A 56,913-nucleotide genomic window follows, 5' to 3' on the forward strand; every position below is an offset into this window, starting at 1 on the left:
GTGGCCCGCTCTTGGTGCGGCTCGTGATGGGACCCCACCGCCGAGGCGCCCAAACTACGAAACAGGCAGCCGCTCTAAGCAACAGGCGTGCCATCAACCCACCCACAGCGCTGGCCCCCTGATCAGATTGCCGGGGGTCTGGGGGCAGAGCCCCCAGGGGAAGCACGCAACAGCAACCCGCCGCACGCAAAGGTCGACAAGACGAAACCGACGCGCCAACGCAAGCTGACGCAGGCGTCCCCCCAAAACGAAGACCCCCTGAGCCCAAACGCTACTCAGGGGGTCCGACAAGATCAGCCAACCAACGTCAAAGGCCACGAAACCAGAGGACCAGGAACCAGGAACCAGAGGACAGGAACCTGAGGCCCAGGAAACCCAAAGGCCCAAAGAACCAGAGGCCTAGAGCCCCAAACCAGGCCCCCAGAGAACCCTCAGTCCTCGTCCTCATCCTCACGAGGCGCCTTGTAGGGATCAGCATCCCCAGCAGGCTTGGCCCCCACCGCCAACCGAGCCACCTCGGCATCAGCAGCCTGAGCCCGAGCCAACAGCTCGTCCATCTTCCGAGCCTCATCCGGCACGGTGTCGGTCATGAACGTCAACGTGGGCGTGAACCGCACCCCGGTCTGCGCCCCGACCATCGACCGGAGCACACCCTTGGCCTTCTCCAACGCCGCAGCGGCCCCGGCGAAGTCGGGTTCGACGTCCAGCCGCTCACCGAGAACGGTGTAGTACACAGTCGCGTCGTGCAGGTCGCCGGTCACCTTGGTGTCGGTGATCGTGACCCGAGCCAGCCGCGGGTCCTTGACCTCGTGCTCCAGAGCCGAAGCGACGATCTGCGAGATCCGCTTGGCGAGCTTGCGGGCACGTGCCGTGTCGGCCACGAGCCTCCCCTTCCTAGTCGTCCTCCGGCCCGACGAGACGCGTCCGGGCGGAGAGCAGTTCCAGTTCGGGCCGTCCTGCCACCAGCCTCTCACAGCCGGCGAGAACGTCCCTGACATGCGAAGCGTCACCGGCAACCACGGCGACACCGATCAACGCTCGCCGGTGCAGGTCCTGGTGACCGGCCTCGGAAGCGGCAACTTCGAAGCGCTTGCGCAGCTCGGCCACCACGGGCCGGACCACCGAGCGCTTCTCCTTCAACGAGTGGACGTCGCCCAAGAGCACGTCCAGTTCCAGCGCACCCACGTACATGGGCAAGATCTTCCAGAAGAAAGGGGTGCGAAGCCACTCGTTAAAGCGGCTCCGCACCCCCTCATCCACCGACTAGGCGCGCGGCTTCTCGCGCATCTCGAAGGTCTCGATGATGTCTTCCAGCTTGAGGTCGCTGTAGTTGCCGAGCGTGAGACCACACTCGAAACCTTCGCGGACCTCGGTGGCGTCGTCCTTGAACCGCTTGAGCGAGCTGATCGGGAGGTTCTCCGCGATCACCTTGCCGTCACGGAGCAGGCGAGCCCTGGCGTTGCGGCGGATCTCGCCCGACAGGACCATGCAACCCGCGATCGTGCCGACCTTGGAGGACTTGAAGACGTCGCGGATCTCGGCGCGGCCGAGCTGGACCTCTTCGTACTCCGGCTTGAGGAGACCCTTGAGGGCCGCCTCGATCTCGTCGATCGCCTGGTAGATGACCGTGTAGTAGCGGACGTCCACGCCCTCGCGGTTCGCGAGCTCGGTCGCCTTGCCCTCGGCCCGGACGTTGAAGCCCAGGACGATGGCGGAACCGGCCACGGCGAGGTTGATGTCGCCTTCGGTGATGCCACCGACACCGCGGTGGATCACGCGCAGCTCGACGTCGTCGCCGACCTCGATCTTCATGAGCGCGTCCTCGAGGGCCTCGACGGTACCCGAGTTGTCACCCTTGATGATCAAGGTGAGCTGGCTGGTCTCCTTCAGCGCGGCGTCCAGGTCCTCGAGGCTGACGCGCTTGCGCTTGGCGGCGTTCAGCGCGTTGCGAGTGCGGGCCTGGCGACGCTCGGCGATCTGGCGAGCGACGCGGTCCTCCTCGACCACGAGGAACGTGTCACCGGCGCGCGGCACCGAGGTCAGACCGATGACCTGCACCGGACGCGACGGGGTCGCGACGGTGACGTCATCGCCGTGCTCGTCCACCATGCGGCGGACGCGACCGTACGCGTCACCCGCGACGATCGACGAGCCCACGCGGAGCGAACCGCGCTGCACGAGCACCGTGGCGACCGGACCGCGACCGCGGTCGAGGTGCGCCTCGATCGCGACACCCTGGGCCTCCATGTCCGGGTTGGCCCGGAGGTCCAGCGAAGCGTCGGCGGTCAACAGGATGGCCTCGAGGAGGCTGTCGATGTTGATGCCCTGCTTGGCCGAGATGTCGACGAACATCGTGTCGCCGCCGTACTCCTCGGCGACCAGCCCGTACTCGGTCAGCTGCTGACGGATCTTGGAGGGGTTCGCACCCTCCTTGTCGATCTTGTTGACCGCGACCACGATCGGCGCCTGAGCGGCCTGCGCGTGGTTGATGGCCTCCACGGTCTGCGGCATCACACCGTCGTCGGCTGCGACGACGATGACCGCGATGTCGGTCGCGTTCGCACCACGGGCACGCATGGCGGTGAACGCCTCGTGACCCGGGGTGTCGATGAAGGTGATGAGCCGCGGGTTGCCCTCGAGCTCGGTCTCCACCTGGTACGCGCCGATGTGCTGGGTGATGCCACCGGCCTCGCCCTCGTGCACCTTCGCCTTGCGGATGGTGTCGAGGAGTCGGGTCTTACCGTGGTCGACGTGACCCATGACGGTGACGACCGGCGGGCGGACCTGCAGGTCCTCCTCGTCGCCGGCGTCCTCGCCGTAGGTGATGTCGAACGTCTCGAGCAGCTCGCGGTCCTCCTCCTCGGGGGACACGACCTGCACGACGTAGTTCATCTCGGTGCCGAGGAGCTCGAGGATCTCGTCGGACACCGACTGGGTCGCCGTGACCATCTCGCCCAGGTGGAAGAGCACCTGCACGAGCGACGCCGGGTTGGCGTTGATCTTGTCGGCGAAGTCGGTCAGCGAGGCACCGCGCGGCAGGCGGATCGTCTCGCCACTGCCCTTGGGCAGGCGGACGCCACCGACCGAAGGCGCCTGCATGTTGTCCATGTACTCCTGGCGCTTCTGCCGCTTGGACTTGCGTCCACGGCGCGCCGGACCACCCGGACGACCGAAGGCACCAGCGGTACCGCCGCGACCAGCGCCGCCGCCACCGCCACCGGGGCGACCGCGGAAACCGCCGCCACCGGCGGGCGCGCCGCCGCCACCACCGGCACCGCCGGGACGGAAGCCACCGCCACCGCCACCGCCGCCACCGGGACGGAAGCCACCGCCGCCGCCACCGCCGCCACCGCCGCGGAAGCCACCGCCTCCGCCGCCGCCACCACCGCCACCGCGGAAGCCGCCACCGCCGCCGCCCCCACCGGGACGACCGCCGCCACCACCGGGACGGCCACCGCCGCCACCGCCGGGACCAGGACGGTTACCGGCCGGACGGCCGGGCATCATGCCGGGGTTCGGCCGCGGGGGCATGTTGCCCGGGTTGGGACGGGGACCGCCCTGACCCGGAGCCGGGCGAGGACCGCCCTGACCGGGACCGGGACGACCGCCACCCTGTGCGGCTGCCGGACGCGGACCACCCTGACCGGGCGCGCCACCGGGACGGGGGCTCGCCGGACGCGGGTCGCCGGGCTTGGGGCCACCGGCCGGGCGGTCGCCGCCCTGCTCGGGGCGCGGGCCGGGACGAGGTCCAGGACGCGGCGCGGGAGCGTTGCCGCCACCGACGCCGAAGGGGTTGTTGCCCGGACGCGGGGCACGCGGACCGGCAGGCTTGGGAGACTGCGGGCGCGGCGGGACCACGGACGGGGTCTGCCCACCGGCGGCCGCGGCCGGAGCCTGCGGCTGCTGCTGGGCGGGCTGCTGCTGCGGAGCCGGGCGCGGGCCCGGACGCGGACCGCCACCGGGCTTGACGCCGGGTACCGGGGCAGCCTTGGGAGCGGCCGGAGCCGACGCGGCGGGTGCCGCGGGGGCCGGGGCCTGGGGCTGTGCGGGTGCCGGTGCGGACGCCGCGGGAGCCGGGGCCTGCGCGGCAGGAGCTGCCGGTGCGGGCTTCGGGGCCGGCGGGCGCGGGGCGGCCGGACGGGGTCCGGGCATGCCCTTGGGCGCAGCGGGCTTGTCGGCCGCAGGCTTCGACTCCGCCGGTGCGGCGGGCGCTGCTGCGGCAGCGGGTGCGGGTGCCTTGGGCTTCGGAGCGGACGGCTTCGGGGCCGGCTTCGAAGACTTGGCCTCGTAGGCGTCGCGGAGCCGCCGGGCCACGGGGGCCTCGACGGTGGAGGACGCCGACTTCACGTACTCGCCCTGTTCGGCGAGCTTGTTGAGAACTTCCTTGCTCGTAACACCGAGCTCTTTCGCGAGCTCGTGCACGCGGGCCTTGCCTGCCACTGCTCTCCTAGGTCGTGAGGCCGGCGGGCAAGTCCCATCGACCTCGTCTTATCGTCGCGCGTTCATGTCTTCAGCTTCACGGCTGACTCATGACGGGTCGACCTGCTTCCTTGTTTCCTGCTGGCCGCGGGGCTGTCCCGAAGCCTTGTTCCCTTGCTGCTCGACGTGCTCGCGCAACGAAGCGACGTCGAGCGCTCCCTGGACCCGGAAGGCCCGCGAGAACGCCCGTCGCCGCTCGGCGTTGCGGAGACATTCGAGATCGAAATGCAACCAAGCACCCCGACCAGGAAGCCGCCGACGGACGTCCGGAACCACCGAACCGTCCACCGCGACCACACGCAGCAGCTCAGAGGGCAACGTCCGTGCGCGGCATCCGATACACGTGCGAACAGGGCCGATGTGCTGGGAAACCGCTCCCGACGTTGAACCGTTGATAATTCTATCCCCTGGAGCTCATTCAGCCGAACCGGATGTGACCGCACCGGCGGCCGGAGCCTCCGCATCGCTGCGGATGTCGATGCGCCAGCCCGTCAGACGGGCGGCCAGGCGGGCGTTCTGGCCCTCCTTGCCGATCGCCAGCGAGAGCTGGAAGTCCGGCACCACGACACGTGCCGTCTTGGCGCGCTCGTCGAGCACCCTCACCGACACAACCTTCGCTGGTGACAATGCATTCCCGACGAAAGTGGCGGGGTCGTCCGAGTGGTCGATGATGTCGATCTTCTCGCCGCCGAGCTCGTGCATGACGTTGCGCACACGGGCGCCCATGGGGCCGATGCAGGCGCCCTTGGCGTTCACTCCGGCAACCGTTGATTTCACGGCGATCTTCGAACGGTGACCTGCCTCACGTGCCACCGCGGGGATCTCCACGGTGCCGTCCGCGATCTCCGGGACCTCGAGCGCGAACAGCCGCCGCACGAGGTTCGGGTGCGTGCGCGAGAGGGCAATCTGCGGGCCGCGAGCCCCGCGGGAGACGCTCACGACGTAGCACTTGATGCGCTCGCCGTGGTTGTACTGCTCGCCCGGCACCTGCTCGGCCGGCGGCAGCACGCCCTCGGTGTCACCCACCTGGACGACGACCATGCCGCGGGCGTTCGCGCGGGCGTCGCGCTGCACGACGCCGGCGATGATCTCGCCCTCCTTGGCCGCGAACTCGCCGAACGTGCGCTCGTGCTCGGCGTCGCGCAGGCGCTGCAGGATGACCTGGCGCGCCGTGGTGGCCGCGATGCGGCCGAAGCCCTCGGGAGTGTCGTCCCACTCCTCCTGGACCGAGCCGTCAGGCCCCAGGTCCTGCGCGAGCACGCGCACGACGCCGGACTTGCGGTCGATCTCCACGCGCGAGTGCGTGGCGTGCCCTTCGGTGTGCTTGTAGGCGGTCAGCAGGGCTGACTCGATCGCCTCCAGGACCGTCTCGAAGGGGATGTCCTTTTCACGTTCGATCGCCCTCAGGGCGGCGATGTCGACGTTCACCTCGGCTCCTCCTTCGGTGCTTTCCGAGTGAGCCGAGCCAGTTCCTCGACCGGCGGCTGCTTGAACTCGATCTCCATGACCGCGCGTTCGATGTGGCGGTACTCCACGCGCCGCAGCTCGCCCTGGTGCAGCAGCTCGACCCCGGTCTCGTCGCACTCGCCGACCCGGCCGAACCACTCGGCCTTCTCCGGCTGCTTGACCTTCACGAGACGCAGGTGCGCGCGCTTCCAGTGGCGCGGACGGGTGAGCGGGCGGTCGACACCCGGCGAGGTGACCTCGAGGGTGTACGGCCCGTTGATGATGTGGTCGTGCTCGTCGAGCGCGGCGGAGACCACGCGGCTCGCCTCGGCGACCTCGTCGAGCCCGATGCCGTCTTCACCGTCCACGACGACCTTGACCAGACGGCGGCGCCCAGCCTGATTCACGTCGAGCGCGTCGAGGTCGAAGCCGGCGGCTTCGAGCGCTTCCCGCACAACGGGTGCTAGCTGCGCGGCAAGCTCTCCGCGCGGCGGGCTGGACACGTGGTGTCTCCTTCAGTTCGAACGCATGAAAACCCCGGCCGACGCTGTTTCCGGCGGCCGTGGACGACCAGACTATCTCGTTCGCCCGGCTCCCACCGACCCGCAGTGCTGCTGGCAATATGGGTTCGCGTGATCTCCGAATCGGTCAGCCGCCGCCGTGTGCTGCTCGCGGTGGCCGCCGCACCGCTCGCCGTTGCGTGCACCACAGAACCTCCCCCGCCACCGCCGCCGGACCCGCTGTCCGCGCTCGCGGCGCAGGCCCGCGCGGACGCCAAGCTGGCCCAGACGCTGACCGGCGTGCCGGCGGCTGCGGAGATCGTGAAGGCCCGGGAGACGCACGCCGCGCTGCTGCAGGCCGAAGTCGATCGCGAACGCCCACCGCTGTCCTCGACGGCGCCGCCCGCCCCCACCACCCCGCCCACGCCGCCGGACCCCCTGGCCGCCATGCGCACCGCGCTGGACGAGGCCGTCCGCGAGGCGTCCGCGCTCGTGGCCAAGGTGCCCTCGTACCGCGCGGGCCTGGTCGGCTCGGTCGCGGCGGGCTGCGCGTCCCTGCGGGAGGTGCTCGGATGAGCGTGGAATCAGTGCAGACGGCGCTCGGCACCGAGCACGCCGCGTTGTGGACCTACGGCCTGGTGTCGGCGTTCCTGGGCGACCAGGCCGCCGCCGTCGCGGAGGGGGCGAACCTGCACCGCGCCCGCCGGGACACGACGGAGCGCTGGCTGCGCGACCACGGCGCCACCCCGAACCCGCCCGCCGCGGCCTACCTGCCGCCCTCGCCGGTGTCGGACGGCCCGTCGGCGCTCGCCGCGCTGGTGGCGGTCGAGCAGGACACCTGTGCCGCGTGGCGCGGGGTGCTGGAGCGGACCGACGACGCGACGGTGCGCATCTCGGCGCTGGAGGCGCTGACGACGGCCGCGGTGCGGGCGACGCGGTGGCGCAAGGCGGCGGGGACGAGCCCGGCATCGATCACGATGCCGGGCGTCGCCTCGGGCTAGGCGGCGCCGGACGATTCCGTCGGGCGGTAGTGGCAGCCGAGGGATCCGCGGACGGCACCGCCGCAACGACCGAATACGCCCGGTATGAGGCCGTCGCGGCGGCACCGCCCGCGGATCGCTCGCCCGCGCCTCCCACCGGACGAAATCGTCCGGCACCGCCTAGTTCCCGAACGACGACGCGAGCCTGATCGCGTCGGTCGAGACCCGCTTCATGTCCTTGTTGTGCGTGAGCGCGTCCGGGTTCCTGGTCGGCGAGTCGGACTCGACGATCACGACGAGCTGGTCGCGCTGCTCGGAGGCGTACCCGCCGTTGGCCAGCGTGGTCAGCGGCGGCACGCTGATGGCCTTGTCCAGCACCAGGTCCTTGACGTTGCCGGTGCCGTCCTTCTGGGTCAGCTCGCGCAGTTGCCGCGCCTCGTCCGCCGTCTTCATCTTCACGACGGACACCGACGAGTACACGGTGCTGCCGTTGGGCAGTTTCGCCGTGTAGAACGCACGGGTCAGCTGGAGACACGGCGTGGTCTTGAAGAACGCCTGCGTCTGGCTCGTGGCGTGGGCGGCGCAGTCGCTGTCCTTCACCGGTTCCGGCAACTCCGGCACGGTGGTGAACTCGAACTCCCCCGCGGTCTTCTGCGGTTGCGCGACCGGTTTGTCGATCGGGTCCGAGGGCTGCAACACCCACCACACGAACCCGGACACCACCGCGACGCCGACGAGCGCCAGCGCCTTGCCCACCCAGGTCGACTTGCGCTGGGGCGGAGGCGGCGGCGGGGGCAGGTGCCCCTGGCGGTTGTCCATGATCGACTGCAGCTTCTGGAGCTCGTCGGCCGGGTACAACGGCGCGGTGTCGGTGGGCCTCGGTGGGAAGCGAGGCAGGTTCTGGGTCACCTCTTCAGGTGACTGGCGTGGTTCCGACACAAGGACCCACGGTAACGGACGGCAGTCAGTCGAGCGCTTCGAGCACCCGGTCCACGTCCTCGATCGTGTTGTAAAGGTGACACGCATACCGTGTGCGACCAGCGCGAACCGAGGAGACGACTCCCTGAACGGGTGATCCGCCGATCGAGACGATGGCCGAGCCGGTGGGCGGCAGCCCCAGTCCGGTCAGGAGGCGATCCGTCAGGCCGACGCAGTGGGCACGCACGGCTTCGAGGTCCAAAGAGGCCACCCACGGGAGCGAGACCGCCGCACCGACGTGCGAGACCCACGTGGGTGAGAGGTCGAACCGCCGTGCGTCCGAACGGAGCACGAGGTCGGTGCCGTAGTTCTCGCCGGTGCTGTACCAGTTGGCAGCCAACGGCTTGAGGAACTCCATCCGGTCCGGACGCACCGCCATCCACGCCGCACCGCGCGGTGCCATCAGCCACTTGTACGCCACGCCGACGACGAAATCGGCCCACGCCAACGACAACGGCATCCACCCGGCCGCCTGGGACACGTCGAGCAGCACCGGCTTGCCCGACGCCCGCAGCGCGTCGAGGTCGGCGATCCGGCCGTCCGCGGACTGGACGACGCTCACCGCGGCGAGGTCGCACTCGTCCACTGTGGACACGATCCGGTGCCCGGCCGCGACGAACGGCAGCGTGACGCTGGTGAAGTCGCCGGGATCGACGAAGACCTTCGACCCGGCCGGCAGCGCCTGCGCGACCAGCGACCCGAACTGCGACACCGTCGCACCGCAGGCGACCGACGTCGCGGGCACCCCGATCAACTGCCCGAACGCCGCGCGCGAGGTCTCCACGACCTCGTTGAACATGGACGACGTGTCCTGGCCACGGCGCCACCGTTCGTGCGATGCCATGACCGCGTCGGCGACGTGGCGCGGCGGCACCCCGATGGACGCCGTGTTCAGGTAACCGGGCTCGACGTCGAAAACCGCTCCGAAGGCCTCACGCATGCGCGAGTCGCTTGTCGCGCTTGCGGCGCGCGTAGACCTGCTTCTTCACCCGTGCGATCACGGCCCCATCCTGCCCGACGACGTCCGTGTCGAACCAGATCAACGCCTTGGCGCCGTCACTGGTCTGGTCGAGGACCTCGGCGACGTGCTCGTCGGTCAGCCGGAACTCGGCGCGGACCGTGCCGCGGCCCGGCGCGACGAACTCGATCTCACCGGCCTGGTCCCACACGACGTGCTCGCCCTTGAGCTGGTTGAACAGCAGCAACACCCAGAACGGGTCGGTCATCGCGAACAGCGAACCGCCGAAGTGGGTACCGAAGAAGTTGCGGTTCCACGGACGCAGGCGCATCCGCACGCGCGCATACCGGTAGTCCGGCGAGATCTCCTCGACCCGGATGCCGGCGAACAGGAACGGCGGCCACAGGTTCATCCCGAAGCGCAGGCGGCTTGCCTTCATAAAAAACAGTGTTACACAACGTCGGCCAGACTGTCCGCAACTTCCTCGGGCGAGGGCGTGTGACGTATCTCCCGAGCTATCTGACCAGCGGCTTCGCGGTAGGAGTGGTCGCTGAGCAGCGTCCGGACGGCCTCCACGATCAGTCCGGCGCTGAACGCGGCCGGCCGCAGCGCCGCGCCGGCCGCGACGAGCGCGTCCGCGTTGCCGGACTGGTCCGCGCCCTGCGGCAGCACGACCTGGGGCACGCCGGCGGCGAGCGCGCCCAGCACCGTGCCGCTGCCACCGTGGTGCACGGCGACGTCGGCGTACCGGAGCACCTCGGCCTGGGGCAGCCACGGGTACACGCTGACGTTGGCCGGCAGGCGGTCGAGCGAGACGTGCGGCGCGGCCACGACCACCTGCGCCTCGGTGACGCGGCCGAGGCCCACGACCGCCTCGGCGAGCAGTTCCCGCGTGCCGAACGCCGTGCCGAGCGTCAGGTAGACGAGCTTCCCGGCCGTGCGCACCGGCACGTCACCGGGCGGCGAGAACGGCACCGCGCGCAGCGGAATCCGGTCCTCCCGCAGGAAAGCGGGGTCCTGCAGGGACGGCGGGCAGATGTCGAGGTGCCGCCCGCCGGTGGGCCGCACGAGCCCGATACCGTCGGGGAACATCCGCCCGAACCCGTGCCACAGCGCGGGGAAGCCGCGGCGGCGGGCCTCGGAGAAGACCTCCGGCACGGCCCACTCGGCGATCACGAGGTCGGGCAGCAGCCGTTCCAGTTCCTGCGCGATGTCCTCGGCGTAGATCTCGCCGAACACCAGCCCCGGCCGGAACGGCCGCAGGCCGAGCTTCCCGAGCACCGGGTGCATGTCCTCGCCGACCGCGAAGTGCACCTCGTGTCCCGCCTTGTGCAGAGCCTGCGCCAACGGGATCAACGGGTACGTGTGGCCCACGGCGGCCATGCTGGCGAAGAGCACGCGCATGCCGTGACGATACTGAGTCCTCATGGGAACCAACCGCGAGAAGATGATCAACGGCGAGCCCTACCTCCCGGCGGACCCCGAACTGGACGCGGACCGGCGTCGCGGCTGGCGCGAGATGGCGCGGTTCAACGCGCACGACCCGGAGGACCTCGACGGGATGTACGAGATCCTCAAGGGGTTCGTCGCGGAGATCGGCGAGAACACGACGTTCATGCAGCGCCTGCAGATCGAGTACGGCTACAACACGCGCGTCGGCGCGAACAGCTTCATGAACTACGGCGGCGTCATCCTCGACTGCGGGCCGGTGACCATCGGCGACCACGTGATGATGGGCCCGAACGTGCAGCTGCTGACGGCGTTGCACCCGATCGAGGACCACGACGCGCGCATCGCGGGCTGGGAGACCACCGCGCCGATCGTCATCGGCGACAAGGTGTGGTTCGGCGGTGGTGTGATCGTGTGTCCCGGAGTGACCATCGGCAACAACACGGTCGTGGGCGCGGGCAGTGTCGTGACGCGTGATCTGCCTGCTCACGTGCTTGCGGTCGGCAACCCCGCACGGGTGGTTCGTAAGATCTGAGGTCATGCGCAGCGAGGAGATCCAGATCCGCACAGGTGCCGAAGAGGTCGTCCACGACCTCACGGGCGAGTGCCAGAGGTTCCTCGACAACGAGACCGGCGACGGCCTGCTGCACGTGTGGGTGCCCCACGCGACGGCGGGCGTCGCCATCATCGAGACGGGCGCGGGCAGCGACGACGACCTGCTGACCGCGTTGGAACGGATCCTGCCCCGCGACGTGAAGTGGCGGCACCGGCACGGCACCCCCGGTCACGGCCGTGACCACGTGATGCCCGCACTGGTGCCGCCTTACGCGACGATCCCTGTTCTAGGCGGTGTGCTGACTCTCGGCACGTGGCAGTCCATCTGTCTCGTGGACACCAACGTCGACAATCCCGTCCGCACGGTCCGTTTGAGCTTTCTTGCCGGCTAGCAGCAGCACCACGCCGAGGAGCGCGATCCCACCGAACACCCACCACTCGGTGGTGACGGCACCGTCGTACATGAGGCTGCGCAGGCCTTCCGTGGAAAACCGGAACGGCGTCCACGACCACAGGACCGCCCGGTACGCCGGGTTGAGCAGCTCCGGCACCTGGCCCGCGACCGCCGGTGCCATCAGGTAGAGGACGCCGAGGACCGCCATCGCGCGGATGCCGAGGTGCCGGAACAGCCCTGCCTGCAGCAGTGCGAACGAGGCGGCGACGGCGAGCACGAAGCCGAGCGCCGGTCCGTTCAGCGTGACGCCCCACCAGGCCAGCAGGCCGACGGTCGAGCCGCTGACGAGGACGGCGGCGGTCAGCGCCGACAACCACCGCAGGCGCCTGCCCTTCAGCACCACGAACAGCAGTCCGGCGACCATCCCGCCGACCCACAGCAACGCGCTCACGGCGAGCGGCGCGGTGCGTTCGGCGGCGCTCGCCGTGCTGGCCTCGACCTCGACCGGCAAGCCTGCCCCCTGCGCGACGCCGGTCAGCACCTGCTGGGCGATCTGCGTGCCGGACGGGTTGACCGCGGGGTTCAGCCGGATCGTCGCCTGGCCGGACGCGATCTCCAGGACCCCGTAGACCTCCTTGGCCTCCAGGAGGTTCCGGGCCTCGTCCGCCTGGACCACGCGGAGGTCGACCTCCGGTGTGCCGGCTCTCGCGACGCGGTCCGCGATCGGCGGAGGCGCCACCACGGCGAGCGGGACGTCGTGCGGGTGCACGGTCGCCTGCACGCCGAACGTCAGCAGTCCCAGGAGGAAGGCCACCACAGCACCTGCGACGGCGGTGACCAGCACGGTGCGCATCATCGACCCCTTAGTTCATCAAGCGTTGAATTTAGTGGGGACGGTACGCCCGACACGTTCTCGAAGTCAACGCTTGATGAATTAAGCCGCTGTCAGACCCACCAGGTACCGTTTGCCCGTGACTTACCCAGGTGGCGGCGGACAGGGCGGCTGGAACGACCAGCAGGGCTGGGGCCAGCAGCAACAGGGTGACTACCCCAGCGGCGGGTACCCGTCGGGCGGCTACCAGACCGGCGGCTACCCGCAGACCGGTGGTTTCCCGCAGCAGGGCGGCTTCCCGGACCAGAACCAGTTCCCGCAGCAGGGCTACGGCGGGTACGGCGGTCTCGGCGTGTACGGCGGCTTCGACAACGAGCCGCCGAAGAAGAGCGGCAAGACGTGGCTGGTGGTCGGCGTCGTCGTCCTGGTGCTGCTCGTGGGCGGCGGCCTCACCTGGTTCCTGTTGTCCCGCAAGGACGACAACAAGGTCGCGCAGCCCGACCCGTCCACCCCGACGAGCACCTCCGCGCAACCCACCGACGGCCCCTGCCCGAAGGCCGACGGCCAGCAGTGCGTCGAGACGGCGCTGGGCTACAACTACGTGGTCCCGAAGAACTGGGACGTCATCGCCGACGCCAAGATCCCGGTGGACTCGTTCCCGGGCATCGCGCTGTCCGGCGTTACCACGTACGGCGACTACACGTGCGAGGGCAAGTCGTTCACCAAGGGCACCAACGGCGGCACGCTGCTCCCGAAGAGCGACATCAACAAGACCTCGGTCGACTTCGCGAAGGGCCTCGCCACGCAGTACTACGCCTCGGGCGGTGACCCGAAGGTGACGACGACGGAGCCGAAGCCGGTCAAGATCCAGCACACGCAGAAGAACGGCGACAAGGTCACCATCGAGGGCGTGCAGGTCGACGCCACCGTGACGCAGACCGGCAACAAGTGCCTGGCGAGCAAGGGCATGCTCAAGGTCGTGGTCCTGAACGGCAGCAACAAGCTGCACGTGCTGGTCGTGAACGGCGACCTGGAGGGTGGTGGAGGCGGCGCCAACCCGCCGCTGCCCAAGGAGTCCGACCTGCAGAAGATGGCCGACTCGCTGGTGCCGACCTCGTAGGCCGCCTGCGCGGTCCCGGAGTCGCTCACGCACCCCGGAGACGCCAGACGCCGGGCAGCTCGTGCCGCCCGGCGTCCCAGACTCACGGTCGTCAGCCGGTGACGACCTGCACCAGGTGGTCGACGGCCTCGGCCACCGGCACCTCGACGCGCTCGCCGGAGCGGCGGTCCTTGACCTCGACCGTGCCGTCCTTCAGACCGCGGCCGATCACCAGGATCGTCGGGATGCCGACGAGCTCGGCGTCCGCGAACTTCACGCCGGGGCTCGCCTTGCGGTCGTCCAGCAGCACCTTGAGGCCCTTGGCGCTGAGCTGCTTCGCGAAGTCCTCGCCGGCGCCCATGAGCGTCTCGTCCTTGCCGGCGACAACGACGTGGACGTCGGCGGGCGCGACGTTGCGGGGCCAGATCAGGCCGCGCTCGTCGTGCGACTGCTCGGCGATGGCCGCGACCAGGCGCGAGACGCCGACGCCGTACGAGCCCATGGTGATCCGGACGGGCTTGGAGTCCGGGCCGAGGGCGTCGAGCGAGAACGCGTCCGCGTACTTGCGGCCGAGCTGGAAGATGTGGCCGATCTCGATGCCGCGCGCGGCGACGAGCACGCCCTGCCCGTCCGGGGAGGCGTCGCCCTCGCGGACCTCGGCGACGTCGATGACACCGTCGGGCGTGAAGTCGCGGCCCGCGACGAGGTCGACGACGTGGTGGTCGGCCTTGTCGGCACCGGTGACCCACGCGGTGCCGGTGACGACGCGGGGGTCGGCGAGGAAGCGGATGCCGTTGCCCTGGATCGCGCCCGGACCGATGTACCCCTTGACCAGGAACGAGTTCTTGGCGAAGTCGGCCTCGTCGACCATCGCGACCTCGGCGGGCTCCAGCGCCGCCTCGAGGCGCTTGAAGTCGACCTCGCGGTCACCGGGAACGGCGATCGCGAGCAGCGTCCAGTCCTTCTGACCGGGCTGCTGGGTCTTGACCAGGACGTTCTTCAACGTGTCGGCCGCGGTGAACTTGCGGTCCGTGTTGGCGTTGAGGAAGTCGACCAGCGTCTCGATGGTGGGCGTGTTCGGCGTGTGGTGCACCTGCGCCGCGGGCTTGTCGTCGATCGGCTGCGCGGCGGGCACGGGCGTCTTGACGGCCTCGACGTTCGCCGCGTAGCCCGACTCCGTGCTGCGCACGAAGGTGTCCTCACCCGTCTCGGCGACGGCGAGGAACTCCTCCGACGCCGAGCCGCCCATCGCACCGGACGTGGCGGAGACGATCACGTACTCCAGGCCGAGCCGGTCGAAGATGCGGATGTAGGCGTCGCGGTGGTTCTTGTACGACTCGCTGAGACCCTCGTCGGTGAGGTCGAACGAGTACGAGTCCTTCATCAGGAACTCGCGGCCGCGCAGGATGCCCGCACGGGGACGCGCCTCGTCGCGGTACTTGGTCTGGATCTGGTACAGCGTGACGGGGTAGTCCTTGTAGGAGGAGTACTCGCCCTTCACGGTGAGGGTGAACATCTCCTCGTGCGTGGGCCCGAGGAGGTAGTCGGCGCCCTTGCGGTCCTTGAGGCGGAACAGGTTGGGGCCGTACTCCTCCCACCGGTTCGTCGCCTCGTAGGGCTCCTTGGGCAGCAGCGCGGGGAACTGGATCTCCTGCGCGCCGAAGGCGTCCATCTCCTCGCGGACGACGGCCTCGATGTTGCGCAGGACCTTGAGCCCCAGCGGCAGCCAGGTGTACCCGCCCGGCGCGACGCGGCGGACGTAGCCGGCGCGCACCAGCAGCTTGTGGCTGGGCACTTCGGCGTCGGCCGGGTCCTCGCGAAGGGTGCGCAGGAACAGCGACGACATCCTGGTGATCACGGTGGGTACTCCTCGTTCACGGGCAGTTGAAACAGCGTACTGGTTGGACGTTCCCCGAAATCGCGCGCGGTGCTCCACCCGGGCCCTGACCTGCACTTCCCTCAATTGTCAGACCCCCTGAGTAGCGTCCCTCCCATGCCTCTGACGATCGACATGATCACCATCGACACGAGCGACGCGCGCAAGCTCGCGGACTTCTGGACCGCCGCCCTGGGCACCACGGTCCAGAACGACTGGGGCGAGTTCATCGTGCTGGCCCCGACCGGCTCCGGCCCCGCCCTGGGCCTCCAGCAGGTGCCGGACGCCACACCGGGCAAGAACAGACTCCACTTCGACTCGCACGTGCCGGACCGCCTGGCGGAGGTGGCCCGCCTGGTCGATCTCGGCGCCAGCGAGGTGGCGGTGCACAGCGTGCCCGGCCTGGTGTGGTCGGTGCTCGCGGACCCGGACGGGAACCAGTTCTGCGTCGGGCAGCCGGGCGAGAAGTTGTAGAGGGCGGGTGCCCTCGGGCTCGCACGCACCGGTCGCTCGGGCTGGGCTGGGCTGGGCTGGGCTGGGCTGGGCTGGGCTGGGCTGGGCTGGGCTGGGCTGGGCTGGGCTGGGCTGGGCTGGGCTGGGGACATGGTCGGCGATGCTGCGTCGGCCGCACGGCTCGGGGCAGGCTGGCGACGGCGCGGCGTCCGTGGGCTACGGGAACGCGGTCGCGGGCACCGCGCCACTCCTGGTCCGACAGGACGCAGACTCGTTGTCCGGCAACGAGTCCAGCCGCCCGACCGCACGCCGAGTCACCAGACCCGACGGCGGGCCGCAGTCCTGACTCACCAGACGCGATCGAGCCGCCCGACGCGCGAACCGTCACCTGCTCACGAGTTCGGGCGCCGGCCGCGGCCTCTCATCTGATCCCGGGCTCGGCCGCCGGGCCGCAGGCCCACCACCCGATCCCAGCTCAACCACCGGACCGCAAGCCACCACTTGATCGTGAGCTCAGACGTGAGCCGCGAACTCATCGCCCGGCCTCGAACTCAGTCATGGACAGCAAGCCCACCACCCCATCCCGAACTCAGCCGCCGGCCGCACGCCATCACCCAATCCCGAGTCCAGACGCCAGCCTCACGACCATCCCAATCCCGAACCAAGCCACCGACCACAGGCCTGTCGCCCGATCCCGAACTCAGCTCACCGGCCGCGAACCCAGCACCTGATCCCGCACTCGGCCGCCAGACCTCAAGCACCGACAGCAAGCCCGGCCCAGCCCAACCGCCAGCCGAAGACCCGACCAGCGACCACGCCCGACCACACCTCGCCAAGCTCTACAGCTCGACCGGCTTCCCGTAGTCCACCCAAGTCCGGACCACCCCGAACCCGGCACGTTCGTACAGCCCGAGCGCACCGGTCGAGTTGCCCGTGTCCACGGACAACCCGGCCCGGTGGTACCCGTCTGCCCTGCCCCGAGCCAGCGTCCGGCCCAGCAGGGCCGCGGCCACCCCGTGCCCGCGGTGTGCGGACAGCGTCCCCACGTCCCCGATCCACAGCTCGCGCACGCCGGTCAGCTCCTCGACGACCGGGTAGTGCCGCGCGAGCACGAAACCCACCACGGCGCCGTCGTGCAGCGCCAGGAAGGAGGAAGCAGGTGCGAAGCGCTTGTTGTCGGTGAACGACGCCGCCCACTCCTGCGGGCTGCGTTCGACCGAACCCCAGTGCTGGGCGAAGGCCTCGTTGCAGACCAGGCGGACCTCGTCGGAACGGGTCATGTCGAACGGCACGACCTCGTAGCCGGGCGGGATCGGGGCCTGGGCGAGTGACTCGCCCAGTGCCACCTCCAGTTCGTGGAAGTGGCGGTCGGCGGTGAAGCCGAGCTTCGTCACCAGCGCGGTGTGGCTCGTGCAGCGGCTCTCGACCATCGTGCAGACGGTGAGCGGCAGGTCCTGGTGCCGGGCGCGGTGGAGGTCGCGTGCCAGGTCCGTCAGGCGGGGCAGGAGCTGGCGGCCGATGCCCGTGCGGCGGAACTTCGGGTGGACCATGCCGTCGAGGCGGACTCGGTGGGTGCCGGCGGGGTTGTCGCGCAGGACCACCAGACCGTAGGCCGCGAGCCTGTCGTCCGCGAGCACGGCGAGGGAGCCTGCGGGCAAGTCGGTCTCGGCGAACGACTTGGCGAAGTCCTCTTCGGACTGCAGTTCGCCGGTGTCGTCGACCGCCTCGGCCGCGTTGTAGAGGGCGGCCACCTCGGGGATGTCCGCTGTCGTGAGCGGGCGCCACACGATTTCCACGAGAACTGAAGCTACGGAAGGGGGACAACGCCAACAACCGAATAATGCGTTGCCGCGGCACGGCAGCGACGCCATCCTGCGTGTGATGACATCGCCAGAGATCTCGCCGCTGTATGAAGACGTCACGTTCCACGGGCCGTTGTCCGAGGTGCGGGCGGCCCGGCTCATCCGGTCGTTGATGCCCTTGGACGGCGCCCACGTGATCGACCTCGGGTGTGGTTGGGCGGAGTTCCTCCTCCGGGTGTTGGAGGCGTCGCCCACGGCCACCGGTACCGGGGTGGACCGCAACGCGACGGACATCGCGCACGCCCAGGCCAACGCCGACGCCCGCGGGCTGGCCGACAGGCTCCGGCTCGTGGCGGGTGACGTCGCCGAGTGGCAGCCGGACGAGTTGGCCGACGTCGTGATCGTCAACGGTGCTTCGCAGGTGTGGGGCGGGGATCCGTTGCAGCACACGGAGAACGCGCTCACCGAGGCGCGGAAGCTGCTCAAGCCCGGCGGCAGGTTCTTGCTGGGCGAGGGTTTCTGGGAACGCGAGCCCACCGAGGCCCAGCTGGCCGTGCTGCCGCTGCCCCGTGACCAGTACAGGTCGCTGGCGGGTCTGGTCGACCTGGCGCACGAGCACGGTTTCCGGCTGCTCGCCGCGGAACAGGCGAGCCTCGACGAGTGGGACGTGTTCGAGAACGCGCACGGGCTCGCCTGGGAGCGCTGGCTGCGGGCCAACCCCGACTCCGAGCACGCCGCGGAGATCCGGGCCAAGGCCGACCGCCAGCGCCGGTGGCGGCTGCACGGGTGGCGCGCGACCATGGGTCTCGCCTACCTGACGCTGCAGGCGCCCTAGCAGACGAGACCCGGTCCGGGTGAACGCGGCCGGGCTCGAACCGGCGGCCACCCGGTCCCGAGCCGGGCGCTCTACCGCTGAGCTACCACCGAACGCGCTCCAGCCTGCTCAGTCGGCGAGCTCCTGTCCACCGAATACTTCGGTGCGCACGGGCTTGCCGCTGAACGCGTGTGCGCGCCGCAACACCATGGCCCACAACGGATCCGCCACGGCCACGCCGTGCACGAGCTCCGGGGTCGGCCGGAACCGCGCCACGGCACCGGGTGCGCGGGGCGCGGTCCAGCCGGCGCGGGCGGGGTCCACGCGGTGTTCGCGGCACGCCGCCTCCACGTCGGCCTGGGTGCACCGGGCGGTGCCGTCGAGCACCTCCCACGGCAGCGGCAGGCGCGACCACACCGCGGTGTCCGGGTGCAGGCCTCCGCCGGACTCGCGGTGCCAGGCGGCGAGGTCGGCGGCGACCAGGCGCATCACCTTGCCCGGCAGCGCGTCCTCCAGCAGCGAGCTCAGGCCCGCGGCGTGCAGGCAGGCGAGCCAGCCGTGGCGGGCGGCGTTGTAGGCGCCGGCCAGGGCGTTCCAGGTCGACGAGTCGGTGCCGCGGCGCACGACCATGGTCGCCTGGTCGATGTCGGACGAGCGCCAGAGGTCCGCCAGCATGCCCGCGACGGACCTGGTCGCGGCGGACCAGCGGCCGAGCAGCTCACCGAGCTGCTCGGGGCGCAGCCGGCCCACGACCTCCGGCGTCGGGCAGGCCAGCGCGATCATCGGCCAGTCCGTGCCGGGACGCCGTGCGCAGCGCTGGAACAGCAGGTCCGCGAGCTGGTCGAACGGGTTCTCGCGGCTCGCCAGCGTGAACTCGCGGCGCAGCTTGCGGCGGGCCGTGTAGTAGGCGACGAAGCACGCGGCGTCCGGGTCGGCGCGGAACCGGTCGCGGTCGATCGTGCCCGCGAACCCCGCCGCGGCGAACAGCACCAGGCCGCGCATCGTCCGCACGCGCTCGAGCCGCCCGGCCTTGGCGGACAGCCTGCGCAGCATGCGGAAGCGCTTGTTGTACCGGCGCTTCGACAGCTCGACGCCGGCCGCGGCGCGGGACTCGCGGTTCAGCCGGTCGGTGAGGAAGTCCGTGCGCGCCGGGTCCCAGCGGATCTCGGCACCGGCGAGCGCCGCGAACTCCAGCACGGAGATCGGGTCGTCGGTGTCCACGGCGCCACCGTCCACCTCGAACAACGACCGGGCGGCGGCGACCTGGCGCGCGGCGCCGACCGGGCGGGCGTAGTCGGCGCTCATGCCGGAGAAGCCCGACCAGCGCTTGCCGTGCGCCGCGATGTCGCGGAGCACGGCGCGTTCGGCGGGCCAGAGGTCGAGGAGCGACTCCTGGACGAGAACGGCCACGTCCTCGGGACGCAGCCGGGCGTCGAGGGAGCTGTGCAGGCGGTCCAGAGCGTCCACGTCCCCAGAACACCACGCAGGTCCAGCGGTTTTCGGCCGCTGCCCTACGCTTTGCCCCGTGCTGGTGCTGCTTCCCCCGTCGGAGACCAAGGCGATCGGCGGCGAGGGCGCGCCGCTCGACCTCGACGCGCTGTCGTTCCCCGAGCTCAACCCGGTGCGCGACAAGCTCGTCACCGCGCTGGCCGACCTCGCGAGGGACGTGCCGGCGAGCCTCAAGGCGCTCGACATCTCCGAACGGCAGGTCGACGAGGTGCACCGCAACGCGCAGCTGCGCACGTCGGAGACCACGCCCGCACTGCTGCGCTACACCGGCGTGCTCTACGACAACCTGGACTTCCCGTCGCTGAAGAAGGCCGAGAAACAACGCGCCTTCGCCCGGCTCGCGGTCGCGTCGGCGCTGTTCGGCGCGCTCAGGGGCGGCGACCCCGTGCCCGCGTACCGGTTGTCCGGCGGCAGCGTCCTCCCCTCCCACGGCAGCCTGCGCACGGTGTGGAAGCCCGCCCTGGAGCCGGTGTTCCAGAGCGCCGACGAGTTCGTCGTCGACCTGCGCTCGGGCGCGTACTCGAGCCTGGCGCGGATCCCGCACGCCGTCGTCGTCCGGGTGGTCACGAGCGAGGGCAAGGTCGTCAGCCACTTCAACAAGGCCCACAAGGGCCTGCTCGCCCGCGCCATCGCGCGGTCCTCTGCGGAGCCGTCTGACCTGAAAGGCCTGGTCAGGCTCGCGCAAAAGGCCGGGCTGAAGCTCGTTCCGACGGGCACCGGGACCGCGGACCTGATCACCGATTAATTCGGTTGCGGGCCGCTGGACCCGCACGGCAAGCTCTCCCCCGAAGCGTGACATCGGAGCTGGAACGAGGAGGTGCGTGATGTCAGAGCCTGTCTTTGGACGTGGCACCGCACTCGCGACCCGTCCAGCCGCCCTTCGCGCCTGATCAGCACCGTTTGATCGCAGAGCGCCAGTGGGGCGGTCTCACCCTTCATCTGCTGGGAGACCCCACCGTGCGCGAGCACGATCTTTTCGAACGTTACGAATCTGCTTTCGACGGCGCCGAAGACACCATGCGGCGCAAGGGAAAGCGCACCAACCGCAGGGCCGACGACGCGGAACCCACGCGTCGCGGCCGCATGACCGAAGAAGAGAAGCTGCGCGTCGCGCGGGTCCGCGAGGACCAGCTCAGCACGGCGGACACCCCAGAGGACGGCGACCGCTGGTCCACCTGGGGCGACGCCGAGCAGGGGCCGAAACCGCACCCGAGCTGGCTCATCACGGAACTGGCCGCGGTCGACCGCGAGCTCGGCATCGTGAAGACCGGCAAGGAGGCGGACGTCTTCCTGCTCGAACGCGCGATCGGCGACCGGGCGAGCCTGCTCGCCGCGAAGCGCTACCGCAGCAACGACCACCGGATGTTCCACCGCGACGCGGGGTACCTCGAGGGTCGTCGCATGAAGAAGTCCCGTGAGACGCGGGCGATCGCGAACCGCACCGCGTTCGGGCGCAACCTGATCGCGGAGCAGTGGGCGGTCGCGGAGTTCGCCGCGCTCTCCCGGCTGTGGCAGCTCGGCGCCCCGGTGCCGTACCCGGTGCAGCGCAGCGGCACGGAGCTGCTGCTGGAGTTCATCGGGGACGACGAGGGCAACGCGGCACCGCGGCTCGCGCAGACCCGTCCGGACGAGGACGAGCTGCTCGACCTGTGGCGCCAGCTGGTCGCGATGCTGATGACGCTCGCCGAGGCGGGCATGACGCACGGCGACCTCTCGGCGTACAACCTGATGGTGCACGACGGCAGGCTGGTCGTGATCGACCTGCCGCAGGTGGTCGACCTCGTCGCGAACCCGCGCGGGGTGGAGTTCCTCGACCGCGACGTCCGCAACATCTGCGGCTGGTTCGCCGCGCGCGGCCTGCCGCCGGAGATCGGCGACCCGTCCGCGCTGGTGGCAACGCTGCTGGACGTGGCGGGTATGGCCTGACCCACGTTGCGCGCCCGGCCGTGTCCAACGACACTGCCGGGCGCGCGAGCGGGTTCCTTTGATCAGCTAGACTGTCAGAGCACCGATGAAGGCTTGACCGCCGTTGACCGGTGCGTCCACCCACTCATTCAGGCGTGACCACCACGCCGGGCTCGTCCTTGTGAACTGGCACCGCGACTCGCGCGGGGCAGCCTTGAGACGTGCCATGTCTCGGAGGTTTGTTTTGCCATCCATGTCCGAAGGTCGTTCCGAGCGCGGACAGAGCCGCAGGTCACCGCGGCGCCGCTCGGGTCGCCAGGGCAACTCCTCGCGTCCGCAGGTGCGGGTCGAGGAACCGATCGTCGCCGAGCACATCGAGAGCACGCTGCCGGAAGGCCCGCTGCCCTCGTTCGCCGAACTCGGCCTCTCCGACGCGTTGATCCGTTCGCTCGCCGCCAACGAGATCACCGAGCCGTTCCCCATCCAGGCGGCCACCCTGCCCGACTCGATGTCGGGCAAGGACATCCTCGGCCGCGGCCAGACCGGCTCCGGCAAGACGCTGGCGTTCGGCCTCGCCATGCTGACCCGCCTCGCGGGCGGCCGCTCGCTGCCGCACAAGCCGCGCGGCCTCATCCTCGTCCCGACCCGCGAGCTCGCGATGCAGGTGGAGACGGCGCTCATGCCGCACGCCCGCGCGCTGGGCCTGTGGTGCCGGGTCGTCGTGGGCGGCACGTCGTTCCCGCGCCAGATCGACCACCTGCGCCGCGGCGTCGACCTGCTCATCGCCACGCCGGGCCGGCTGTCCGACCACGTCCGCCAGGAGACCTGCGACCTGTCCCAGGTCGAGATCACCGCGCTGGACGAGGCCGACCAGATGGCCGACATGGGCTTCATGCCCCAGGTCCGCGCGATCATGGACCTGACCCCGCAGGACGGGCAGCGCCTGCTGTTCTCCGCGACGCTCGACGGCGACGTGGACAAGCTGGTCCGCCAGTACCTGCACTCCCCGGTGACGCACTCGGTGGCCCCGCCCACCGCGAGCGTCACGACCATGGAGCACCACCTGCTGTTCGTGTCCGCGGAGGACAAGCAGAACGTGGTGACCGAGGTGGCCGCGCGCGAGGGCCGCACGATCATGTTCGTGCGCACCAAGCACCACGTCGACCGCCTGGCCAAGAAGCTCCGCTCGGTCGGCGTCCACGCCGGCGCCCTGCACGGCGGCAAGGCCCAGAGCGCGCGCACCCGCGTGCTCGGGGAGTTCCGCGAGGGCACCACGCCCGTCCTGATCGCGACGGACGTGGCCGCGCGCGGCATCCACGTCGACGACGTGTCGCTCGTCGTGCACGTCGACCCGCCGGCCGACCCGAAGGACTACCTGCACCGCGCCGGCCGCACGGCCCGCGCCGGTCAGTCCGGCACGGTCGTCACGCTGGTCACGCACGACCAGCGCCGCGCCGTCCAGGGCATGGCCGCGCGTGCGGGCATCCGTCCGGAGAGCACGAAGGTGCGCCCCGGCGACGACGACCTGGTCCGCATCACGGGTGCGCGCACGCCGTCGGGCGAGCCGATCATCGAGCGCGAGAAGCCGGCCCGTCGTGGCAGCGGCGGTCGTCGCTTCGGTGCTCCCGCCGCCGGTGGTGGCCGCGGCGAGTACCGCGGTGGCTCGGGTCGCCGGTCCGAGGGCGGCGAGTTCCGCGGTGGACCGCGCCGGTCGGAGCGGTCCGAGGGTGGCCGTTCGTTCGGTCGCAGCGAGCGGGGCAGCAGCGCGGGTCGTCCGCGCCGGGCGCCGCAGCACTGAGTTCTGAGCACGGCTGAGGCCGCTTCCCCGGTTCGGGGAGGCGGCCTTCGCCGTGTGTACGGTGCCCCATGGGGCGGAACTGGTACCTGCTGTGGGGCGGGAGCGCGATCTCGGCGCTCGGGGACGGCATCTTCCTGGCCGCGTTGCCGTTGCTCGCCGCCACCCTCACCCAGGACCCGAAGCTGATCGCCGGCGTCAGCTTCTTCGGCACGCTCCCCTGGCTGCTGGTGTCGCTGTCCGCTGGTGCCGCCGCGGACCGGTACGACGGCAGACGGTTGCTCCTCGCGGCGTTGTGGGTCCAATGCGCACTCATGGCCGTGGTCGCCACGTTCCACAGCGCGCACATCGCGTTCCTGTACGGCATGGCGTTCCTGATCGGGTGCGCCGAGACCGTGCCCAAGGCGGTCGGACAGCCGCTCATCAAGGCCACCGTGGACAACCATCTGCTGGAGCGCGCGAACGGCCGGTTGTTCGCCTCTCAGGCCGTGGCGCTGCAGTTCATCGGGCCTCCATTGGGTGGCTTGCTGTTCGCCATAGCGGTTCCGGCGCCGTTCTGGGTCAACGCGCTGACGTTCGCCATCGCCGCGTTGCTGGTCACCAAGATGAGTACCGCGCACAAGGAGCCGACGGTCAGGCCCAAGGCGCGCGAAGGCTTGCAGTGGCTGATGAAGCACACGGCGTTGAGGACCATCACGGTCGTGTCCGCGACGACGAACTTGTGCATTTCGATGACCATGGCGACGTTGGTGTTGTTCGCTCAACAAAGACTCGGACTGACCAACGCGGGGTTCGGGGCGTTTCTGGCCACGCTCGCCTGCGGTGGTGTGGCGGGCGGGCTGTTCGCGGAACGGCTGCTGGCCCGGTACCGCCACACCGTCGCCGCCACCGTGGTGCTGATCCCGTTGATGTGGCTCGGGATCGCGACCGTCGCGCACGGACTCGCCACGGTCGCCGCCTTCGCCGTGGTGAGCTCGTTCTGCACGGCGGTGTGGGGCGTGGCGACGTCGAGTTTCCGCCAGCGCGTGGTGCCCACCGAGTTGCTGGGGCGCGTCAGCAGCGCGCAGACCCTGGTCACCTGGGGTGTCCAGCCGGTCGGCGCGCTGCTGGGCGGTGTGGTCGCGGACTCCTTCGGGTTGCTGGCGCCCTGGTACGTGGCGGTCGCGCTCAGGACGGTGGTCGGGGTCGTCAGTCTCAGACCGCTGCGGCGAACTGAGCTGAGTACAGCCGGTGGTAGGCGCCTTCCCTAGCCAGCAGTTCTTCATGCGTGCCCTGCTCGACGATCTTCCCTGCCTCCATCACGAGGATCAGGTCGGCGTCGCGGATCGTGGACAGGCGGTGGGCGATGACGAACGACGTGCGCGACGACCGCAGGGCCGCCATCGCGTGCTGCACCAACGACTCCGTGCGCGTGTCGACCGAACTGGTGGCCTCATCGAGGATCAGCAGCGTCGGGTCCGAGAGGAACGCACGGGCGATGGTGAGCAACTGCTTCTCGCCCGCGGAGACGTTCGACCCCTCTTCGTCGATGACGGTGTCGTAGCCGTCGGGCAGGCATCGCACGAAACGGTCCACATAGGTCGCACGGGCCGCGGCGAGGATCTCCTCCTCTGTGGCGTCCGGTTTGCCGTACGCGATGTTCTCGCGGATCGTGCCGCCGAACAGCCACGTCTCCTGCAGCACCATGCTCGCCTGGGCGCGCAGGTCCTCGCGACGCAACGAGGTGATGTCCACGTCGTCCAACGTGATCCGGCCGCCGCTGAGCTCGTAGAACCGCATGATGAGGTTCACCAGCGTCGTCTTGCCCGCGCCGGTCGGGCCGACGATCGCGATCATCTGGCCGGGTTCGGCGACCAGCGAGAGGTTCTCGATCAGCGGCTGGTCCGGCTCGTAGGAGAACGACACGTTCTGGAACTCGACCTTGCCGCAGCGCCACGGCGGGGCGGCGGCACCGGCCGGGTCCGGCAGCTGTTCAGGGGCGTCGAGCAGCTCGAACACCCGCTCCGCCGACGCGACGCCGGACTGCAGCAGGTTCGACAACGACGCCGCCTGCGTGAGCGGCTGCGTGAACTGGCGCGAGTACTGGATGAACGCCGTCACCTCGCCCAGGGTCATGTTCCCGGACGTGATGCGCAGGCCGCCGATGACCGCGATGGCGACGTAGCTCAGGTTCGACAGGAACATCATCGACGGCATGATCAGGCCGGACACGAACTGTGCACCGGCGGCGGCCTCGTACAGCTCGTCGTTGCGACGGCGGAACTCCTCCTCCGACTCCTGCTGACGACCGAACGCGGTCACGAGCTGATGGCCGCTGAACGCCTCCTCGATGTGTGCGTTCAACGCGCCCGTGTGCTTCCACTGCGCCACGAACTGTTTCTGCGCGCGCTTGCCGATCGCACCGGTCAGCACCACCGAGATCGGGATGACCAGCATCATGATCGCCGCCAGCAGCGGTGAGATCACGAACATCATCACGGTCACGCCGATGAGGCTGAGCAACGCGGTGAGCAGCTGGCTCATCGTCTGCTGCATGGTCGTCGAGATGTTGTCGATGTCGTTGGTGACGCGCGAGAGCAGCTCGCCGCGCGGCTGGCCGTCGAAGTACTTGAGCGGCAACCGGTGCAGCTTGGCCTCGACGCTCTCGCGCAGGCGGTAGACGACGCGTTGCACCACGCCGTTCAGCAGCCGGCCCTGCAGCCAGCTGAACAGCGAGGCGAACACGTAGAGGCCGAGTGCGAAGGACAGCACGCCCGCGAGGGCGTCGAAGTCGATCCCGTCGCCGCGGATGCCGTTGAAGATGATGTCGGTGGCGTCGCCGAGGATCTTCGGGCCCACGACGGTGAACGCGATGCCGAGCACGCCGAACGCGACCACGACGACGAACGTGAGGCGTTCGGGCTTCATCAGGCCGACCAGGCGGCGGGCCGAGGCGCCGAAGTCCGAGGCCTTGCTGACCGGTGCCTGCATCGCGAAGCGCCCGGCGGGTCCGCCGACCGGCCGCTGCTGCTGCTCGCGGGTGGTCATCGGATCTCCTCCGGCGTGAGCTGGGACTGGACGATCTCGAGGTAGGTGGGGCAGCCGGCCATCAGCTCGGCGTGCGTGCCCCTGCCGACGACCTCGCCGTTCTCCAGCACGAGGATCTGGTCGGCGTCGGCCACGGTGGACACCCGCTGCGCCACGACGACGACGGCGGCGTCACGCGTGTAGGGCCGCAGGGCGCCGCGCAGTGCCGCGTCGGTGGCGAGGTCGAGCGCGGAGAACGAGTCGTCGAACAGGTACACGTCCGGCCGGCGCACCAGCGCCCGCGCGATGGACAGCCGCTGCCGCTGGCCGCCGGACAGGTTGGTGCCGCCCTGCGCGATCTTGGCGTCGAGGCCGCCCATCGCGGTGACGAAGTCCCTGGCCTGCGCGATGTCGAGCGCGGTCCACAGCTGGTCGTCGGTGGCGTCCTGGTCGCCGTGCAGCAGGTTCGACCGCACGGTGCCGGTGAAGAGGTAGGCCTGCTGCGGCACGAGCCCGATCCGCGACCGCAGCGCCTCCGGGTCCTGCTCCCGCACGTCGACACCGCCGACCCGCACCTGTCCCGCCGTCACGTCGATCAGCCGTGGCACGAGGCTGAGCAGCGTGGTCTTGCCGGACCCGGTGCTGCCGATGATCGCGGTCGTCTGCCCGGCACCGACCTCGAACGACACGCGCCGGACCACCGGGGCGTCGGCGCCGGGATAGCGGAACTCGGCCTCGCGGAACGAGATCCGACCGCTGCCGGACGGCGCGGCCACCGGCGAGGCGGGTGCGTGCACGGACGGCTCGGTCTCGATGACCTCCAGGATCCGCCCGGCGCTGACGGCGGCCCTCGGCACCATCGTGGAGATGAACGACGCCATCATCACCGACATCAGGATCTGCAGCAGGTAGGCGAGGAACGCGGTCAGCGCGCCGACCTGCATCTCCCCGTCCGCCACGCGGTGCGCCCCGAACCACAGCACCGCGACGCTGGAGACGTTGAAGATCAGCGTGACCGTCGGGAAGATCATCACCTGCAGCCGGCCCGCCCGCAGCGCGATGTCGGTGAGCTGGGCGTTGGCGTCGGCGAACCGCGCGGTCTCCGCCTTCTCCCGCACGAACGCGCGCACCACCCGCACGCCGGTGAGCTGTTCGCGCAGCACCCGGTTCACGTGGTCGACCCGCTCCTGCTGGCGCCGGAACAGCGGCACCATCCGCAGCGTGATCGTGGCGACCGCGACCGCCAGCACCGGTACGCAGACCAGCAGCAGCCACGAGAGCCCGACGTCCTCCCGCAACGCCATGACGACACCCGCCACCGACATGATCGGCGCCGCGACGAACATCGTCGTCAGCATCACCACGAGCACCTGCACCTGCTGCACGTCGTTGGTGGTGCGGGTGATGAGCGACGGCGCCCCGAACCGCGCGACCTCCTGCGCGGAGAACGAGCCGACCCGGTGGAACACCCCGGAGCGCACGTCCCGGCCGAACGCCATCGCGGTCCGCGTGCCGTACCGGACGGCCACGATCGAGCACGCGATCTGCACCAGCGAGACGGCGAGCATCCAGCCGCCGGTCCGCACGATGTACGAGGTGTCGCCGAGCGCGACGCCGTGGTCGATGATGTCGGCGTTGAGGCTCGGCAGGTACAGCGAGGCCACCGTGCCCACGAGCTGCAGCGCCACCACGATGGTCAGCTCGCGGCGGTACGGCCGCAGGTAGGTGGTCAGCAGGCGGGTGAGCACCCGGTCCTCACCCGGCCGTGCGCCTCCCGCGGCGGCGTCTGGGCGGCTCGGCGCCGCGACTGTCTGGGTGGACACGAGGTGCTCCTGTGGGTCGGGACGGTCGTGGATCACCAGCTTCGCCGGGCGGGCACCGGTTCGCCGACCCGATTGGTCCGGATCCACCCGCCGGGTGTTCGGCCGTACGCGAAAAGGCCGCCCCTCGGACGCGAGGAGCGGCCTTCAGCTCGTGCGGACTACTTCTCGGCGGCCGCCTTGAAGGTCCACTGGGCGGCGGAGCCGGAGCAGGACGCCGCGGTCACCTTCCCGGACGCGTCCCGGTAGCACTTGGTGTTGTACTGCATGTCCGAGATCGTCTTGTTCGGGTTGATCGACCACTGCTGGGCCGGTCCGCCGTCGCACTTCTTGAGCAGCACCTTGCCCGAGGACAGCGTGGTGCACAGCTGCGGCGAGCCCTGCTCCATGAACGCGCCGTGGAACTTGAACTGCTGCTTGGCCGAACCGTTGCAGGTGGCCGTGGTGAGCTGCGCGCCGGACGCGCCGCCCTGCAGGCACTTGCCGGTCGAGACGTTCTTGTACTCGCCGTTCGTGGTCTTGGGCTGCGCACCGCCGTAGCACTCGCCGGTCGAGGTGTCGAAGATCGGCGTCGGGTCCACGGCGAGGTTCGACGGCGGGTTGATGATCGTCTCCTCGAGGACCGGCTTGCCGTCGTCGTGGTACGTCGTCAGCGCGTCCTCGCAGTCGATGGCGTTCATGGCGTTGCCGCCCTTGCCGCCGATCCACGCGTCGAAGTGCCACAGCTTCGGGCCGCCGTTGGGGCCGTTGCCGCTCCAGTCCTGCTCGCAGGACGAGCAGGAGTCCTCCATGACGAAGTACTTCTTGACCCGCGGGAAATAGATCTTCGTGCCCGGTTTGGCCTCTTTGCTGGACGTCGCGAACGTGATCGGGTCGGACCACGTGCCCTTTCCGCCGGCCGTGTCGTGCAGCTGCGGATAGGCGATGTCACCGCCGGGCGGCGTGTTGTCCCACCAGCCGTAGAAGGTCCAGAAGACCTGCTGGGAGACCGGAGCCGCCTGCGCGGGCGAAGAAGCGAACAAACCGGACATCGCGAGCAAAATACCTGCCGCCAAAGACAGGGCGCGTTTCATGCGTGCCTCCGCACAAACCGGTGGACGTTGGCGGCGTGAATGCAGAGTCCACCGGCTGCGCGGCTTTTGTAAAGAAACTTATCTAACTATTTGCGGACGCAATGTCGGCGACCGGGCCCACCACGATGATCGCCGGCGGACGGATCTCGTGGGCCTTCACGTCGGCACCCAGCGAGTCCAAAGTGGACCTCAACACGCGTTGGGCGGCCGTGCTGCCCTCCTGGACGACGGCGACGGGCGTCGAGCCGGGACGGCCTTCCATCAACGCCGTGGCGAACGCACCGGCCCGTTCGACGGCCATCATCAGCACGACGGTGCCCTTGAGGCGTGCGATCGCAGGCCAGTCGACGAGAGAGCGCGGGTCGTCCGGTGCGACGTGACCGGAGACGACAACGACCTCGTGCGCCACCCCTCGGTGCGTGACCGGCACACCGGCCAATGCCGGCACACCGAACGCAGACGTCACGCCGGGCACCACCGTCACGGGGATTCCCGCCTCGGCGCACGCCAGCAGCTCCTCGAAGCCCCGCCCGAAGACGTACGGGTCGCCGCCCTTGAGCCGGACGACGAACTTCCCCTCCTTGGCGCGGTCGATCAGCGTCTGGTTGATGAACTCCTGCGACGCCGCACGGCCGTACGGGATCTTCGCCGCGTCCACGACCTCGACGTGCGCGGGCAGCTCCTCCAGCAGCTCGCGCGGGGCGAGCCGGTCCGCCACGACCACGTCCGCGTGCGCCAGCAAGCGCTTGCCCTTCACCGTGATCAGCTCGGCGTCGCCGGGGCCACCGCCCACCAGCGCGACGCCGACGGGCGGCGTGGCCTGGTCGGCGATGCGGCCGTCGCGCAACGCCGCCACGAGCCCGTCCCGCACGGCGGCGGACCGGCGGTGCTCCCCGCCCGCCAGCACACCGATCAGCATGCCGTCGTGCATCCCGCTGGCCGGAGTGACCGCCGTGCCCTCGACGGCGATGTCCGCGCGCACGCAGAACACACGCTGCGAGAGCGCCTCTTCGCTGATCTGCGCGTTCACCTCGACATCGGACGTGCACGCCAGCACGTACCAGGCGCCCTCGACGTCACCGGCCTCGAACAGCCTCTCGTGCCAGGTCAGCTCCCCCGCGTCGACCATGCCCTGGACGGAGGGGGTGACGGACGGCGACACGAGATCGACAACGGCGCCGGACGCGATCAGGCGAGGCAGACGGCGCTGCGCGACCGTGCCTCCGCCGACCACGAGGACGCGTCGGCCCCGGAGGTCGAGGCCGGCCAGGTAGTGCTGTTCAAAGGGCATGCGTAGAAGCATCCACACCGGACACGCCGTGTCCAGCCGAAGGGAACATGGTCACAGCGCCAACAGCTCGAAAGACGTGGCGAGCACCCCTCCGAAGCGCTGTCCGACGGCTTCTGCCATCGAACGGAGGAACGGCTCCGGGTCCGCCATGTCTCCGCTCAACGCCTCCAGATACGCCTTGTGTGCGCGTAGCGAGGCCACGGAGGCGTCGAACGAGTCGGTGATGTCCACGGCGTGCGTCGCCAACGGAGACGAGGCGGCCAGCACGTACTTGACGCCTTCCCACTTCTCCAGACCGAGGTCCGGGAAGATCCAGCGGTTGCCCGCGTCCCGCACCGCGTCGACCGTGGCGCGTCCGACGGCGATGTGGTCGGCCATGTTGAGCCCGCCGCCCGGCCAGGTCTCGCGGTAGTTGCCGGTGATCACGACCTCGGGCCGGTGCCGGCGGATGGCCGCCGCGATGTCGCGCCGCAACGGAACGCCGTACTCGATGGTGCCGTCCGGGTGGTCCAGGAACTCGACGTCGGTCACGCCGACGGCCGCGCAGGACGCGATCTGCTCCTCGACCCGCAACGGCGCGCAGACGGCCGGGTCCATCAAGTCGATGCCGTTCTCGCCACGGCACGCGAGCAGGTACGCGATGTTCTTGCCTTGGGCGGTCCACCGCGCGATGGCGCCCGCACCGCCGTACTCCATGTCATCGGGATGAGCGACGACGACCAGTGCGCTCGACCAGTCTTCCGGCACAGCTTCAAGATCTGACATGCGTGCAGGGTGCGCGCCAGAGCACGCACCCTGCAACAAAAGGTTCTACAGCTGAGCGGTGATCACCGAGTTGTACGACGCGATGCGCGCGTACACACCGGGGTAGCCCGCGCCCGCGCAGCCGCGGCCCCAGGACGTGGCACCGATGAGCTTGCCGCCGTAGACCAGCGGGCCGCCGGAGTCGCCCTGGCAGGTGTCCACGCCGCCCTGCGGGAAGCCCGCGCACACCATCGAGGTGTTGCTGTACTGCGAGTACGCGGTCTTGCAGGTCGAGTCGGACGTCAGCGGCACGTTCGCCTTGAGCAGGTAGCGCGAAGCGGAACCACCCGAGGAGGTGGTGCCCCAGCCGAGGATCAGCGCCGAGTTGCCGGCCGCGTAGAGCGCGGTGTCGGACGGCGTGGCGAGCGGCAGGGTCGCCGAGCTGATGTTGCGGTCCAGCGTCAGCACGGCCACGTCGTAGCCGGACGTCGCGGTGCGGTAGCTCGGGTGGACCCAGATGCGGGTGACACTCGCGACGGTGCCCGCGGTGCTCTGCTTGTCGTCACGCCCGTGCACCACGCGGGTGCTGGAGGCGGAACGGCCGGAGACGCAGTGCGCGGCGGTGACGACCTTGTTGGCCTTCACGAGCGTGCCGCCGCAGAACTGCGAACCGCTGGTCGACGCCAGGTAGACGACCCACGGGTAGGTCGAGGTGCTCGCCCGCGTGCCGCCGACGATCATCGGCGAGACGTCGTCCGCACTGGCCGGCGGCGCGACGAAGAAGATGCTCGCGAGAGCGGACACCAAGACGGACACGATCAGGCGATGCAGGGTTTTCGCCATGTTGCCAGTCCTTCCCTATGACGCTGTGTGTGCAGGGTGTGAAGCACGGCACACACAGCGTCAGGGGCGGAGATTCGGCGGCGTAACCGCCATTAGTCGGACATGTCCGACTTCACCGTTGACTCAGCCGATGCCGCGGGCCGTGAAGGCGGCCTGGACCGTGGCGGCGTCCGCGTCGCCGTAGAGCTTCTTGGCGGCGGCGACGGTCGCCGCGGCGGCCGCCTTGAAGTCGGTCGACGGCGAGTAGGAGAACTGCGCCTCGAGGACGATCTTCGCCGACTTGTCCCGGCCGAACGCCTTGTAGAGGTCGAACAGCGCACGCGACCAGATCTGGCCGTCGAAGTGGACCTCGCCCTTGCGGTCGGCGTACTTCAGGTCGGTGTCGGTGCGGCGCAGGCAGTGCGGCGTCTCGGTCGTGTACGCCGTGGCGTCCCAGTCCATGATGCACGCCAACGGGACCGTGGCCGTGTCCTGCGCGTCGCGGGAGGACATGATCAGCGCCCACCAGTCGCCGAAGCCCTCGCCGATCGACCCGCCCTCGACCGTGGACCCGAAGCCGGGCACCTGGGCGTCCTGGATCGCGTGGCCGAGCTCGTGCCACACCACCTCGACGTCCTCGGCGTCGTCCACGCCGCCCGTGCCGAACGTGATCTGGTCCTTGCGCGGGTCGTAGAACGAGTTGTCCTCGGTCAGACCGAGCGTGGTGATCTTCTGCGCCTCGTTGTTGACGTTCGTGAACCCGAGGCTCTGGATGTACTTCTGCGCCTCGGTCACGCCCCAGTAGGCGTTGACCTGCTCGAAGTAGTCGTTGCTGCGCGTGTACTCGAACTTGTTGCCCTTGTTGTACGCGAGCTTGCCCTTGGCACCGGTCAGCTGGGCGAAGCTGCCCTTGAGGTAGCCGGAACCGTCCAGGTTGGACAGTGCGACCGTCCGGTACGCGGCGGCGGGCACGGCCGAGTCGGCGTCGTCGGCGTCCTTCAGGTTCTGGTTCTGCTGCGAAGACACGGGGTTCGGGCTGAACACCTTGCCGGTGCCGTCCGCGTGCTTGACCAGGCTCTCGGTCTTCACGACGTCGCCGGTCTCCGCGTGCACCAGCGTGCGCTCGGACCCCTTGCCGTGGTCGGAGATCACCTCGTAGACGAGACCGGTGCCGGGCAGCACCTTGAGGTCCGCGCCCTCCGGGGCGGCGACCTTGGTCTTGGCGTCCGCAGCGGAGACCGCCGGGGTGACGTCGACCGTGCCCACGGACAACCTGCCGTCGTCGACGGTCTTCTCGCCGGTCGCCTTGTCGACGTGCTCGACGTAGTAGGCGCCCAGCACGGGTTTCCCGTCGAAAGTCTGCTCGTACCACGTGTGCGTGGCGGTCAGCGAGTCGCGCACGGCCAGCAACCGCAGGCCTTCCTTGGGCGCGGCCGCCTGGGCGGTGATCGTCAGCAGGGACAGTGCGACGCCGGCGGTGCAGGCGACAGCAACGAGACGACGGGCTCTCATGCCGGTCTCCAGTGCTTTCGGGCCCGTGCAGGGATTGGGCCGTGTGCGTGGCGACGCTAATCGGGAAAACTTCGGCGGAGACCCTACGAAAGAAGGAAAAAACTCAGCGGTCCCAGACTCCGGGAACAACAATCACGTCGGCTTCGACCGGATTGTCCAACGTTGGTCCGGTTCCGAAAGCGACGAACGCGACCGCCGCACCCCGAGCGGCCAAATCGCACGCGCCCTCGTGACGCACCTCGGTGCCCGCGCGCAGCAGCGGCCGCACGGCGTCGATCGCCTCCCGCGTCCCGACCACGAACGCGGCGCGCCGGATCTCCGCCTCCGCGCGCGGCGTGCGCTGTTCGGCCGGGCCCGGACCGAGCCCGACGAGCGCGAGCCTGCCCCGCGGCAGCACCCGAGCAGCGGCCACGGTCACGTTGTCCCGCTTGAACTTCTCGGCCGCGAGCTCGATCGGCCCGCCGTGCCCGATGCTCGCCGCGCCCCGCAGCGCGGCCGCCTCCGCCACGCTCGCGGTGCCCATCGAGTTGCGCACCACCGAGCTCGGGTTCGGCACCCCGACCTCGGCGAGCTCCTCGGTCGGGAACGTCAGCAGCTCCGCCGTGTCGCCGTGCCAGAAGCCCCAGTCCTCCACGGCGTCCACGATGCCGGGTTCGTCCGCCTTCGCGTCGGCGGTCGCGAACGCCTTGATGGCCCGCAGGTCCAGTCCGCCCTGTGCGTCCAACTCGGACAGTGCGGCGCCCACGCTCGTGGCCGACGCACCGCGCGTGGAGCCCACGCCGACGACGAGCGTGCGCGGCACGATCCGCAGCACGTTCTCCTTCGCCGCGCCGGCCCGGTCGTCGACGACGATCACCCACGTCGCGTCCTCACCGCCCGGTACGACGTTGGGCGGCAGGGCGGGCAGCGGGAAGTTCAGCGGGTTGCGCAGCATGACCTTCTCCCCCGCCTCGATGGCGGCGGTGCAGGCCGCGACGTCGCCGTCCGCGGTGGCGTCGAGCTGCTCGACCAGCTCGTCGAGCATCGAGTCGACCAGCGGGCCGGTCGTGACGACGGCCGTGCGGTTCAGCACGTCGGCCACGTGGCGGGTGAACACGTCCGCGTCACCGGCGAGCGCGACGACGAAGTGCTCGTCCACGCAGACCACGGCGGGGTCCGACCGCTTGTCCCGCAACAGGGGCGCGACCAGCCGGACCGCGGAGCCCGCGTCCAGGAAGAGCACGACGGCGCCCAGGCGCGGCCAGAGGCTGCGGACGGCGGGCTTGACCGGGCCGTCCGGGACGACGGCGTCGGCGCCGAGGAGGCCCGCCAGGTCGGCGGCGTCGCCGCGGTGGGCCGAGCCGGCGAACACACCGATCACGCGCGCGCTCCTCGCGGACGACCGGCCACGCACGTACCGATCACTTCTTGGTTCCCCACAACACCGTCACCGGCACGGCCGGCGCGAACCCGGAGTCCAGCAGGCGCGAGGCGGTCCACTGCGACCCCTCCACCTCGTACCCCGCCGCCACCAGCGCGTCCCGCGCGGGCACGATCTCGTCCACCCGTTCCGTCGCCACCACGACCCGGCGCGCGGACGCCGCGGCCGACGCCTTCACCGCCGCCAGGTCCCCGCGCCCGACGAACACGGCGTCCGGGCGCGGCAACGAGGGCGCGTCCAGTTCGGACTCCTCGACCCGGACGTCGACGCCGTGCGCGGACGCGTTCGCGATGATCCGCACGCACTGCACGGGATCCGGCTCGACCGCGATCACCGCGGCGCCCAGCCGGGCGCACTCCACGCCGACGGCGCCCGAGCCCGCGAGCACGTCCCACACCAGCACGCCGGGGCGCGGGGCGAGGCGGGCCAGCGCGAACGCGCGCACCTCCGCGCCGAGCACGTGGGTGCGGCTCGCGAAGGCGTCGTCGGGCAGTGCCCAGCCGTCGTTCGACTGCAGGAACTCGTTGTCCGCCAAGCACAACACGGCATCCGGCGAGGTCCAGCGGCGGGTCACGGCGTCGCGCGGGTCGAGGAAGACCAGTTCGCCGGCGTCCTGCACGACCAGCGTGCGGCGCCAGCCGGTGAGCCCTGCGGCGACCTCGGCCGGGCCGATGCCGTCGGCGAGCCGGACGATCACGGCGGAACGGGCGCGGCACACGTTCAGCGCGGGGCGCAGGCCGTCCGCGGCGTCGACGACCTCGACGGGACGGCCCGCTGCCTCGCGCAGCTTCTCGAGCGACATCAGTTGGCGGACCGCTTGGGCTTGCGGACCGGCTTCTTCTTCGGCGCGGACGTCGAGGCGTTGACCGTGGGCGGCTTGGGCTTCTCCGCCGCCACGACCGTGAGCTTCGGCTTGGGCGCGGGCTCGTCAGCGGGCTTGCGCACCGACTGCTGTATCTCCTCGACCGCCGTCCACGCCGGGTTCGGCTCGGCGGGAGCGACGGCGGGCACGGGGGCGGCCGGGATCGGCTCGTCCACGCGCGTGGCGATGCGCGAGGCCGCACGGCGCGACCACTTCGTCGGACGTGCGGCACGCAACGGCTCGTCGACCGACGTCGTCGCCGAGGTCGACACACGGCGCGTGGGCGCCTTCACGGCCGTGCCGACGAGGAACAGCGTCGGGCGGTAGAGCTTGTGCTTCTTCACGACGGACTCGAGCTCGCCGATCGTGGTGTGCACGACCACCTCGTCGGCCTGGCTCACCTTGTACGCGACGACGACCGGCGTGTCCTCGGAGTACCCGCCCTGCAGCAGCTTCTCCACGAACTGCCCGGTGCGCGCGCCCGAGACCGTGGCGGCCATCGTGGTCTGCAGCCCGGCGAACTCGGACACGCGCTCGCTGCTCTCCGGCGAGATCAGCACCGCGGACGACGCCTCGGTCTGGGTGAGCTCGCGGCCGATCTTCGCGGCCGCGGCGGCCACGACGGACACGCCCGGCACGACCTCGACCTCGAGGCCCAGGCGCACGCACAGGTCGTGCTGCTCCTGCACGCCACCCCCGGTCGCGGCGTCGCCGGCGTGCAGCCGGACGACGACCTGGCGGGACGCGGCGGCGCGGCGGTACAGGTCGGTGATCTCCTCCGGCGTGACGCGGGAGAAGTCGACCAGGTCGGCGTCGGCACGGGCGTGCTCGCGGACGCACTCGGCGTCCACCGCGCTGGGGGCCCAGATCACGACGTCGGCTTCCGCGATGCGGCGCGCGCCCCGGACAGTGATGAGGTCGGCGGCACCGGGACCGGCGCCGACGAAGGTGACCCGACCGGTCGTCGTCACGACAGCTCCACAGGGGGTTGGGAGAGAGGCTTAGACGAAGACCGTACCGTCTGCCACTCCTGCCACGAACGGGTGGCAGGCCCGCACGAAACGGGCTATGGCTTCCGGATCACCGGCCGGGTGCGTGTGGAGGTACGACGCGTGCACGCCGCCCACGACGAACCCCTCGGCGACGGGCCGGGAGGTGACCCCGCGCCAGTGCCACGCGGGCGGCGTCGAGTGCGGTGTGGACAGCTGGGTCCGGTGGAACTCGTGGCCGGTCACGCGGCTGCCGGGCGGGTGCAGCGGTGAACTCGTGGACGCCACGGCGTCGCGGTAGCCCAGGGTCAGCTTCGGCGTCATGAACCCGTCGGCGTCGATCACACCGCACATCTCGTGCCCGTCGAGCGACCGCGCGAGGTACAGCAACCCTCCGCACTCGGCGTGCACCGGCGCACCCGATCGAGCGAACCGGGCCACTGCCGCGCGCAACGGCGCGTTGGCCGACAGCGCTTCCGCGTGCTGCTCGGGAAATCCTCCCGGCAGCACGAGCCCCGCGGTGCCCTCCGGCAGTTCCTCGTCGTGCAGCGGGTCGAGCACCGCCACGGCCGCGCCCGCCGCCTCCAGCACCTCGACGTGCTCGGCGTAGCCGAACGTGAAGGCCGCGCCGCCCGCGACCGCGATCACCGGTTCCCCGGCGACGCGGTCGACCTGCGGCTCCCACGCGGCGACCGCCATCGCGGGCACGGACGCCAGCCGGCGGACCGCGTCGAGGTCGACGTGCTTGGCGACCGCGGCGGCGATCGCGTCCACGGCGGCCACGGCCTCCGGACCGTGCTCCGCCGCCGTGACGAGGCCCAGGTGCCGTGAGGGCAGGGAGAACTGCGGATCGCGCGGCAGCACGCCGAGCACGTCGAGGCCGACCTCGTCGCACGCCGAGCGCAGCACCTGCTCGTGCCGTTCGGACCCGACCTGGTTGAGGATCACGCCGCCGAGCCGGACCGTGGGGTCGTAGCCGCGGAACCCGTGCAGCAGCGCGGCGAGCGACCGGCTCTGCCCGCGTGCGTCCACGACGAACAGCACGGGTGCGTTGATCAGCTTCGCGACGTGCGCGGTCGAGCCGATGCCCGCGGTGTCGATGCGGCCGTCGAAGAGCCCCATCACGCCCTCGACCACGGCGAGGTCGCAGCCCTTGGCCCCGTGCGCGAAGAGACCCGGGATGCGGTTCTCGCCGACCATGACCGGGTCGAGGTTGCGGCCCGGCCTGCCGGTCGCGAGCGAGTGGTAGCCGGGGTCGATGTAGTCGGGGCCGACCTTGAACGGCGCGACCCGCGACCCGGCCTGGCGCAGCGCGGCCATCAGGCCGGTCGCGACGGTGGTCTTGCCGCTGCCCGAGGCCGGGGCGGCGACGACGAGCCTGTTCACCACGGCGTGCTCACCACTCGATCCCCCGCTGACCCTTCTGGCCCGCGTCCATCGGGTGCTTGACCTTGGTCATCTCCACCACGAGGTCGGCGGCGTCGACCAGCTTCTGCGGCGCGTACCGGCCGGTGATCACGACGTGCTGGTGGCCGGGGCGGTTCGTGAGCGTCTCGACGACCTCGTCCACGTCGATCCAGCCCCAGTGCAGCGGGTACGTGAACTCGTCGAGCACGTAGAGGCCGTGGCGTTCGGAGCCGATCCGGCGCGCGATCTCCGCCCAGCCCTCGCGCGCGGCCTCGGCGTGGTCGTCCTCGGTGCCCTGCTTGCGGGTCCAGGACCAGCCCTCGCCCATCTTGTGCCACTCGACGGCGCCGCCCTCGCCGGTCTCGTCGTGCAGCCGGCCGAGCGCCTTGAACGCGGACTCCTCGCCCACCTTCCACTTGGCGGACTTCACGAACTGGAACACGCCGATGTCCCAGCCCTGGTTCCAGCCGCGCAGCGCGAGGCCGAACGCCGACGTCGACTTCCCCTTCATCTCACCGGTGTGCAGCATCAGCAGCGGCCGGTTGCGGCGCTGGCGGGTGGTCAGGCCGTCCTTGGGGACCTCGGTGGGTTGTCCTTGAGGCACTTGGGTCTCCTTCCTTGTTGGTCGCTGCTCCGCAGACTCCGGTGAGTTCGCCGGGGAGCTGGTCGTCCGGCCGCCGCTTCGCCGTGATTGGGCTTCGCCGAATCCCGACGAAGGGGCGACCGGACGACCAGCGCGAACTCACGCAGCCCGGACGACGCCGGCGAGGTGGTCGGCGGACAGCTGGTCGAGCCGGACGCACGTGCCCTGCAGCGCGTCGGCGACCTTCTGCGCGAGTCCGAGGCGGACGTGGCCCTGTTCGCAGTCGACGACCACGACGGCGGTCTGCTCCAGCAGTCCCGCGGCCTTCAGCGCGTCCTTGGTCGGGTCGCCGCCCAGGCCGGACGACGTCGCGCGGCCGTCCGTGAGCAGCACGACGAGCGGGCGCTTGCGCGGGTCGCGAAGGCGTTCGATCTCCAGGACCCGGTGGGCCTTCAGCAGTCCGTCGGCGAGCGGGGTGCGGCCGCCGGTGCGCATCTTCTTCAGGCGCGTGGCCGCCGCGTCGACGGACGTCGTCGGAGGCAGCGCGACCTCGGCCTGGGTACCGCGGAACGTGACCACGCCGACCTTGTCGCGGCGCTGGTAGGCGTCGCGCAGCAACGAGATCACCGCGCCGCTGACGGCCGACATCCGCTTCTGCGCGGCCATCGAGCCGGACGCGTCGACGACGAACAGGACGAGGTTCGACTCCTTGCCCTCCCGCACGGCCTTGCGCAGGTCGGCGGCGGTCAGCAGCAGACCGGGACCGCTGCGGCCGCGCGCGGCCTGGTGCGGCGCGGCGGTCGCGAGCGTGTCGACCAGGTGCAGCCCGCTGCCGTCCACAGTGGACGAACGGACGATCCGGCCGATGCGGGCACGGGCCCGGGAACGCTTGCCGGGCGCGCCTTCGCCGACTCCGGGCACCTCCAGCAGCCGCGCCTTGAACGCGGGCGCGGGCTCCGGTGCCGGACGGTCCTGGGGCGCGTTCCCGTTGCCTTTCGGACCGTCCTGCGGCTCGGGCAGCTCACCCCCGCTGGGACCGTCGTCGTCCGGGCCGTCGTCACCGGGGTCCTCGGCGTGCTCGGCCGCCTGCTTCATCGCGTCCTCGAGCTGCTGCTCCTCGATGCCGGGCTCGTCGAACGGGTCACGCCGGCGCCGGTGCGGCAGCGCGAGCCGGACGGCCGTCTCGACGTCGGTCTCCTCGACCTCGGAGGCCCCGCGCCACGCCGCGTGGGCCGTGGCGGCACGGGCGACGACGAGGTCCGCGCGCATGCCGTCGACCTCGAAAGCCGCGCACACGGCGGCGATCCGGCGCAGCTCACCGTCCGGGAGGGACACCCCGGCCAGCCGGGCGCGCGCGTCGGTGATCTGCTGCTTGAGCTCGGCGTCCTGCCCGGCCCACCGCGCGGCGAACGCCACGGGGTCCGCCTCGTAGGCGAGCCGGCGCCGGATGACCTCGGTGCGCACGGCCACGTCCCGCGCCGCCTTCACCGCCACGGTCAGCCCGAACCGGTCGAGCAGCTGCGGCCGCAGCTCGCCCTCCTCCGGGTTCATGGTGCCGACCAGCAGGAACTGCGACGGGTGCGACACCGAGACGCCCTCGCGCTCGACGTGCGCCCGCCCCATCGCGGCGGCGTCAAGCAGCAGGTCGACCAGGTGGTCGTGCAGCAGGTTGACCTCGTCGACGTAGAGCACGCCCCGGTGCGCCGCGGCCAGCAGGCCGGGCTGGAACGCGCGCTTGCCCTCGGTCAGCGCCTTCTCGAGGTCGAGCGACCCGACGAGCCGGTCCTCGGTGGCGCCGACGGGCAGTTCGACGAGCCGGGCCGGCCTGCGCTCGACGCCGTCGTGCGGCGCGTCGGGGCAGTCCGTCGTGCCGGGCACGCAGCCGAACCGGCAGCCCTGCGAGACGTCCAGCTCGGGCAGCAGCGCGGCGAGGGCGCGCACGATCGTCGACTTCGCGGTCCCCTTCTCGCCGCGGACGAGCACACCGCCGATGCCGGGGTGCACCGCGTTCAGCAGCAGGGCGAGCCGGAGGTCGTCGTGTCCGACGACAGCCGAAAAGGGGTACATGCAGCGAAGTCCTTCCTCGGGTGTCCACGCCCGCGGTCAGGTGGAAGAGGGGGACGAGTTCCTGACTCCCGGCACGGGCCGGTCACAGTCGCGGGACGGCGCCGGAGTCTCACCGGCTTCCTCGCACTCCCCTCACAGCCCCGGCATCGTCGCATTTCGCACGGCCGGGTCCAACAGCCAGGTGAGCGACGTCGCTAGATCAGGCCCCGGAACTCGGCCCACGCCTCCCGCACCTCGTCCGCCGTCCACTCCAGCGCGGGCTCCGCCACGGTCACCTCGGTCTTGGCGAGCGGCCCGTCCTGCCAGAACCCGCCGAGGAACGCCCCGCTCAGCTCCTTGAGCCGAGCCGGGTCACCCGGCAGGTGCAGCGCGAACTGGTGGGTGTGCGGCTCGGGCAGATCCATCGCCGCGGTCACGACCTTGGCGTGCTCGACGTACAACCCCAGCCGCGGCAGCACGGTGTCGAGGCCGTGCAACGCCGACAGCGCCGCGGGCCACTGCTGGAACAGCATGCCGCCATACCGGTGCCGCCACACCCGTGCCTGGTCGACGAAGTCCTGGGTGCCGGCCAGCGCCGCGCCCGAGATGCCCTCCAGCGACTTGTAGAACGACACGTAGACCGAGTCGAAGAGGCCCGCGATCTCGGGCAGCGGCTTGCCGAGGCCGTACGTGCTCTCCCACAGCCGCGCGCCGTCGAGGTGCACGACCGCGTCCCGTTCGCGGGCTAGATCGACCCACGACACGAGCTCGTCCCAGGCCGGCAGCACGAACCCGGCCTCGCGGTCGGGCACCTCCAGCAGCAGCGTCCCGTACGGCTCGGGGCAGGATCCGATGTCCGCGTTGCGCACCTTGATCGGGCGCAGGCCGGAGAGCGCGGTCAGCGCGTCGTCCTCGTGGTGCAGCGGGTGGGCCTGCGGGTGCATCGCGACGATCGGGTTGTTCGTGCGGTCCGCCCAGCACTTCAAAGCGATCTGCTGCGCCATGGTGCCGGTCGGCACGAACAACGCGGCCTCGGTGCCGAGCAGCTGCGCGACCCGCGTCTCCAGCGCGCCCACCGGGCCGCCGTCGCCGTAGCGGTCGGGGTCGACGTCCGGCACGGGGCCGAGCGTCTCCAGCAGCGTCTTCTTGCGGACTCCCGAGAGCTGTCGGTTCAACACTCCCGCATCCAACCTCAGGTCAGCGGCTGACGGCCACCGACTTCGGCGCGCGGAACGACAGCAGGTTCAGCCACTCCGGGTCCGGACCGACCAGGTGCAGCGACGGTTCCTCCGAGGCGACGGTGCGCAACGTCACGGCCGCCTCCAGCCGGGCCAGACCGGCGCCGAGGCAGAAGTGGCGGCCGTACCCGAACGCGAGGTGGCGCGGATCGGTCTCCTTGCCGCTCAACAACAACACGAGCTCCGCGCCGGCCGGCACGCGCACGCCCGACAGCACGACCTCACGCGCGGTCAGCCGCCGCCACGTCACCACGGGCGTGTCGGTCCGCAGCACGTCCTCGACGAACGACTCGGCCACGCCGGGCTCGGGCAGCCGCGCCCACAACGAGCGGTCCTGCAACGCGCGGCGCAACGCCGTGGACAGCAGCTGGGTCGTCGTCTCCTGGCCCGCGATCAGCAGGAAGTAGCAGAGGCCCGCGGAGTCCTCGGCGGACACGCCGGCGTCGGCCAGCGCGCAGAACAGCTCGCCGTCGCGGGCGTGGTAGCGCTTGATCAACCACTGGTGGAAGTCGCCGACGTCGTCGACGAGCTCCAGCTGCCGTTCCCGCGACAGGTCGCCCCAGAAGAACTCCAGCGAGCCGGCGCTCCACCGCTTCAACGTCGGGATGTCGACGTTCTCCAGCCCGAGCAGTTCCACCAGGACGATCGCCGGCAGGTCCCACGCCAGGTCCCGCACGAGATCCGTGCCACCCAGCCGTTCCGAAACCAGCGACCGGATGCGAGGCTCCGCAGCGGCGACGCGGGCGGGCGTGAAGAACGACGCGACGAGCCGCCGCAGGCCGGCGTGCGACGAGGACCCGTTGTTCGCGAGCGTCGGCGGCAGCGAGAAGCGGGCGCGCACCAGCGACCGCAGCGCGGCCGGCGCGACCGGGGTCACGGCGGTCAACGCGTTGTCGGGCAGGTAGGTGACCGGATCGGCCAGCACGGCGCGCACGTCGTCGTGGTCGGACACCACCCACCGGCCGCCGGCGAACTGCACCGGCGAGGTGAGTTCGGCGCGCGTGAAGGTGAACAGGTCCACGAGCGGCACGCTAGCGGGCGGATGGGAGACTCGGTCGGTGACCGTGAGCACAACTGAGGCGATGTCCAGCGGCGGTGAGTCGACGCTCGACTGGATCGACACCCGTTCCGAGGCGCGGGCCAAGGCCGGTCTGACCCGGCGGGTGCGGCCGCGCACGGCGGACTCGACGGACCTCGACCTCGCGAGCAACGACTACCTCGGGCTCGCCAAGGACAAGCGCGTCGCGGGTGCCGCAGCCGCCGCCACGCTCAAGTGGGGCGCGGGCTCCACGGGCTCACGCCTGGTCACGGGCTCGACGGAGCTGCACGCCGAGCTGGAGTTCGAGCTCGCGAACTTCTGCGGCTCGCAGTCGGCGCTGGTCTTCAGCAGCGGCTACATGGCGAACCTCGGCGCGGTCACGGCGCTGTCCGGTCCCGGCACGGCGATCGTCGCCGACCAGCACATCCACGCGTCGCTGATCGACGGCACGCGCCTGTCGAAGGCCGACGTCGTCGTCGCGGACCACTGCGACGTCGGCAAGGTCAAGCACGCGCTGGAGACCCGCGGCAAGCGCCGCGCGATCGTCGTCACGGACTCGGTGTTCAGCGTGGACGGCGACATCGCCCCGCTGAACGAGCTGCACGAGGTCTGCCGCGCGACCAGCGCCGCGCTGGTGGTCGACGACGCGCACGGACTGGGTGTCGTCGGACCCGGTGGCCGCGGCGCGGTCGCGGAGGCGGGCCTCATCAAGCAGCCGGATGTGATCACCACGCTGACGCTGAGCAAGTCGCTCGGCGCGATGGGCGGTGCCGTCCTCGGCCCGAGCCGGGTGATCAAGCACCTGATCGACACCGCGCGGCCGTTCATCTTCGACACCGGCCTCGCCCCGAGCAGCGCGGCGGCGGCGCTGACGGCCATCAAGATCCTGCGCGAGGAGCCGGACCGCCCCGAGCGCGCGCTGACCGTGGCGCACGACCTGAGCAACCGCCTCAAGGAGGCCGGGTTCCAGGTCAGCACGCCGACCGCGGCCGTCGTGAGCGTGCGGGCACCCAGCCCGGAGCAGGCGTTCCAGTGGGCCGAGACCTGCCGCACGAGCGGTGTGGTCGTCGGCTGCTTCCGGCCGCCGTCGGTGCCGGACCAGATCAGCAGGCTGCGGCTCACCGCGCGCGCCGATCTGACCGAGGCCGACATCGAGCGCGCGGTGCGCGTGATCAGGGAGAGCGCCGCATCCGCAGGTGTGGGATCCCGTCCTCGATGAACTCCGCCCCTTCGGCCACGAAGCCGAAGGACGCGTAGAAGTCGGTGACGTACGTCTGCGCGTCGAGCACGCACGGCTTGTTGCCCACGTCCACCAGCACGGCCTGCATGAGCCTGCGGCTGTACCCGCGGCCGCGGGCCATGCGCGCGGTGGCGACCCGGCCGACGCGGAACGTGCCGTCGGGTTCCTCCAGCAGCCGCAGGTACGCGAGCGGCTCGTGCGTCCCCTCGGCCTCCAGCCAGAAGTGCCGTGTGCCCTGTTCCAGATCACGGCCGTCCACGTCCGCGTAGACGCAGTTCTGCTCCACGACGAAGACGTCCTGCCTCAGCCGGAGGATCGCGTAGAGCTGGACGGGGCTCAGATCGAGCCCCCACTGCCGGCGCAGCGTGGCCGGGAACTGTGTGGTTCGCACCTGGTCGTGGATATCAGAAGCCCAGCGTCTGCCGGTAGTTCGCGAGCCGGGTGTAGACGCCCGGTTCATCGGGCCGGGCGCAGCCGCGACCGAACGAGACGACGCCCGCGAGCCTGCCGCGCACGACGAGCGGACCGCCCGAGTCGCCCGTGCAGGCGTCCCGGCCACCGCGGCCGGCGCACAGCATCGCGCCCGGCCGGTAGTCCGGCTCCTTCAGCGCGCACTCGGTGTCGGACAGGATCGGCACGGTGACCTTGCGCAGCGACATCGCGGGCGGGGTGTTCTCGGCGGTGCGGCCCCAGCCCAGCACCACGCCGTCGTCGCCGACCTCGCCGAGCTGGATCGTCCGGTACGGCAGCCGCTGGGCCAGGGTCAGCACCGCCACGTCGTCGCCCTTGGTGACCTCGACGTAGTCCGGGTGACGCCACACGCTCGCGACGGCCGAGTCCACGCCCTCGCCCTTGTTCCGCAGGTCCGTGCGGCCCGCGACCACGCGCAGTTGCTCAGCCGGGCGCTGGTTCTTGCCGAGCACTCCCTTGAGCGTCACGCAGTGCGCGGCGGTCATGACCTTGTCCGGGGCGACGAGCGCGCCACCGCAGATCAGCTGACCGTCCGTGGTGGTGATCGCCACAACCCACGGGGTGTCCGCCACCCGCGCGGGTGTCCCCCCGACGATCGCATCGGCGGACGTCGAGCCGCTGACCAGGGCGATCACCGCCACCAGCACGGCAAACCGCTTACCCCTCACGGACCACTCCTCGTTGCGCCAGGTGGACGATCGGTCACCAACCGTAGCGATCGCGCTAGGACGGCGTCAAAAACGAAGATTCTCGTGCTAACGTCCCATAAGGCCGAAGATTTTACGGTCAGTGAGGTAGATCACGGGGGTATGTACGGTGTTGTTCGACTTCGGCCAGGTTCCGGCCTTCCTCATCGCGTGCGCGGTCGTCATCGCGACCCCCGGCGTGGACGCGTTCCTGCTCCTGCGCACGTCACTGCGCTCCGGCACCCGCGCGGGACTGCTCGCACTGGGCGGCATCCACACGGCCGCGGCGGTCCAGGTCGCCCTGGTGATCTCGGGCCTCGGCGTGGTGCTCGCGCGGTACCCGATGGTGCTCACGGCGTTGCGCTGGATCGGTGCCGGCTACCTGCTCTACCTGGCGATTTCCATCACGCGCGGGCTGCTGAAGCGCACCGGCGACCAGCCGGAGGAGGTCATGAGCGCGCGGCCGTTCCGGCAGGGCTTCCTGACCAACATCACGAACCCGAAGATGATCCTGTTCTCGCTGGCGTTCCTGCCGCAGTTCATCGGATCGGGTGAACCGGCCCCGCAGCTCGCCCTGCTCGCGGTCGTGTTCCTCGGGCTCGCGGCGATCTGGGAGCTGATGATCGTGCTCGCGGCGTCGCGGGTGGCGGGCCGGCTCAAGCGGCCCGGCGTGACGACCGCGCTCGACGCGGTCTGCGCGGCCGTCTTCCTCACCATGTCGGTCGGCCTCGTGCTCTGACCCTCCGCCTGGCCCTGATCATTCGCGTCCAACGGATCTACGATCGAGGTCGTGGCGGATCGGCTGCAGTCCCTGCGCGACGCTTTGACCGCACGTCCCGGCGAGGCGGTGCCGTTCGACGAACTGGCCGCACTGGTCTGGCCGGACGACCCGCCGAAGCACCCGCGCGCGGCGTTGCGGACGCTGGTCAGCCGATTGCGCGCGACCGAGCAGGTGATCACGGAGCCGGCCGGGTACCGGCTCGCGCCCCGGCCGCCCGCGCCGTGCCAGCTGCCCGCGGACCTGCCGGACTTCGTGGGCAGGCGCGCGGAGATCGCGCGGCTGGAGCGGCTCGACGCGCCGGTGCGGGCGATCACCGGACTGCCCGGCGTCGGCAAGACCGCGCTCGCCGTGCGGGAGGCGCACCGGCTGCGGGAGGACTTCCCCGACGGCCAGCTGTACGTGAACCTGCGCGGCCACTCCACCGGTCCGCCGATGACGGTCGAGCAGGCGCTGACCCGGTTCGTGAAGGCGCTCGGCGGCGGGCCGGACGACGACTACCGCGCGCTGCTGCAGCACCGGCGGGTGCTGGTGGTGCTCGACAACGCGACGCCCGACGTGGTCGGCCCGCTGCTGCCGGACGCGCCGGGCTGCGTCGCGCTGGTCACCGCCCGGCACGACCTGCCGGAGTTCGAGCAGGTCAGGCTGGGCGTGCTGAGCGAGCACGAGGCCCGCGAGCTGCTCAAGGGCATGCGGGTCGAGGGCGACACGGAAGAGCTGGTCGAGCTCTGCGGCCGGCTGCCGCTCGCGTTGCGGATCGCCGGCGCGAACCTCGCGGGCCGCCACCTGCCGGACTACGTGGCCGAACTGCGGGCGCACCGGCTCGAGGCGCTGGAGATCGAGGAGGACGACACGGCCGTGCAGGCCACGTTCGACCTCTCCTACCGGAAGCTCTCGCCGCGGGCCCGCCGCACGTTCGACTTCCTCGGCGCCGTGCCCGGCCCGGACGTCCCACGCGAGCTCGCCGGACCGGACGCGGACGAACTGGCCGCCGCGAACCTGGTGCAGCGCGACGACGACCGGTTCCAGCTGCACGACCTCCTGCGCCTCTACGCCGACCAGCGGGCCACCGAGCAGGATCGGCGGCGGGTGTTCGACTGGTACCTCGCGAGGGCCGACGGCGCCGAAGCCGCGCTGCAGGTCGGTTTCACCCGGCTGCTGCCGTCCACTTCGGACGCGGTCGCGTTCGGCGACCGCGACGAGGCGATGGCCTGGTTCGAGGCGGAACGGCCGAACCTCGTCGCGCTCGCGCAGGCCCGTCCCGACGCCGGACTCGTGGTCGCGCTCCGGCCGTACCTGCTGGTCACCGGCCAGTACGCCGACCTGCGCACGATCGCGCAGGCGGCACTGGACGCAGGCGAGACCGGGCAACGCGCGGCGGCGGCACGGGTGTGCCTCGCCTACCTCGACTGGCGGTTCGGCGAGCACCGGACGGCCGTCGAGCACAGCGAACGGGCCATCGCGGAGTTCCGGGCCGCCGGGGCGCAGGGCCCGGAGGCGTCCGCCCGCAACATCCTCGCCGGGATCTACCACGACCTCGGGGAGCTCGGCCGTGCCGGCGAACACCTGGCGGCGGCGATCGACCTCTACGCCCGCAACGACATGCGGCCGCAGCTGATCGGCGGCCTCGGCAACCTCGGCCTGGTCGAGCTGGAGCTCGGCAGGCTCGCGTCCGCCGAGGAGTCGTTGCGCCGCTCCGTCGCGCTGGCCAGGGAGACCGACGACTGGCAGCACCTCGCCAACGGCCTCAACAACCTCGGCGTGGTGCTCGCGGCCCGACGTGCGCACGCCGACGCCGAGGCGGTGTTCGCCGAGGCGCTCGACCTGGCCCGGCGGCACGGGCTGCGGCCGATCGAGATGTCCGCGCGGGTCGAGTACGCCGAACTGCTCATCGCCGCCGGACGGCCGGAGGAGGCCAGGGACCAGGCCGGCCAGGCGCTGGAGCTCGCGGGCGAGGACGACCTGTTCATCGAGGTCGACGCCTGCCTCGTGCTCGCGGAGGTGAACCGGTCGGTCGCCGGGTTCGACGAGGTGCTGCGGCGCGCGACCGAGGCGGGGTTCCGGATCATCGAGGTGCGCGCGCTCGCGGGCAAGGCCGCGTTGACCGGGGAGAAGGCGCTGTACGACAGGGCGGTCGAACGGGCGGAGAGCGCGGGGCTGCGCTACCGGGCGGACCTGGTCCGGGAGCTCAGCTCAGGTAAGTCGTGACGCGGGTGTAGACGCCGGGTGTGTTCGGCCGGGCGCAGCCGACACCCCACGACACGAGGCCCGCCAACCGTCCGCCGAGGACGAACGGACCGCCGGAGTCGTCGACGCAGGCGTCGATGCCGCCGCTGGGATAGCCCGCGCAGAACATGGCCTCGGCGTCGAACTGGTCGTACCGCGCGGCGCACTGCTCGTCCGGCACGACCGGGATGGAGGCCTTGTGCAGCAACGGACTCTTGGTCGTGGCGGCCTCGGCCTGCTGCCCCCAGCCGTACACGACACCGACTCCGGCCAGGTTCGTTCCGGGTACCGCGACCGGCAGCGGCGGGTGGGGCACCGGCTCGGCGAGCGTCAGCCAGGCGATGTCCTTGCCGCGCGACGGACCGGTGTAGCCGTCGGCCACCCGCAGCGCCGTGACCACCGAGGTCGTCCCGCCGTCCGTGCGCAGGTCGAGCCGGCCGCCGACGACGCTGATCGACTCCGGCGCGCGGTCCCGCACGCAGTGCGCCGCCGTGACCACCCGCGTCGCCGAGAGCAGCACCCCGCCGCAGAACTGGTGGCCCGACGCCATCGTCAGGGCCACCACCCACGGCGCCTCGGCCGGGTCGTCCACCACGACGCCGCCGACGATCCTGGGAGCGCCGTGAGCCGGGTTCACCGCGCTCACGAGCAGGACCAGCACCGCCGCCAGCAGTCGCATGACCCCACTGAACTCAGGCGGACGCGGGGTCGACAACCCCCGGCGGTGAAGCATCCACGACCGAGTGAAGATCCTTGGCGTAGCGGGAGATCCGGACGTACACGCCCGGCTTGCCCTTGCGCGCGCAGCCCTCGCCCCACGACGTGACGCCGACGAGCTTGCCGTCCACCACGATCGGGCCGCCCGAGTCGCCCTGGCAGGTGTCGACCTTGCCGCCCTCGAAGCCCGCGCAGAACATGTCGGCCCGCACGAACTGCGGGTAGGTGTCGACGCAGAACGCGTCGGGCAGCACCGGCACGGTGGCCTGCAGGAGGTAGCGGGAGGTCTTGCCGTTCTCGGACGTGCGGCCCCAGCCGAGCGCGCGCAGCTGCGTGCCGGGTTCGTAGAGCGCCCGGTCGGACGGCTCGGCGAACGGCAGCGGCTCGTACGGCAGGTCCTTGCGCAACGTCAGGACGGCGACGTCCTCGCCCTGGTCGGCCGAGACGTACTGCCGGTGGACCCAGATGTCGGTGACGGTGGCGACGACCCCGGACTCGCGGTCGAGCTTGTCCTCCCGGCCGGCGACGACCTGCAGGTCCTTCGGTGACCGGCCGACCGCGCAGTGGGCGGCCGTCAGCACCTTCGCGGGCGCGACGATCGTGCCGCCGCAGAACTGGGTGCCGCGGTCGTCGACCAGGTAGACGACCCACGGGTTGGCCTTGATGGACGCCCGCTCGCCGCCGACGACCTGCACGTCGGCGGCGGCGGTGCCCGTGGACACGAGCAGCGCGGAGAGAACCAGCACCAGGAGTCGTCTCATGACTCCAGATGGTAGCTACTCCGCTGGGCCGTTCGGAGCAACCTTGCTCCAGAGCTTCCCGGCCGCGCCCATGACCGTCTCGCCGATGTCGTTGATCGTCTTGATCAACGGGTCGGCGGAGTTGTTCATGGACTCCTTGTAGGACCGGGCGGCACCCTTGATGTCGTCGGTCAGGTTGCTCGAGGGCCGGTCGTCCTCGCGGCGCGCGTACGTGCCGGTCAGGATCTCGCGGTACTCCTCGCTCGCCGACCAGCGCTGCAGCTCGGCGGCCCGCACCACGACCAGCGGATGCGTGCGGTGCTCGGTGTGCAGGAGCTTGAGGAGGCTGTCGCGGATGTCCTCGACCTCCTCGTACTCCTTGGCCTGGGCGAGGAACGACGCGACGTCGACCTGTCCGCCCAGGTCACCGGCCATCGCGAGGTGCGTGCGCAGCGCGGCCTGCGGGTCCTGGCAGGCGAGCAGGCCCGCCCGGTCGCAGGACAGCTCGGTCTTGCGCTGCCACTCGCGCAGCGCCGCGATGACCGCACGCATCGCGATGGCGCCCGCGGGCACCCACGCGAACGAGGTGGTGAGGTCGATGAGCCGGCGCAGCAGCGTGTTGTACAGCGCGTGGCCCGACATCGCGTGGCCCATCTCGTGACCGATCAGGAAGCGCAGCGACTCGTTGTCGAGCAGGTCGACCGCGCCGGTGCTGATCACGATGAACGGCTTGTCGATGCCGTAGGTGAAGCCGTAGACCTGCGCGTTGCGCTCGACGAAGAGCTCGGGCACCTCGGCGAGGTCGAACGTCGCCGCCACCTCGTTGCGGATGCGGTCGAGCTGCGGGTACTGCTTCGGACCCACCCGGATCGAGGACGCGACCTGCAGCAGGCGCTCTCCGCGTTCGGTGAAGGCCCCGGCGACCGCCTTGAGGATCGGCGCCACGGCGGGCACCGCCCTCAGCACCGCGAGGGCGCCTCGGTCGGCAGGATGTTCGTAGGCGCGCGGGCTGATGCCCGGGAACCGCACCCTGGATGACTGTTCGACTTCCCCCGTCATGTCCCCAGGTTAGACACGATCCGGACAAGGCTGCACGGAATCGGCGTCAGACCGTTGCAAACTTGCCCGGTGAGCAGCGACGAAGACACCACAGTTCTGCCGTTGCGCGGCGGGGCCTCAGCCACCCTGGTCCGCCGTCGCGCGGCCGCCAACGACCGGGGCGCGATCCTCTACGTGCACGGCTTCGCGGACTACTTCTTCCAGGAGCACGTGGCGGCGCACTACACCGCCCAGGGCTACGACTTCTACGCCGTGGACCTGCGCGGGTACGGCCGGTCGCTGCGCGACGGCGAGCTGCCGAACTACACGACGGACATGGCCGTGTACTTCGAGGAGATCGACGCCGCGATCGCCGTCGTGCGCGAGGAACACTCGCGGGTCGTCCTCATGGGCCACTCGACCGGTGGCCTCACCACCTCGTTGTGGGCGCACGAACGGCGGGCCGGCGACCTCATCGACGCGTTGGTGCTCAACAGCCCGTGGCTCGACGTCGTCGAACCGCCGCTGGTACGCCAGATCGTGAAGGTCCTGGGCAGCGTGGCACCCAAGGTGAAGATCCGCGCGAACCTCGGCGAGGCGTACGGCGCGGCGATCCACAGTTCGCGCAACGGCGAATGGGACTTCGACCTGAAGTGGAAGCCCCTCGCGGGCTTCCCGGTGCTCGCCGGGTGGATCCGCGCCGTGCTCGTGGCGCAGGAGAAGGTCCACAAGGGATTGGACGTGCGGGTGCCGGTGCTGGTGCTGCACTCGGACAAGAGCATGTTGAACGCCAAGGTGTGGAGCGAGGACGTGTCCAAAGCGGACGCCGTGCTCGACGTCGAGGGCATGCGCAAGTGGGGTCCGAAGATCGGATCATCGGTCAAGGTCGTGGAGATCAAGGCCGGCATGCACGACCTGTTCCTGTCGCCTGAGCCAGTGCGTGCGGCGGCCCTCGCCGAGGTCGACGAGTTCCTGAAAACGGCTTGACCTCGTTGTAGGTCGAGGTTCGAGACTGGTCGTCATGAACATCGACTTCAACGCCTGGTACGCGCTCGAAAGCGCGATGCAGGACGAGCAGAGCCGTCGCGTGAGCCGGGCGACGTTGAAGCGTGTCGCCCGGTTCGCCCGCCCGCAGCGCCGTGCGGTCTACGGGCTGCTGGCCATCTCGTCGGTCGCCGCGGTGCTCGCGGTGGCGTCCCCGGTGCTCGCCGGACGGGTCGTGGACACGATCATCGGCGGCCGCGACTTCGGGCTCGTGGTGTGGCTCGCGCTGGCCATCGCCGGCGTCGCGGTGCTGGAGGCCGGGTTCTCGCTGGCCGAGCGCTGGCAGTCGTCGCGGGTCGGCGAGGACCTGATCCTGCGGCTGCGGCAGGCCGTCTTCGACCACGTGCAGCGGATGCCGATCGCGTTCTTCACCCGCACCCGCACCGGCGCGCTGGTGTCGCGCCTGAACAACGACGTGATCGCGGCGCAGCGGGCGTTCTCCGAGACGATCTCCGGCGTGGTCACGAACGTGATCGCGCTCGTGTTGACGCTCGCCGTGATGCTGACGCTGTCGTGGCAGGTCACGGTGCTCGCGATGATCCTGCTGCCGATCTTCCTGATCCCGGCGCGGCGGATGGGCAAGCGTTTGGCGTCCATGCACCGCGAGGCCGCGAACCTCGACTCGGCGATGACGACGCAGATGACCGAGCGCTTCTCCGCGCCCGGCGCGACGTTGATCAAGCTGTTCGGCCGGCCCGCCCTGGAGAGCGCGGAGTTCGGTGCGCGCGCTCGGCGCGTGCGGGACATCGGCGTGCGGACCGCCGTGGCGCAGTGGCTGTTCCTCGTGGCGTTGACCCTTGTGTCGTCGTTGGCGCTCGCGCTGGTCTACGGCCTGGGCGGCTGGTTCGTGTTCCAAGGGCAGATGGCACCGGGCACGATCGTGACGCTGGCGCTGCTGCTCACGCGCCTCTACGCGCCGTTGACCGCGTTGGCCGGCGCACGGGTGGACGTGATGACGGCGCTGGTGTCGTTCGAGCGGGTCTTCGAGGTGCTGGACCTGCCGCCGCTGATCAAGGAGAAGGCCGAGCCGGTCGCCGTGCCGGACGGCCCGGTGTCGGTGGAGTTCGCGGACGTGGAGTTCGCGTACCCATCGGCCGACAAGGTCTCGCTCGCGTCGCTGGAGGAGGTCGCGGCGCTCGACACGCGCGGCGGTGAGCAGATCCTCGGCGGCGTGTCGTTCACCGCCGAACCCGGCTCGCTGATCGCGCTGGTCGGCGCGTCGGGAGCGGGCAAGTCGACGATCGCCTCGCTGCTGCCGCGCCTGTACGACGCGGACTCCGGCGCCATCCGGCTGTCCGGTGTGGACGTGCGCGACCTGTCGTTCGACTCGATCCGCGAGACCGTGGGCATGGTGACGCAGGACGGCCACCTGTTCCACGAGTCGATCGGGGCGAACCTCCGCCTCGCCGCCCCCTCCGCGACCGACGAGGAGATCTGGGACGCGCTGACCCGAGCACGCCTGGCGGACCTCGTGTCGTCGTTGCCGGATCAGTTGGACACCGTCGTCGGCGAACGCGGCTACCGTCTCTCGGGCGGCGAACGGCAACGGCTCACGATCGCGCGGCTGCTGCTCGCCAAGCCCCGCGTGGTGATCCTCGACGAGGCCACCGCCCACCTCGACTCGCGCTCGGAGGCCGCCGTGCAGGAGGCACTGGTCGAGGCGCTGGCGGGCCGCACGTCGCTGGTGATCGCGCACCGCCTGTCGACCATCCGGGCGGCCGACCAGATCCTCGTCGTGGACGCCGGTCAGATCGTCGAGCGTGGTACGCATGAGGAGTTGCTGGCCCTGGAGGGCCACTACGCGAAGCTGTACCGCACGCAGTTCAGCGAAGAGCCGATCGGAGCGCCGTGACGATTCCGTCCCCCGACAACCTCTACCCGTTGCCGGACTACGCGCGCACGGTGCTGTTGAAGCCGTTGGTGAAGAACCCGCAGATCGAGATCGGCGAGTACACCTACTACGACGATCCACACCACGCCACGGAGTTCGAGCAGCGCAACGTCCTCTACAACTATGGCACCGAAAAGCTCGTCATCGGCCGTTACTGCGCACTGGCCGAGGGCGTGCGGTTCATCATGTCCGGCGCGAACCACAGCATGGCGGGCGTGTCGACGTTCCCGTTCACGATCTTCGGCGGGGTCTGGGGCGAGAAGACGCTCGACATCGCCCTGGGCGCGCCGTCGCGGGGCGACACGGTGGTGGGCAACGACGTCTGGATCGGTTACAACGCCCTGATCATGCCGGGCGTGCGGATCGGCGACGGCGCGATCGTCGCGGCCGGCTCGGTCGTGGTGTCGGACGTGCCGGCGTACGGGATCGTCGGCGGCAACCCGGCGAAGCTGCTCAAGACGCGGTACAGCCCGGAGGAGGTCGAGCTCCTGCAGCGGATCGCGTGGTGGGACTGGCCTGTCGAGAAGGTGACCGAGCACGTCCGCGTGATCATGTCCGGCACGCCCGCCGAACTGGCCGAGGTCGCGGGGTGAAGGCACTGCTGATCACCGGCCCGGTCGGGGTGGGCAAGACGACGGTCGCCGAGGCCGTCGGCGACCGCCTCGCCGAGGCCGGGGTGCCGCACGCGGTGATCGACCTCGACTGGCTGTCCGCGTGCTGGCCGCCGCCCGCCGACGACCCGTTCCACTTCGAGCTGCAACTGCGCAACCTCTCGGCCGTGGCGCGCAACTACATCGAGGCCGGTGTGCACCGGATCGTGCTCGCGGGCGTGGTGGAGAGCCGTGAGGACCGTGCGCGCTACGCGTCGGTGATCGGCGGCAGGCTCACCGTCTGCCGGCTGAAGGCGAACCCGCCGGTGATCCGCGAGCGGCTGGCACGGCGGCACCACGGCGAGGCCGACCTGCGGTGGCACGTCGAACGCGCCGCGGAGCTGGAGGCGTTGTTCACGTCGGCACGGGTCGAGGACTACGTGGTGCCGGCCGACCAGCCGGTGGTCGAGGTGGCCCAGGACGTGATCTCGTGGTGGCTGACCGTGGAACGGTCCCCGGTCAGCTGACCCCGTGCTCGGCGAAGACCCGCCGCACGAGGGCGAGGTCGACCGGCGTCTCGTAGTAGTCCTGGGCCCACTTCCGGTACGCCTCGGGCGTGCCGTCGGTCAGCAGGGCGAACATCCAGTCGGCCCCGTCGTCGCCGGGGAAGTCGATCTCCCCGTGACGCCAGATGGTGTCGGCGTGCTCGCGCCACAGGCACACCGTCACGCGTGGCACGTCGTCGTCGCAGAACGCCGGTTCCTCAACGCACTCGCGGAACACCTCCGGCACGGAGTCGACGACACCGGGCCACGGCCTGTCGTCGTCGGTGCCGTAGGGGCTCAGCTCCGACTCGTGGTCGAAGCCGCGCACGTACGCTCCCGCCGCGGTGAAGGTGATGGAGTACTCGTTGCCCGCGCCGTCGTACATGGAGGCCAGCTCCTCGCCGGGCGCCCAGTCCGCGTCGTACTCGTGGTACCGGACGTCGCCGTCGGGATCCAGCACGACGTCGAGCGCGGCCAGCGCACGGCAGAGGGCGCGGAGCCGCGGGATGGCGGGCAGGACGCGGGCGACGTCGTAAGCGGTCATGCGGGCATCCAAGCAGGCACCACCGACAGTTCCGGGTGTCCGGCCGCGCAACGGCTTCCCGTCGATCCCGTGGCGTCCGAGTGAACGTCCCTTCACGGAGCGCGGAGATCGCGCGATCATGAGCACATGGAGTACGACCGCTACTGCGACCTGACCATGCGGGGCGGCACGACCAGCGGCGTCGTGTACCCGCTCGCGGTCGCCTCGCTGGCCCGCCACTACGAGTTCAAGCAGATCGGCGGCGCGTCCGCCGGGGCGATCGCGGCCGGGTTCACCGCCGCGGCCGAACGCGGGCGCTCCTCCGGTGGCTTCGAGAAGCTGGCCGGGCTGATCGACTGGTTCACGTCCGGGTCGGGCGCGGAGCGGTGGCGGATGGCGCAGCTGTTCCAGCCCGCGGAGAAGACCCGCGCGCTGTACCGGATCGTGGTCGCCTCCATGCAGAAGCGCGAGACGACCGGACGCAGTGCGGTCACGTGCCTGTTCTTCGCGTTGCTCGGCGCGGTCGGGTTGCGCGCCAAGGCGGTGCTCGCGCTGATGGCGTTGCTGTGGCTGGGCGGGCCGGTGCTGTACTCGGCATGGCTCACGCCGGGCACCTATCCCGGCTGGCTCGCGGTGGTGGTCGTCGTGGTGGCGCTGGCGTGCCTGGTGATCGTGCTGTGGCCGTTGCGGTCGAGTCTGCCTTGGCCCGTCTGGGTTTTCGCCGCCATCCCACTGGTCCTCGGGCTGG

The 56,913-nt window shown here is 70.8% G+C and carries 54 protein-coding genes and 1 riboswitch (1 of these 55 only partly in view); of the genes, 19 read left to right on the plus strand and 35 right to left on the minus strand.

What is annotated here, in order from left to right; translation table 11 throughout:
* Positions 1 to 431: 431 nt before the first annotated feature.
* The 6 genes from rbfA to rimP all read right to left on the minus strand — a co-directional run bounded on the left by rbfA (position 432) and on the right by rimP (position 6,428).
* Positions 432 to 881: a 30S ribosome-binding factor RbfA gene (gene rbfA / locus ABZX02_RS41735; RefSeq protein WP_355307294.1), complete on the minus strand. Its 450-nt coding sequence runs from the start codon at positions 879 to 881 to the stop codon at positions 432 to 434.
* A gap of 13 nt (positions 882 to 894) precedes the next feature.
* Positions 895 to 1,191, minus strand: a complete 297-nt coding sequence (locus tag ABZX02_RS41740) for a DUF503 domain-containing protein (RefSeq protein ID WP_355307296.1) — start codon at positions 1,189 to 1,191, stop codon at positions 895 to 897.
* 72 nt (positions 1,192 to 1,263) lie between these two features.
* Complete coding sequence (gene infB, locus ABZX02_RS41745; protein WP_355307297.1) at positions 1,264 to 4,440, minus strand: translation initiation factor IF-2; 3,177 nt, start codon at positions 4,438 to 4,440, stop codon at positions 1,264 to 1,266.
* Between the two features lie 87 nt (positions 4,441 to 4,527).
* Positions 4,528 to 4,878: a YlxR family protein gene (locus ABZX02_RS41750; protein ID WP_355307390.1), complete on the minus strand. Its 351-nt coding sequence runs from the start codon at positions 4,876 to 4,878 to the stop codon at positions 4,528 to 4,530.
* A 15-nt stretch (positions 4,879 to 4,893) separates the two neighbouring features.
* Positions 4,894 to 5,907, minus strand: a complete 1,014-nt coding sequence (nusA, locus tag ABZX02_RS41755) for a transcription termination factor NusA (RefSeq protein ID WP_191302961.1) — start codon at positions 5,905 to 5,907, stop codon at positions 4,894 to 4,896.
* The gene (gene rimP, locus ABZX02_RS41760) at positions 5,904 to 6,428 is read right to left on the minus strand and encodes a ribosome maturation factor RimP (protein WP_355307300.1); all 525 of its coding nucleotides are present in this window, start codon (positions 6,426 to 6,428) and stop codon (positions 5,904 to 5,906) included. The genes nusA and rimP overlap by 4 nt, the downstream gene beginning before the upstream one ends.
* A 129-nt stretch (positions 6,429 to 6,557) precedes the next feature.
* On the opposite strand from rimP, the gene ABZX02_RS41765 reads away from it, so the two are divergent.
* Both ABZX02_RS41765 and ABZX02_RS41770 read left to right on the plus strand, forming a co-directional pair.
* A complete protein-coding gene (locus ABZX02_RS41765) occupies positions 6,558 to 7,001 on the plus strand; it encodes a hypothetical protein (protein WP_355307302.1) in 444 nt (147 codons plus the stop codon).
* Positions 6,998 to 7,426 (plus strand): ferritin-like domain-containing protein, encoded by a 429-nt coding sequence (locus ABZX02_RS41770; RefSeq protein ID WP_355307303.1) that lies wholly within the window; start codon positions 6,998 to 7,000, stop codon positions 7,424 to 7,426. The genes ABZX02_RS41765 and ABZX02_RS41770 overlap by 4 nt, the downstream gene beginning before the upstream one ends.
* A gap of 159 nt (positions 7,427 to 7,585) precedes the next feature.
* Here ABZX02_RS41770 and ABZX02_RS41775 read toward each other — a convergent pair whose 3' ends face one another.
* Genes ABZX02_RS41775 through ABZX02_RS41790 form a run of 4 tightly spaced genes read right to left on the minus strand, consistent with a single transcriptional unit; the run spans position 7,586 to position 10,745 of the window.
* Positions 7,586 to 8,314 (minus strand): hypothetical protein, encoded by a 729-nt coding sequence (locus ABZX02_RS41775; protein ID WP_355307305.1) that lies wholly within the window; start codon positions 8,312 to 8,314, stop codon positions 7,586 to 7,588.
* Between the two features lie 55 nt (positions 8,315 to 8,369).
* Positions 8,370 to 9,323: an aminotransferase class V-fold PLP-dependent enzyme gene (locus ABZX02_RS41780; protein WP_355307307.1), complete on the minus strand. Its 954-nt coding sequence runs from the start codon at positions 9,321 to 9,323 to the stop codon at positions 8,370 to 8,372.
* On the minus strand, positions 9,316 to 9,780 hold the full coding sequence (locus tag ABZX02_RS41785) for a DUF4442 domain-containing protein (protein WP_355307308.1): 465 nt from the start codon (positions 9,778 to 9,780) through the stop codon (positions 9,316 to 9,318). Before ABZX02_RS41785 ends, ABZX02_RS41780 begins: the two co-directional genes overlap by 8 nt.
* Positions 9,781 to 9,791: 11 nt before the next feature.
* Positions 9,792 to 10,745, minus strand: coding sequence for a nucleotide disphospho-sugar-binding domain-containing protein (locus tag ABZX02_RS41790; protein WP_355307310.1), 954 nt, complete (start codon positions 10,743 to 10,745; stop codon positions 9,792 to 9,794).
* A 22-nt stretch (positions 10,746 to 10,767) separates the two neighbouring features.
* Between ABZX02_RS41790 and ABZX02_RS41795 the strand changes: the two genes are divergently transcribed.
* Both ABZX02_RS41795 and ABZX02_RS41800 read left to right on the plus strand, forming a co-directional pair.
* Positions 10,768 to 11,325, plus strand: coding sequence for a sugar O-acetyltransferase (locus tag ABZX02_RS41795; RefSeq protein ID WP_355307312.1), 558 nt, complete (start codon positions 10,768 to 10,770; stop codon positions 11,323 to 11,325).
* Between the two features lie 4 nt (positions 11,326 to 11,329).
* Positions 11,330 to 11,737, plus strand: coding sequence for a YjbQ family protein (locus tag ABZX02_RS41800; protein WP_355307314.1), 408 nt, complete (start codon positions 11,330 to 11,332; stop codon positions 11,735 to 11,737).
* On the opposite strand, the gene ABZX02_RS41805 is transcribed toward ABZX02_RS41800, so the two are convergent.
* Positions 11,633 to 12,592, minus strand: coding sequence for an ABC transporter permease (locus tag ABZX02_RS41805; RefSeq protein ID WP_355307316.1), 960 nt, complete (start codon positions 12,590 to 12,592; stop codon positions 11,633 to 11,635). The genes ABZX02_RS41800 and ABZX02_RS41805 overlap by 105 nt on opposite strands.
* Positions 12,593 to 12,710: 118 nt before the next feature.
* On the opposite strand from ABZX02_RS41805, the gene ABZX02_RS41810 reads away from it, so the two are divergent.
* Positions 12,711 to 13,691, plus strand: coding sequence for a hypothetical protein (locus tag ABZX02_RS41810; RefSeq protein ID WP_355307317.1), 981 nt, complete (start codon positions 12,711 to 12,713; stop codon positions 13,689 to 13,691).
* Positions 13,692 to 13,782: 91 nt separating this feature from the next.
* Here the strand turns inward: ABZX02_RS41810 and ABZX02_RS41815 are convergent, their stop codons facing one another.
* On the minus strand, positions 13,783 to 15,528 hold the full coding sequence (locus tag ABZX02_RS41815) for a proline--tRNA ligase (protein WP_355307319.1): 1,746 nt from the start codon (positions 15,526 to 15,528) through the stop codon (positions 13,783 to 13,785).
* Between the two features lie 135 nt (positions 15,529 to 15,663).
* Here ABZX02_RS41815 and ABZX02_RS41820 point away from each other — a divergent pair, with 135 nt between their 5' ends.
* Complete coding sequence (locus ABZX02_RS41820; protein ID WP_355307321.1) at positions 15,664 to 16,020, plus strand: VOC family protein; 357 nt, start codon at positions 15,664 to 15,666, stop codon at positions 16,018 to 16,020.
* A gap of 818 nt (positions 16,021 to 16,838) precedes the next feature.
* On the opposite strand, the gene ABZX02_RS41825 is transcribed toward ABZX02_RS41820, so the two are convergent.
* On the minus strand, positions 16,839 to 17,795 hold the full coding sequence (locus tag ABZX02_RS41825) for a GNAT family N-acetyltransferase (protein ID WP_355307322.1): 957 nt from the start codon (positions 17,793 to 17,795) through the stop codon (positions 16,839 to 16,841).
* An 85-nt stretch (positions 17,796 to 17,880) separates the two neighbouring features.
* On the opposite strand from ABZX02_RS41825, the gene ABZX02_RS41830 reads away from it, so the two are divergent.
* Positions 17,881 to 18,636: a methyltransferase domain-containing protein gene (locus tag ABZX02_RS41830; protein WP_355307323.1), complete on the plus strand. Its 756-nt coding sequence runs from the start codon at positions 17,881 to 17,883 to the stop codon at positions 18,634 to 18,636.
* Between the two features lie 108 nt (positions 18,637 to 18,744).
* Here the strand turns inward: ABZX02_RS41830 and ABZX02_RS41835 are convergent, their stop codons facing one another.
* Positions 18,745 to 20,082: a hypothetical protein gene (locus ABZX02_RS41835; RefSeq protein WP_355307325.1), complete on the minus strand. Its 1,338-nt coding sequence runs from the start codon at positions 20,080 to 20,082 to the stop codon at positions 18,745 to 18,747.
* A gap of 58 nt (positions 20,083 to 20,140) precedes the next feature.
* Between ABZX02_RS41835 and yaaA the strand changes: the two genes are divergently transcribed.
* From yaaA to ABZX02_RS41855, 4 genes are all read left to right on the plus strand, one after another.
* Positions 20,141 to 20,869, plus strand: coding sequence for a peroxide stress protein YaaA (yaaA, locus tag ABZX02_RS41840; protein WP_355307327.1), 729 nt, complete (start codon positions 20,141 to 20,143; stop codon positions 20,867 to 20,869).
* A gap of 272 nt (positions 20,870 to 21,141) precedes the next feature.
* Positions 21,142 to 22,050 carry an RIO1 family regulatory kinase/ATPase gene (locus ABZX02_RS41845; RefSeq protein ID WP_355307328.1) on the plus strand — a complete coding sequence of 303 codons (909 nt, stop codon included), beginning with the start codon at positions 21,142 to 21,144 and terminating at the stop codon, positions 22,048 to 22,050.
* A gap of 232 nt (positions 22,051 to 22,282) precedes the next feature.
* Positions 22,283 to 23,827, plus strand: coding sequence for a DEAD/DEAH box helicase (locus ABZX02_RS41850; RefSeq protein ID WP_355307330.1), 1,545 nt, complete (start codon positions 22,283 to 22,285; stop codon positions 23,825 to 23,827).
* Between the two features lie 68 nt (positions 23,828 to 23,895).
* Positions 23,896 to 25,074, plus strand: coding sequence for an MFS transporter (locus ABZX02_RS41855; protein ID WP_355307332.1), 1,179 nt, complete (start codon positions 23,896 to 23,898; stop codon positions 25,072 to 25,074).
* Here the strand turns inward: ABZX02_RS41855 and ABZX02_RS41860 are convergent.
* The 15 genes from ABZX02_RS41860 to ABZX02_RS41930 form a co-directional block, all read right to left on the minus strand.
* Entirely contained in the window at positions 25,019 to 26,794 is a 1,776-nt protein-coding gene (locus ABZX02_RS41860) for an ABC transporter ATP-binding protein (protein ID WP_355307392.1), read from the minus strand. The two genes, ABZX02_RS41855 and ABZX02_RS41860, sit on opposite strands and share 56 nt — an antisense overlap.
* 53 nt (positions 26,795 to 26,847) lie before the next feature.
* Positions 26,848 to 28,578, minus strand: coding sequence for an ABC transporter ATP-binding protein (locus ABZX02_RS41865; protein ID WP_355307393.1), 1,731 nt, complete (start codon positions 28,576 to 28,578; stop codon positions 26,848 to 26,850).
* Between the two features lie 233 nt (positions 28,579 to 28,811).
* On the minus strand, positions 28,812 to 29,681 hold the full coding sequence (locus ABZX02_RS41870) for an RICIN domain-containing protein (protein ID WP_355307334.1): 870 nt from the start codon (positions 29,679 to 29,681) through the stop codon (positions 28,812 to 28,814).
* Between the two features lie 124 nt (positions 29,682 to 29,805).
* Positions 29,806 to 31,014 (minus strand): uroporphyrinogen-III C-methyltransferase, encoded by a 1,209-nt coding sequence (gene cobA, locus ABZX02_RS41875; protein WP_355307336.1) that lies wholly within the window; start codon positions 31,012 to 31,014, stop codon positions 29,806 to 29,808.
* A gap of 51 nt (positions 31,015 to 31,065) precedes the next feature.
* Complete coding sequence (locus tag ABZX02_RS41880) at positions 31,066 to 31,779, minus strand: PIG-L deacetylase family protein (RefSeq protein ID WP_355307338.1); 714 nt, start codon at positions 31,777 to 31,779, stop codon at positions 31,066 to 31,068.
* 45 nt (positions 31,780 to 31,824) lie between these two features.
* A complete protein-coding gene (locus ABZX02_RS41885) occupies positions 31,825 to 32,601 on the minus strand; it encodes a serine protease (protein WP_355307339.1) in 777 nt (258 codons plus the stop codon).
* A gap of 123 nt (positions 32,602 to 32,724) precedes the next feature.
* Entirely contained in the window at positions 32,725 to 34,092 is a 1,368-nt protein-coding gene (locus ABZX02_RS41890) for a M36 family metallopeptidase (protein ID WP_355307341.1), read from the minus strand.
* Positions 34,093 to 34,195: 103 nt separating this feature from the next.
* Entirely contained in the window at positions 34,196 to 35,452 is a 1,257-nt protein-coding gene (locus ABZX02_RS41895) for a cobalamin biosynthesis protein (RefSeq protein ID WP_355307342.1), read from the minus strand.
* Positions 35,453 to 35,492: 40 nt separating this feature from the next.
* Positions 35,493 to 36,314 (minus strand): hypothetical protein, encoded by an 822-nt coding sequence (locus ABZX02_RS41900; protein ID WP_355307344.1) that lies wholly within the window; start codon positions 36,312 to 36,314, stop codon positions 35,493 to 35,495.
* Positions 36,314 to 37,345, minus strand: coding sequence for a cobalt-precorrin-4/precorrin-4 C(11)-methyltransferase (locus tag ABZX02_RS41905; protein WP_355307345.1), 1,032 nt, complete (start codon positions 37,343 to 37,345; stop codon positions 36,314 to 36,316). Before ABZX02_RS41905 ends, ABZX02_RS41900 begins: the two co-directional genes overlap by 1 nt.
* Before the next feature lie 30 nt (positions 37,346 to 37,375).
* The gene (locus ABZX02_RS41910; protein WP_355307395.1) at positions 37,376 to 38,749 is read right to left on the minus strand and encodes a cobyrinate a,c-diamide synthase; all 1,374 of its coding nucleotides are present in this window, start codon (positions 38,747 to 38,749) and stop codon (positions 37,376 to 37,378) included.
* A gap of 10 nt (positions 38,750 to 38,759) precedes the next feature.
* Entirely contained in the window at positions 38,760 to 39,374 is a 615-nt protein-coding gene (gene cobO, locus ABZX02_RS41915; protein WP_355307347.1) for a cob(I)yrinic acid a,c-diamide adenosyltransferase, read from the minus strand.
* A 138-nt stretch (positions 39,375 to 39,512) separates the two neighbouring features.
* Positions 39,513 to 41,420 (minus strand): putative cobaltochelatase, encoded by a 1,908-nt coding sequence (locus ABZX02_RS41920; protein WP_355307348.1) that lies wholly within the window; start codon positions 41,418 to 41,420, stop codon positions 39,513 to 39,515.
* A gap of 34 nt (positions 41,421 to 41,454) precedes the next feature.
* A riboswitch (cobalamin riboswitch) is annotated at positions 41,455 to 41,586 on the minus strand.
* Between the two features lie 28 nt (positions 41,587 to 41,614).
* On the minus strand, positions 41,615 to 42,577 hold the full coding sequence (locus ABZX02_RS41925; protein ID WP_355307350.1) for a beta-eliminating lyase-related protein: 963 nt from the start codon (positions 42,575 to 42,577) through the stop codon (positions 41,615 to 41,617).
* Positions 42,578 to 42,596: 19 nt separating this feature from the next.
* Positions 42,597 to 43,658: a hypothetical protein gene (locus ABZX02_RS41930; protein WP_355307351.1), complete on the minus strand. Its 1,062-nt coding sequence runs from the start codon at positions 43,656 to 43,658 to the stop codon at positions 42,597 to 42,599.
* A 61-nt stretch (positions 43,659 to 43,719) separates the two neighbouring features.
* Here ABZX02_RS41930 and ABZX02_RS41935 point away from each other — a divergent pair, with 61 nt between their 5' ends.
* Positions 43,720 to 44,895, plus strand: a complete 1,176-nt coding sequence (locus ABZX02_RS41935; protein ID WP_355307396.1) for an 8-amino-7-oxononanoate synthase — start codon at positions 43,720 to 43,722, stop codon at positions 44,893 to 44,895.
* Here the strand turns inward: ABZX02_RS41935 and ABZX02_RS41940 are convergent.
* Positions 44,849 to 45,307: a GNAT family N-acetyltransferase gene (locus tag ABZX02_RS41940; protein WP_355307352.1), complete on the minus strand. Its 459-nt coding sequence runs from the start codon at positions 45,305 to 45,307 to the stop codon at positions 44,849 to 44,851. The two genes, ABZX02_RS41935 and ABZX02_RS41940, sit on opposite strands and share 47 nt — an antisense overlap.
* Positions 45,308 to 45,320: 13 nt before the next feature.
* Positions 45,321 to 46,055, minus strand: coding sequence for a serine protease (locus ABZX02_RS41945; RefSeq protein WP_355307354.1), 735 nt, complete (start codon positions 46,053 to 46,055; stop codon positions 45,321 to 45,323).
* Positions 46,056 to 46,203: 148 nt separating this feature from the next.
* Here ABZX02_RS41945 and ABZX02_RS41950 point away from each other — a divergent pair, with 148 nt between their 5' ends.
* Positions 46,204 to 46,812: a LysE family translocator gene (locus tag ABZX02_RS41950; RefSeq protein ID WP_355307355.1), complete on the plus strand. Its 609-nt coding sequence runs from the start codon at positions 46,204 to 46,206 to the stop codon at positions 46,810 to 46,812.
* 51 nt (positions 46,813 to 46,863) lie between these two features.
* Positions 46,864 to 49,059, plus strand: coding sequence for a tetratricopeptide repeat protein (locus ABZX02_RS41955; protein WP_355307357.1), 2,196 nt, complete (start codon positions 46,864 to 46,866; stop codon positions 49,057 to 49,059).
* On the opposite strand, the gene ABZX02_RS41960 is transcribed toward ABZX02_RS41955, so the two are convergent.
* From ABZX02_RS41960 to ABZX02_RS41970, 3 genes are read right to left on the minus strand one after another with little or no spacing between them, the layout of a single operon-like run.
* The gene (locus ABZX02_RS41960) at positions 49,040 to 49,756 is read right to left on the minus strand and encodes a serine protease (protein ID WP_355307359.1); all 717 of its coding nucleotides are present in this window, start codon (positions 49,754 to 49,756) and stop codon (positions 49,040 to 49,042) included. The two genes, ABZX02_RS41955 and ABZX02_RS41960, sit on opposite strands and share 20 nt — an antisense overlap.
* Before the next feature lie 13 nt (positions 49,757 to 49,769).
* On the minus strand, positions 49,770 to 50,555 hold the full coding sequence (locus tag ABZX02_RS41965) for a serine protease (RefSeq protein ID WP_355307361.1): 786 nt from the start codon (positions 50,553 to 50,555) through the stop codon (positions 49,770 to 49,772).
* 15 nt (positions 50,556 to 50,570) lie between these two features.
* Positions 50,571 to 51,593, minus strand: a complete 1,023-nt coding sequence (locus ABZX02_RS41970) for a M48 family metallopeptidase (protein WP_355307362.1) — start codon at positions 51,591 to 51,593, stop codon at positions 50,571 to 50,573.
* A 69-nt stretch (positions 51,594 to 51,662) separates the two neighbouring features.
* Here ABZX02_RS41970 and ABZX02_RS41975 point away from each other — a divergent pair, with 69 nt between their 5' ends.
* Genes ABZX02_RS41975 through ABZX02_RS41990 form a run of 4 tightly spaced genes read left to right on the plus strand, consistent with a single transcriptional unit; the run spans position 51,663 to position 55,624 of the window.
* Entirely contained in the window at positions 51,663 to 52,559 is an 897-nt protein-coding gene (locus ABZX02_RS41975) for an alpha/beta hydrolase (protein ID WP_355307364.1), read from the plus strand.
* A gap of 34 nt (positions 52,560 to 52,593) precedes the next feature.
* Positions 52,594 to 54,468, plus strand: a complete 1,875-nt coding sequence (locus ABZX02_RS41980) for an ABC transporter ATP-binding protein (protein WP_355307366.1) — start codon at positions 52,594 to 52,596, stop codon at positions 54,466 to 54,468.
* The gene (locus tag ABZX02_RS41985) at positions 54,465 to 55,100 is read left to right on the plus strand and encodes a CatB-related O-acetyltransferase (protein ID WP_355307368.1); all 636 of its coding nucleotides are present in this window, start codon (positions 54,465 to 54,467) and stop codon (positions 55,098 to 55,100) included. The genes ABZX02_RS41980 and ABZX02_RS41985 overlap by 4 nt, the downstream gene beginning before the upstream one ends.
* Complete coding sequence (locus tag ABZX02_RS41990; protein WP_355307370.1) at positions 55,097 to 55,624, plus strand: AAA family ATPase; 528 nt, start codon at positions 55,097 to 55,099, stop codon at positions 55,622 to 55,624. Before ABZX02_RS41985 ends, ABZX02_RS41990 begins: the two co-directional genes overlap by 4 nt.
* On the opposite strand, the gene ABZX02_RS41995 is transcribed toward ABZX02_RS41990, so the two are convergent.
* Positions 55,617 to 56,186 carry a hypothetical protein gene (locus tag ABZX02_RS41995; protein WP_355307372.1) on the minus strand — a complete coding sequence of 190 codons (570 nt, stop codon included), beginning with the start codon at positions 56,184 to 56,186 and terminating at the stop codon, positions 55,617 to 55,619. The two genes, ABZX02_RS41990 and ABZX02_RS41995, sit on opposite strands and share 8 nt — an antisense overlap.
* Before the next feature lie 126 nt (positions 56,187 to 56,312).
* Here ABZX02_RS41995 and ABZX02_RS42000 point away from each other — a divergent pair, with 126 nt between their 5' ends.
* Positions 56,313 to 56,913 carry the 5' end (the start) of a patatin-like phospholipase family protein gene (locus ABZX02_RS42000; RefSeq protein ID WP_355307374.1) on the plus strand. It continues 1,280 nt past the right edge of the window, so only the first 601 of its 1,881 coding nucleotides appear in the window; the start codon lies at positions 56,313 to 56,315; the stop codon falls past the right edge of the window.

The organism is Lentzea sp. NPDC003310 (genome assembly GCF_040610935.1).
In the GTDB taxonomy this organism is placed as follows: domain Bacteria; phylum Actinomycetota; class Actinomycetes; order Mycobacteriales; family Pseudonocardiaceae; genus Lentzea.

Excerpts from the sequence above, each read along its gene's own strand:
- ABZX02_RS41880 (WP_355307338.1), bottom strand. The coding sequence starts at position 31,779 with ATGTCAGATCTTGAAGCTGTGCCGGAAGACTGGTCGAGCGCACTGGTC.
- ABZX02_RS41980 (WP_355307366.1), top strand. The coding sequence starts at position 52,594 with ATGAACATCGACTTCAACGCCTGGTACGCGCTCGAAAGCGCGATGCAG.
- ABZX02_RS41855 (WP_355307332.1), top strand. The coding sequence starts at position 23,896 with ATGGGGCGGAACTGGTACCTGCTGTGGGGCGGGAGCGCGATCTCGGCG.
- ABZX02_RS41850 (WP_355307330.1), top strand. The coding sequence starts at position 22,283 with ATGTCCGAAGGTCGTTCCGAGCGCGGACAGAGCCGCAGGTCACCGCGG.
- ABZX02_RS41795 (WP_355307312.1), top strand. The coding sequence starts at position 10,768 with ATGGGAACCAACCGCGAGAAGATGATCAACGGCGAGCCCTACCTCCCG.
- ABZX02_RS41970 (WP_355307362.1), bottom strand. The coding sequence starts at position 51,593 with ATGACGGGGGAAGTCGAACAGTCATCCAGGGTGCGGTTCCCGGGCATC.
- ABZX02_RS41830 (WP_355307323.1), top strand. The coding sequence starts at position 17,881 with ATGACATCGCCAGAGATCTCGCCGCTGTATGAAGACGTCACGTTCCAC.
- ABZX02_RS41820 (WP_355307321.1), top strand. The coding sequence starts at position 15,664 with ATGCCTCTGACGATCGACATGATCACCATCGACACGAGCGACGCGCGC.
- ABZX02_RS41770 (WP_355307303.1), top strand. The coding sequence starts at position 6,998 with ATGAGCGTGGAATCAGTGCAGACGGCGCTCGGCACCGAGCACGCCGCG.
- ABZX02_RS41935 (WP_355307396.1), top strand. The coding sequence starts at position 43,720 with ATGTCCAGCGGCGGTGAGTCGACGCTCGACTGGATCGACACCCGTTCC.
- ABZX02_RS41960 (WP_355307359.1), bottom strand. The coding sequence starts at position 49,756 with ATGCGACTGCTGGCGGCGGTGCTGGTCCTGCTCGTGAGCGCGGTGAAC.
- ABZX02_RS41785 (WP_355307308.1), bottom strand. The coding sequence starts at position 9,780 with ATGAAGGCAAGCCGCCTGCGCTTCGGGATGAACCTGTGGCCGCCGTTC.
- ABZX02_RS41965 (WP_355307361.1), bottom strand. The coding sequence starts at position 50,555 with ATGAGACGACTCCTGGTGCTGGTTCTCTCCGCGCTGCTCGTGTCCACG.
- ABZX02_RS41920 (WP_355307348.1), bottom strand. The coding sequence starts at position 41,420 with ATGTACCCCTTTTCGGCTGTCGTCGGACACGACGACCTCCGGCTCGCC.
- ABZX02_RS41885 (WP_355307339.1), bottom strand. The coding sequence starts at position 32,601 with ATGGCGAAAACCCTGCATCGCCTGATCGTGTCCGTCTTGGTGTCCGCT.
- ABZX02_RS41800 (WP_355307314.1), top strand. The coding sequence starts at position 11,330 with ATGCGCAGCGAGGAGATCCAGATCCGCACAGGTGCCGAAGAGGTCGTC.
- ABZX02_RS41790 (WP_355307310.1), bottom strand. The coding sequence starts at position 10,745 with ATGCGCGTGCTCTTCGCCAGCATGGCCGCCGTGGGCCACACGTACCCG.
- ABZX02_RS41870 (WP_355307334.1), bottom strand. The coding sequence starts at position 29,681 with ATGTCCGGTTTGTTCGCTTCTTCGCCCGCGCAGGCGGCTCCGGTCTCC.
- ABZX02_RS41995 (WP_355307372.1), bottom strand. The coding sequence starts at position 56,186 with ATGACCGCTTACGACGTCGCCCGCGTCCTGCCCGCCATCCCGCGGCTC.
- cobA (WP_355307336.1), bottom strand. The coding sequence starts at position 31,014 with ATGCCCTTTGAACAGCACTACCTGGCCGGCCTCGACCTCCGGGGCCGA.
- ABZX02_RS41890 (WP_355307341.1), bottom strand. The coding sequence starts at position 34,092 with ATGAGAGCCCGTCGTCTCGTTGCTGTCGCCTGCACCGCCGGCGTCGCA.
- ABZX02_RS41740 (WP_355307296.1), bottom strand. The coding sequence starts at position 1,191 with ATGTACGTGGGTGCGCTGGAACTGGACGTGCTCTTGGGCGACGTCCAC.
- ABZX02_RS41900 (WP_355307344.1), bottom strand. The coding sequence starts at position 36,314 with ATGTCGCTCGAGAAGCTGCGCGAGGCAGCGGGCCGTCCCGTCGAGGTC.
- ABZX02_RS41780 (WP_355307307.1), bottom strand. The coding sequence starts at position 9,323 with ATGCGTGAGGCCTTCGGAGCGGTTTTCGACGTCGAGCCCGGTTACCTG.
- ABZX02_RS41805 (WP_355307316.1), bottom strand. The coding sequence starts at position 12,592 with ATGCGCACCGTGCTGGTCACCGCCGTCGCAGGTGCTGTGGTGGCCTTC.
- ABZX02_RS41845 (WP_355307328.1), top strand. The coding sequence starts at position 21,142 with ATGCGGCGCAAGGGAAAGCGCACCAACCGCAGGGCCGACGACGCGGAA.
- ABZX02_RS41860 (WP_355307392.1), bottom strand. The coding sequence starts at position 26,794 with ATGCAGGCACCGGTCAGCAAGGCCTCGGACTTCGGCGCCTCGGCCCGC.